Source organism: Cryobacterium shii (assembly GCF_004402595.1).
GTDB classification, from domain to species: domain Bacteria; phylum Actinomycetota; class Actinomycetes; order Actinomycetales; family Microbacteriaceae; genus Cryobacterium; species Cryobacterium shii.
The window spans coordinates 112420-154853 of record NZ_SOFY01000077.1; the positions used below are offsets into that span (position 1 = coordinate 112420).

Genomic DNA, 42434 nt, shown 5'->3' on the forward strand with positions numbered 1-42434 from the left:
TTGTCGGGGCTGCCCGTGATTTCGACCAGCCACACCCGATCGGCGGGCGCGAGGCGGGCCGTGACGTCGGCGACCGGGTAGGTGGTGTCCCACAGTCGTCCTCTGGCCTGGTACGGCGTCTTGAGGGTGACGTCCCGCAGGCCCCGGAAATCGTCGGGGTAGAGGTGCAGCGCCAGCCGGGGGCGCTGGCGGGGGGCGGTCGTTTCGTCGAACACGACGGCATCACCGGGCCGCGCTTGCCGACCGAGGATCGCGGAGGCCTGGGCCAGGTCGCTGCCGGCGTCTTTGGCGTAGGGGCCGCGCTGGAGCACGTCGGTGGGGGCAGCCAGGACCAGCAGGAGCAGCAACAGGGCGATCCGAGCCGACCGGGGCCTGACAGCGTCGATGCCGGCGGCCAGGGACAGGGCGACCGCGGGCACACAGAAGGAGACGTAGCGGAGGTTGTAGGCGGGGGTCGCCGCGTTGAGCCCCAGCAGGGCCAGCGTCGGAAGGACCACCCAGAGCAGCGCGAGCAGAACAGGAGGCGGGTTGCCGGGGCTTCGCCGCCACGCCCCGATCGCGGCGACGGCGGCAACACCGAGCAACAGCCAGCCGGCAGCGGCGAGGAACGGGTTCCCGAACCACTGGGCGACCACGACCGACTGTGCCGTGGCGTACCCGCGATGGGCCAGGAAAGCGATTTGTTCTCGTTGGGCATACCCCAGCAGAACGATCGGAAGGGCCATTACGACGGCGACGCCGGCCGCCGGTGCCCACTCCTTCAGGTGGTCCCGGCCGGCCCGGGAGCTGAGGAGGAAAGCCCCGTGCACCCCCAGAAGCAGCCCGAGGTAGAGGAACACGTAGATTCCGACGGCCAGGCCGACCGCGTAACCGGCCCAGGCGAGACGGCGGGACACCACGGAGCCGAACCGGTGCCGGAGGAGGATCAGGAACAGGATCGTGACCCAGACCGCGATGGCGGTGGAGGAAGCGTACGAGCGAGCGTCAGCCCCGAGGTAGCTGGTGCGGGGCAGCACCGTGCAGATGACGGCGGCGACGATACCCGCGTTCCGGCTCAGCAGCATCCGCCCGAGGACGAACGTTCCGGCGACGACGAAGCCGACGGCGATCGCGCTGGGCAGTCGCACCGAGAGCTCCGAGGCGCCGAACACCTGAATCCAGAAGTGCAGGAAGAGGTAGTAGACGCCGTGCACCGCGTCGATGTTCTTCAGCATGTCGATCAGGGTGGGCAGCGAGCGCTCAGCCGACATCACACTCGCGGCTTCGTCGCCCCAGAAAGAGGGGATCCACGAGCCGGCAAACGACACGACGAAGCCGACTGCTCCGAGGCCCGCTGCCAGGCGCCACCGGTCTGAGCTCGGGCGCGCGGCCGGCTCGATCCCAGCGGAGGTCCGAGCGAGCGTTGAGGTCATAGTGCAATGCTCGGCGGCGAAAATGACGATGTACCGGTAAATCAGGGGTTTTAAGTTGTAACTGTGTACAGGAAGCGCCGGGTATGACCTCCGGGCGCGTTCCCCGGGCGATGAAGTAGTTTTGTGGACATGCGGGACGGGAGAATCCACCAGTGAGATCGATCCTCATCGTCGAAGACGATGCGCAGATGGGCCTCGCTCTCGAGCGCGGGATCCAGGCGGAGGGGTATGAGACCGTGCTCGTGGACAACGGTGTCGACGCGCTGATCAACCTGGCGAACAGAAAATTCGCCGCGGCCGTCGTCGACGTGATGCTGCCCCGGATGTCCGGCTTCGAGATCTGCCGGCACGTGCGCGAAACGGGCAACGCCATGCCCCTGCTTCTGCTCACCGCGCGTGATGCCGTCGATGACCGGGTGACCGGGCTCGATGCCGGCGCGGACGACTACCTGACCAAGCCGTTCAGCTTCGCCGAGCTGGCCGCGAGGATCCGGGCGCTGATCCGGCGAGACCCGGCGGAGCAGTGGATCAAGGTCACCGCGGGCGACGTGACGCTGGATTCCCAGTCCCGAAAAGGGCAGGCCGGCGGGCATCCGCTTTCGCTCAGCCCCAATGAGTTCATGTTGTTGCGAGGATTGATCACCCAGCTGGAGGTGCCGTTCACCCGGCAGGAGATTCTCGAGTCCGTCTGGGGGACGGCGACGCACATCGACGCCAACATCGTGGAACAGTACGTCAGCACGTTGCGCAAGAAGCTGTCGGCCCGAGGCAGCAACGTGTCCATCGTCACCGTGCGTGGTGTGGGTTACCTCGCGAAGGTCGACGAGTGACCTGGATCCGACGGCTGTCGATCCGCTGGAAGATCACCATCGGCAGTGTCCTCGTCGCAGCCGTGCTGCTGACGGCGGCCTCGTTCATCTTCCGGTTGCAGATGGAGCAGGTGCAGATCAACTCCGACAAGAAGTTGCTCTACGACGCCAGCACCCCGTACCTGACGGACATCCAGTCGCATCCGGACCAGATCGACCCGCCGGCCGGGGAACAGCATGTGGCCGTTGTGAGTCCGGACGGGGCGGTCGTCGTCAGTAATCTTCCGGACGCGCTGTCCGACGGGCTGGGCCGCCTCACCGAGCTGGCGGACGGCTCCCACATCGTCCACGAACCGCGCGCCGACTACCTGGTGGTCGTGCGCACGGTCCCCACAGCGGATGGTGCGTGGCACGTGGTGGCGACGCGCGACCTGCGATTGACGGCGATCGTGCTGGCGAACGTGACGAAGGTGCTGATCATCGGCGCCGTGATGCTGCTCGCGGGGTTCGGACTGGCGTCGTGGCTCCTGACCACGGCGGCGTTGCGACCCGTCTCGCAGATGCGGCGTCGTGCCGAAGAACTTCGCGCCAGCGGGTCTTCCGAACCCCTGCCGGTAGGTCCGGCCCAGGATGAACTAGCCGATCTCGCCATCACCCTGAACGACTTCATCGCCAGTGTCCGCTCCACCGCCGCCAGGGAAAAGCAGATGGTCTCTGATGCCAGCCATGAACTGCGCACCCCGATCGCCCTGCTCAAGATCCAGCTCGAGCTCGCCCACCTGAGCGAGGGCAACGCGACTGCCCTCACGGACGACCTGCGCCTGGCCGAAAACTCCGTGGATCGGCTGTCCGTGCTGGCGACGAACCTGCTCACCCTGTCATCGCTCGACGCCGGGCAGATTGCGCAGTCCTCACCCTGGCGGGAACTCAGCGCCGAGTTCGCCGCCGCATCGGACCGGGCTCGGCTGCTGGCCCTGGACAAGTCCATCGCCGTGGAGTTCGACGTGGAGGACGCCTCGGACGACCTCGAATACCCGATCGCCGTGGCGCACTTCGCCCAGGTCGTCGACAATCTGATCAGCAACGCGCTGCGGGCAGCGCCGGAGTCGGGGGAGGTCCACGCGCGGCTGGTGCAGCACGGCACCGAACTTCGGCTGTCGGTCGAAGACACCGGGCCAGGGATGCCGGACGATTTCATCGGCATCGCGTTCGACCGCTTCACCCGCCCGGACGGGCAAAGAGGGGGCGCCCTCGGCGGCAGCGGCCTCGGGTTGGCCATCGTCCGGGCAATCGTCTCGAGCTCGAGGGGCGGAGTCCGGCTCGCCAACCGGCCGGGCGGCGGTTTCACGGCTACAGTGACCATTCCGCAGTCCCCATCCGGCCAGCAGCCCCCGCCCTTTCTGCAGGCAGGGTCCACGGCCGCCGAGCCGACGGTTCCCGCGGAACACGGAGAGCGATGAGCGCGCGTCAGCCCGGGCGCCTGCTGGACACCACCTTCCGCGTCAGCGTGATCCTGAAAGGCCTCGACGGGGTCCTGGAGATCGTCGGCGGCGTCCTGCTGCTGCTGGTGTCGCCCGCGCAGATCGGGGCGATCACCCGGTTCCTGACCCAGCACGAGCTCTCCGAAGACCCGCACGACCTGGTCGCTAACGGCCTGCGGCACCTCGCCGACGGAATCAGCGTGTCCGCCTCGATCTTCGCGGCGGTCTATCTGCTCCTCCACGGGCTGGTGAAAGTCGTGCTCGTCTGGGCGGTGCTCAGGGACAAACTGTGGGCGTATCCGTGGATGATCGGGTTCCTCCTGGTCTTCATCGTGTACCAGTGCTACCAGCTGGCGGTGGCCTTCTCCTGGGGCATCGTGGCCCTCACCGCGTTCGACCTCATCGTCGTCTACCTCACCTGGCGGGAGTACGGAATCCACCGGGCCCGGCGGGCCGACGCGGAGCGCAGTGCGGCCTGACCGCGACCGGCGGGCGCCCGGGCGCAGCGGACGCCCAGAGGAATAGGGCAGGATCGAAGGATCATGGCTACCCTCACCGCCCTCCCGCACGTCACCGATCCCGACGTGCTCTTCGAGGCCTTCGAAACGTGGGCGGGGGAGCAGGAGCTGTCACTGTACCCGGCCCAGGAGGAAGCCCTGATCGAGATCGTGTCGGGGGCGAACCTGATCCTGAGCACCCCGACCGGGACCGGCAAATCGCTCGTCGCCGTCGGCGCACACTTCGCCGCGCTCTCGGCCGGCAAGCGCAGCTTCTACACCGCGCCGATCAAGGCCCTCGTCAGCGAGAAGTTCTTCGCGCTGGTCGAGATCTTCGGCGCCGAGAACGTGGGCATGATGACCGGCGACTCCTCGGTCAACTCGGATGCCCCGATCATCTGCTGCACGGCGGAGATCCTCGCCAACTTGGCGCTGCGAAACGGCGAGGACACCCCCGTCGACCAGGTCGTGATGGACGAATTCCACTTCTACGGCGACCCGGACCGCGGCTGGGCCTGGCAGGTGCCGCTGCTGCTGCTGCCGCGGGTGCAGTTCATCCTGATGTCGGCGACCCTCGGCGACGTCACCTTCATCGCCGACGACCTCTCCCGGCGCACCGGCCGGCCCACCGCGGTCGTCACCGGGGTCGAACGGCCGGTGCCGCTGCACTACTACTACGAGACCACGCCCGTGCACGAGACGGTCGAGGAGCTGCTCAAGACCGGGCAAGCGCCGGTCTACATCGTGCACTTCGCGCAGGCCGCCGCCCTCGAACGGGCGCAGGCGCTCAGCAGCGTCAAGGTCGCCACCAAGGAACAGAAGGAGGCGATCGCCGACCTGATCGGCGAGTTCCGCTTCACCACGAGCTTCGGCAAAACGCTGTCCCGGCTGATCCGGATGGGGATCGGCGTGCACCACGCCGGCATGCTGCCCAAGTACCGGCGCCTGGTCGAGCAGCTCGCCCAGCGCGGCCTGCTCCGGGTGATCTGCGGCACGGACACCCTGGGCGTGGGCATCAACGTGCCCATCCGCACGGTGCTGTTCACCGCGCTGACCAAGTACGACGGCGTCAAGATGCGCCAGCTCAACGCCCGCGAATTCCACCAGATCGCCGGACGCGCGGGCCGGGCCGGCTACGACACGGCCGGAACCGTGGTCATCCAGGCGCCCGACCATGAGACCGACAACCTCAAGGCGGTCGAAAAGGCCGGCGACGACCCGAAGAAGAAGCGCAAGATCATCCGCAAGAAGGCGCCCGTGGGATTCGTCTCCTGGGGTGAGCCGTCCTTCCAGCGGCTCGTTGCGGCCGAACCGGAAACCATGAACTCGAGCATGCAGATGACCGCGGCCATGCTGATCAACGTGATCGGCCGCGGCGGGGACGCGTTCGCCCATGTCTACGACCTCATCTTCGACAACCACGAACCGTGGAAGCGTCAGCTCGCGCACGCCCGGCGCGCCCTGGGGATCTACAAGACCCTGCGGGCGGCGGGGATCGTGGAACAGAGCGCGGGCGGGGACATCCGTCTGACCGTCGACCTGCAGCCCAACTTCGCCCTCAACCAGCCCCTGTCGCCGTTCGCGCTCGCCGCCTTCGACCTGCTCGACGCCGACCCCGACGTGGCCGGCCCGGGCAGCGGCCACTACGCCCTCGACATGATCTCCATCCTCGAGGCCACCCTCGACGACCCGCGCCCGGTGCTGATGGGACAGCAGTTCGCGGCCCGCGGCGAGGCCGTGAACGCGATGAAGCGCGAGGGCGTCGAATACGACGAACGGATGGCGCTGCTCGAGGAGGTCACCTGGCCCAAGCCGCTCGAGGAGCTGCTGGACTACACCTTCGCCACCTACAAGGAATCCCAGCCCTGGATCGCCGACTTCGAGCTCAGCCCGAAGACCGTCGTGCGGGACATGTACGAGCGGGCGATGTCGTTCGGCGAGTTCGTGGCCTACTACAAGCTCGCCCGCAGCGAGGGCGTCGTGCTCCGCTACCTCTCGGACGCCTACCGGGCGGCCCGGCAGACCATCCCGGACGACGCCAAGACCGAGGACTTGCTCGACCTGATCGAGTGGCTGGGCGAACTGGTGCGCCAGGTGGACTCGAGCCTGCTCGACGAGTGGGAGGAGCTCATCCACCCGGACCTGGCCGTGCACTCGGATGCCGCGCAGTCGGTGCTGCCGCCGGCGCCGCGCCGCCTGACCACCAACACCCGCGCGTTCCGCATCCTGGTGCGCAACGAACTGTTCCGGCGGGTGCAGCTGGCCGCGCTCGAGAACTACGATGCGCTGGGCGAACTCGACCGGGAACACGGCTTCCACGCGGATGCCTGGGGCGACGCCATGGACGGCTACTACGCCGAGCATGACGAGCTGCTCACCGGGGCGAATGCGCGCAGTGCCGGCCTGTTGATCCTGGAGGAGGGTGCATCCGTCTGGACCGCCCGGCAGATCTTCGACGACCCGGCGGGGGACCACGACTGGGGCATCAGCGCCACGGTCGACCTGGCCGCATCGGACGAACTCGGCGCCGCCGTGCTGCGCGTGACCGGGGTGGACCGGCTCTAGGCGAGTCGGTGCCGGGGAGCCCGTGCCGGGGAGCCGTCCGCGGAGTACCGTGGGGAACATGCCCCAGTTTCAGCCTGCAACGGCCCCCATCCGCACCGGCCTGATCGGTTTCGGCACCTCCGGGCGCGTCTTCCATAGCCCGCTCCTCGCCGCGAACCCCGACTTCTCGCTGGACCTGATCGTGACGCGGGACCCGGCCCGGCTCAACGCCGCGGCGACCCGATACCCTCAGGCGCGCCTGGTGCCGACCGTGGAAGACCTGTTCGCGGCCGCCGACGACCTGGACCTGGTCGTGATCGGCTCCCCGTCGGCCACCCACGTCGAGCTCGCGAACGCCGCCCTCGACGCCGGCCTTGCCGTGGTCGTCGACAAGCCGTTCGCAGTGAAACCATGGGAGGGCCGTGACCTGATCGAGAAGGCCCGGCGACTCGGTTTGCTCCTCACCGTGTTCCAGAACCGGCGCTGGGACGGCGACTTCCTCACGCTGCGTGCGCTGCTCGCCGAGGGGGCGCTGGGTGAGGTGCGCCGGTTTGAGTCCCGGTTCGAGTGGTGGAAGCCGGAACAGACCAAGTCGTGGAAGGTCGGCGCGACCATCCAGCAGGGTGGCGGGGTACTCTTCGACCTCGGCGCACACCTGATCGACCAGGCCCTGCAGCTCTTCGGCCCGGTCGATGACGTCTACGCGGAGACCCTGACCCGGCGCCCGGGCGGCGCCGCCGATGACGACACCTTCGTCGCCCTCCATCACGGGTCTGGGGTGCGCTCACACCTGTGGATGAACGGCATCGCCGCGCAGGTCGGCCCACGCTTCCGCGTGCTCGGCTCCGAATCCGGGTACACCAAGTGGGGCCTCGACGGCCAGGAGACCGCCCTCGCGGCAGGCGCCAGCCCGACCGACCCGGACTTCGGGGTGGACCCGGAATCCGCCTGGGGCATGCTCGGCCGTGACGGCGCGCTGACCCGAGTGCCCACCGAGCGCGGCGCCTACGGGGCGTTCTACAGCGGACTGGCCGACGCCCTGCTGCGCGGGGGGCCGGTCCCGGTCGACCCGGAGGACGCGCTGCGCGTGATCAACGTGATCGAGCGCGTGAACCTGCTGACGCACTAGACGGTTCCGCGGCTCGCGGTGCTGGTTCCCGCTGCCGGTCGGGCTCGCACCGCGGCTCCCGCCGCCGGTTCCCCGGCCGGGGTCCGCACGTCCCCTAACCAATTCGACGGAGATTTTGCCCGAAACGACCCCGAATGCCCTGATTTAGGGCATTTTCGGCAGAATCTCCGTCGAATTCGTTCAGCGGCCGGCGGCTGGTGGGCCGGACGAGGGGCGGCCGGCGGTGGGTGCGGCGGGCGGCGGGTGCGGCGGCCGGTGGGCGGCGCTGCTAGCGGGTGGTGGTCCAGTCCAGGTTGATGACATCGCGGATGTAGATGTCCTCGCCGAGCCCCGACACCGACGGGTTCATCCGCAGCAGCTGCTGTACCGGCACGTCGAAACGCTGCGCGATCGCGAAGAAATCGTCTCCCTCGACCACGGTGTAGCTGAGCAGGTTGCCCGACCCGTCCCGGGTCGCCGCGCCCAGGGCGCCCGCCGTGGAGCCCAGGTCGTTTGCCGGGCCCTCGGGCAGCGGTTCGGCCGGGGCGGCCTCCGCATTGGGCGTGATGGTGGGCGCCGGTGCCGGCAGAGCAGGCGGGACCGGCACCGCAGCAGGAGTGGGGGTGGGTGTGGGCGTCGGCGTGGGCGTGACCGTCACGGTCGCCGTGACGACGGGTGCCGGCGCGGCGGCGCATCCGGCCAGGCCCAGCAGCGCAGCCGCCACTACCGTGATGCCGAGCCCACCGGCTGCCAGGCGACGCTGTGTGGAGCGCATTTTCCCCCCAAGGTGAGCGCCGCGCGTCCCCCGCACGGCAGTGTCAGTCTAGGCCGCGGTTCAGCATTCGATGACGTTGACCGCCAGGCCGCCCTCGCTGGTCTCCTTGTACTTGGTCATCATGTCCAGGCCGGTCTGGCGCATGGTTTCGATCACGGTGTCCAGGGAGACGAGATGGGTGCCGTCCCCGTGCAAGGCCAGCCGGGCTGCCGACACCGCGGTGGAGGCCGCGATCGCGTTCCGTTCGATGCAGGGCACCTGCACGAGGCCGCCGACGGGGTCGCAGGTCAGGCCCAGGTGGTGCTCCATCGCGATCTCGGCGGCGTTCTCCACCTGTCGCGGTGTGCCGCCGAGCACGGCGCAGAGGGCAGCGGATGCCATCGCGCAGGCCGATCCGACCTCGGCCTGGCAGCCGCCCTCCGCCCCGGAGATCGAGGCATTGGCCTTGACCAGCGAGCCGATCGCAACGGCGGTCAACAGGTAGCGACGGATGCCGGCGGCATCCGCCCCCGGTACGAACCTCAGGTAGTAGTGGCCGACCGCCGGGATGATGCCCGCGGCGCCGTTGGTCGGGGCCGTCACCACCCGCCCGCCGGAGGCGTTCTCCTCGTTGACGGCGAGGGCGAAAGCGTGCAGCCACTCGGTCGAGGTGTCGCGCTCCCGCTTCGGCAGCCGGTCATATTCTTCCAGCTGCATACGGACCGCGGCGGCCCGTCGCTTGACCTTGAGCCCGCCGGGGAGCGTGCCGGTGGCCACGAGGCCGGCCTCCACGCAGACGTGCATCGCGTCCCAGATCGCGTCGAGGCCGGCCTCGAGTCCGTCGGCGCCGTGGATGGACTCCTCGTTGGCGCGGGCGACGTCGCAGATGCCGAATCCGTGCTCGTCGCACAGGGCCAGCAGCTCCGCGCTGGAGGAGAACTGCAGCGGCTGGGTCCGGGTCGTGCGGGGTCCCGCGGTGTCGCCGTCGCGGCGGATGAACCCGCCGCCGATCGAGTACCACGTCTCTTCGAACAGGGGCCGGGCATCCATGCCCCACGCCGTCAGGGTCAGCGCGTTCGGGTGGCCGGGCAGGCGGGTGCGCGGTTCGAAGGTGATGTCGTCCCGCGCCACCGGGATCTCGTGACCGTGCAGCACCAGGATGGCGTCGGCGGGCAGGCCGGACCAGGCGGTGCGCACCGCGGCCGGGTCGCAGGTCTCGGGCCGGAGCCCGGCCAGACCGGCCAGGACGGCGTCGGGCGTGCCGTGGCCGAGCCCGGTCGAACCCAGCGAGCCGAACAGCGCACAGCTGATCCGGGTGACGAGGGGCAGCGTGCCCGAGTCGAGGAGGTGGTCGGCGAAGGTGCGGGCGGCCCGCATGGGGCCGACCGTGTGGGAACTGGAAGGGCCGATCCCGATGGAGAAGAGGTCGAGGGCCGACACGTACGCTGTCATCCGACCATCGTAACCGCGCCCCGCTCCCGGACGGCGTCAGGTCGGCGGATGGTCGTGCGCGCCGTGATCTGCACCGACGCGGCTCGGTCGCCGCCCACCATCCCGTCCGCGTCGGGCAGGATGGGGGCATGGACGAGAACGTGGAGACCGTCGTCATCGGCGGCGGGGCGATGGGGTCGGCGACGGCGTGGCAGCTGGTCCGGCGGGGGCGCCCGGTCACCCTGCTGGAACGCTTCGAGCCGGGGCACCTCAACGGGGCCTCGCACGGCGCCTCCCGCAACTTCAACACCGCCTATGCTGACCCGACCTATGTCGGCATGCTCGCCGAGGCGTTGCCGCTCTGGCGGGAGCTGGAAGAGGAGACGGGCAGTGCGCTGCTGGCCCAGGTCGGAGTCGTCAACCACGGCGCGAACCCGGCGTTCGACCGGGTGGCGGAGGCGCTGACCGGCGCGGGGCTGGGGGCCGAGTTCCTGGTGCCGGAGGCCGCGGCCGAACGCTGGCCGGGCATCCGCTTCGATGGGCGGGTGCTGCACAATCCGGACGCCGGTCGATTGAACGCGGATGCCGCGGTGACCGCACTGCAGGCCGCGGCCGTCGCCGCCGGGGCTTCGGTCAGGCACGGCGTCCGGGTGCTGCGTCTGGACGTTCAGGGCGACGACCGGGTTCGCGTGACCCACGAGAACGGCAGCATCACGGCCCGGCGCGTGGTCGTCACGGTCGGGGCCTGGACCAGCGGCCTGCTCGCGGGCGTGCTTGCGACGCCCCGCCTCACGGTGACGCAGGAGCAGCCGGCGCACTTCGCCCTGCGCGACACCACGCCGGCCGCGCTGCACCGGGCAGGGACCGAGTGGCCCGGCTTCAACCATGCGCCCGACCGGTCGGACCCGCGCTACGCGTGGTGGTACTCACCGGTCTACGGCATGTACACCCCGGGGCAGGGGGTCAAGGCCGGCTGGCACGGCGTGGGCCCGGGGACCGACCCGGATGCGCGCAGCTTCCGCCCGGAGCCGGTGCAGCTCGCCGCCCTGCAGCGGTACGTGCGCGAGTGGCTGCCCGGCGCCGACGCCGACGTGCTGGAGCCGGTGACCTGCACGTACACGACCACGGTCGACGAGGACTTCGTGCTCGACCGGGTGGGCCCAGTGATCGTCGGCGCTGGCTTCAGCGGACACGGCTTCAAGTTCACGCCGTCGGTCGGCCGGATCCTCGCCGACCTGGTCACGGGCGCCGCCCCCGCCCCGTCGCGCTTCGCCCTCAACCGCACGCCGAACGCGGGCCCCGGCGGCTGGCTCGCCCGCGCCTGAGCGGAGCCGCGCCTGAACGGACCCGCGGTGTCCGGCGTCGACCCAATTCGACGGAGATTCGGCTCTAAAAACACGTTTCCGGCCTGTTTTGGGGCGATTTGGGCAGAATCTCCGTCGAATTCGTTGGGGCGAAGGTGCGGGCAGGTGAGTCTCGGGCAGGACGGATGCGCCCCGGGAAGGGCGGCTGCGCCCCGGGAAGGGCGGCTGCGCCCCGGTCAGGACAGGTGCGCCACGGGAAGGGCGGCTGCGTCCCCGTCAGGAGAGCTGCACCGCCGCCAGCGCGAGCGCCGCGATCAGGGTCCAGGAGAGTAGGCCGACGGTCAGGGCGCGGCCGCCCGTGCGGGCGAGCGAGCGCAGGTTCACGGCTGCTCCAAGCCCGAAGAGCGCGGCGGCGAGCAGATACGTCTGAACGGTGTCCGCGGCGACGAGCACGGCATCGGGCAGCGGCGCGACCGTGCGCACGAGCACCGCAACCAGGAACCCGGCCACGAACAGGGGCATGATCGGGGTGCGGCGGGTCGGGGCATCCGTCGCCGGGGCGCCCTGCTGCCGGAGTGCGTCGAGGCGGCGCTCCCGCAGGCCGACCACCGCGACGAGCGGGGCGAGCATGAGCACCCGGGTGAGTTTCACGACCACGGCCACGCCCAGCGCGGCCGTCCCGGCGACCTTGGCGGTGGCGACCACCTGCCCGACGTCGTGCACGCCGGCGCCGACCCAGTGCCCGAATTGCAGGTCGGTCAGGCCCAGCGGATGCCACAGCAGCGGCAGCACGGCAATGGCGAGCGTGCCGCAGAGGGTCACCAGCGCGATCGGGGTGGCGGTCTCCTCATCCTTCGCCCTGACGACCCCGCCCACCGCACCGATGGCGGAGGCGCCGCAGACGGAGAAGCCGGTCGCGATCAGGAGCGGCTGATGCCCGGTCAGGCCGATCCGGCGGCCGAGCCAGAGGGTGCCCAGGAATGTGAGCAGCACGATGGCCACGGTGCTGAGGATGGTCACCCAGCCGAGGCTCGCAATGTCCACGAGGCTGAGCTTGAGGCCGAGCAGCACGATGCCCAGGCGCATGAAGCGGCTCGCGGCCAGGGACAGGCCCGGGGCGAGGACCCCGGTCAGGGCCGGGCGGGCGACTGGGACGTTGCCGGCGACGATGCCGAGGACGACCGCGACCGTGAGGAGCGGCAGCGACGGGACCAGCGCGTGGACGGTGCCGGCGAGTACGGCGGTGGAGGCCGCGACGAGCACTCCCGGCAGCCACATTGCGCCAAGTTTACGGGCGGCGGCCCGTGCGCTCGGCGCCGAACCGTGAGAAAAGCCCCTCTCCCGGGCGGGAAAAGGGGCTTTGCTCACGGTTCGGCGGGGCTTCGCGGCGGTCTCTGTGCTCGGGCTCCGCGGCAGGTCTAGCGGTGGTGGAACCGCGCGACCATCGGGCAGTCGAACGGGTCACGGGCGCCGAGGCCGACCTTGTTCAGGTAGGCGATCACGATGCCGTACGACTCGAAGAGCGAGGTCTCCGTGTAGAGGATATTGTGCGACTGGCAGTATTCCTTGGTGATTTCCTGGGCCTTGCGCAGGTGCGGCCGGGCCATGTTCGGGAACAGGTGGTGCTCCACCTGGTAGTTGAGGCCGCCCATGAACGTGTCCATGAAGGTTCCGCCGCGGATGTTGCGGGAGGTCAGCACCTGGCGACGCAGGAAGTCGACCTTGCTCTCGTGTGGGAGCTGCGGCATGCCCTTGTGGTTGGGGGCGAAGGACGCTCCCATGTACACGCCGAAGACGGCCAGCTGCACTCCGATGAAGGCGAACGCCATGCCCAGCGGCAGGAAGTAGAAGATCACGGCGACGTACAGCAGGATGCGCGTGGTGAGCATGGTGATCTCGAGCCAGCGCTTGTCGACCTTCTTGCGGCCGAAGACCGTCTTGAAGCCCTGCACGTGCAGGTTGAAGCCCTCGGCCATCAGCAGCGGGAAGAACAGGTAGCCCTGCTTGCGGGTGACGAAGGAGCCGACCCAGCTCACCTTGGCGGCGTCTTCTTCACGGAAGACGATGAAGTCCGGTTCGATGTCCGGGTCCTTGCCGATGACGTTCGGGTTGGCGTGGTGACGGCTGTGCTTGTTCATCCACCAGGCGTAGCTGATGCCGACGAACAGGTTCGCGAGGATGCGGCCGGCGGCATCGTTGGCCTTGCCGGACTGGAACACCTGCCGGTGCGAGGCCTCGTGGGCGAGGAACGCGAACTGGGTCAGGATGATGCCGAGAACGCCGGCGATGATGAGCTGGTACCAGCTGTCGCCGAGCAGGACGAAACCGGTTGCGGCCCCGGCGGTGGCCAGGATCAACATCGAAAAAACAAACCAGTAGAAACCGGTGGCCCGCTTCAGCAGGCCAAGATTGCGCACGGTGTGCAGCAGCGATGAATACTCGGTAGTGGGGTTTTTCGAATCGCCACCCGGGCGAGTCTTGACAATGCGCACCGTGGGTGCAGCTGCAGCTTCCGACATGAGGCCTTTGGTTGGTGTCTGGACTTCTCAGCCGGTGATGGAGCAAATACTCGCGAAACAGATATCTGTATCCTATGGGCGCAATCCCCTTGCGGGGGGTGTTTTCACACCTGTTTCCCAGTCGCTATATGCCATCGGCGGCATATGAAGGAGCTGCGGTTTCACCGAATCTGGTCGGGAATCAGCGCCAGCCGGGAAGCCAGATGTGCAGCTGCCAGTACTGCAGAGACGTCTGGGTGCCGGTCCAGAGCGGGTAGAAGAAGGCGCTGACGACGGTGGCGGCGATCAGGAATGCCAGCACGAGCCAGCGGGCCTGGGCTGGCGCGGCATCCGGCGCCGCTGCACCTGGCGGGGCGGCATCCGTCAACGAGGCATCCGTCACCGCGGCATCCGTCACGTCCCCGGAGGCGGCAGCAGGGGCGGCGTCCGTCGGGGCCAGGCGGAGGATGACGCCGATCACGAAGGTGAGGCCGAGCAGCAGGTACGGCTCGAACGTGATCGTGTAGAACTGGAACACCGTGCGGTTCAGATACATCAGCCAGGGCAGGTAGCCGGCGACCAGGCCCATCAGGATCAGGCCGACGCGCCATTCCCGGTACCGGGCCAGACGGTAGACGAGGTAGAAGATCGCGGCCGTTGCCGCCCACCAGATCAGCGGGTTGGCGATCCCCGTTATCGCTTCGGAGCAGGTTCCGGTGCCGCAGCCGTTCTCGCCCAGCGAGGAGCCGCGGTAGTACATGCTGGTCGGCCGGATCATGAACAGCCAGGTCAGCGGGTTGGCCTGGTACGGATGCGGCGTGCTGAGGCCCACATGGTAGGTGTACGCGGCCACCTGGTAGTGCCAGAAGCTCTGCACCGTGCCCGGCACCCAGGCGAGGGCGCCCGTCCACGCGGCCCCGGGGGAGGACGCCCAGTCGCGGTAGTACCCGCCGGCGGTCACGAACCAGCCGGTCCAGGCGACGAGGTAGGTGGCCACGGCGATCGGGACGGTCAGCAGAAAAGTGGCGGGTGCCTGCTTCAGCAGCGCGGCGCTCCACCAGAACGGGATTCCGGCCCGCCGCCGGGCGAGGGCGTCCACCACCACGAGGTAGACGCCGAATGCGGCCAGGAAGTAGAAGCCCGACCACTTGACGCTGCTGGTGAGGCCGAACGCCAGCCCCGCGGCGAGCAGCCAGGGCCGCCACCAGAGGGCCGGGCCCCAGCCGGGGTCGCGCCCGGCGTCCCGCTCTCGCGCCACCCGGGCGGCCAGCCGCCCGGCGTGCCAGTCCCGGTCGAGCAGCACGGCACCGAAACCGAGCAGGGCGAAGAACATCACGTAGTTGTCGAGCAGGGCCACCCGGGACATGACGATGGCGTTGCCGTCGATGGCGAACAGGAACCCGGCGATCACGGCCAGCAGGGTCGACCCGAGGAGCCTCTTCGCGATCAGCATCAGCAGCACGACCGCCAGCACGCCGATCAGGGCGGTCATGATGCGCCAGCCCCAGCTGCTGTCGGGCCCGAAGGCCGCCATCCCCAGCGCGATCAGCCACTTTCCGAGCGGGGGATGCACCACGAACGACGGGGCGGTGAGGAAGATGTGGGTCTGGCCGGCCGCGAAGAGGGTATCCGCCTGGTCGGGCCAGGTCGATTCGTAGCCGTGGTTGAAAAGTGTCCAGGCATCCTTGACGTAGAAGGTCTCATCGAAGACTAGCGAGTGCGGGCTGCCGAGGTTCCACAGGCGCAGAACCGCGGCCAGGATGGTCACCGCGAGGGGGCCGGCCCAGCGGAACGCGCGGTTAGTGAGGAACACCTGACCATCGTAGTGAGCCGGGGCTGCGAGACTGGGAGCATGATCATCCTCGCTGCCACCCCGATCGGAAACCTGGGCGACGCGTCGGCGCGTTTGGTTGAGGCCCTGACGACGATGTCGATCATCGCCGCCGAGGACACCCGGGTCACGGTGCACCTGCTCAAGGCGCTCGGCGTCGAGAACCGCCCCCGGCTGATCAGCCTGCACGACCACAACGAACGCGGCAAGGCGGCCGAACTCGTGGAACTGGCGCGCGACACCGACATCCTCGTCCTCAGCGACGCGGGGATGCCCACCGTCTCCGACCCCGGGTTCCACCTGGTGGATGCCGCCGTCGCCGCCGGCGTCGTCGTGTCGGTGCTGCCCGGGCCGTCCGCCGTGCTGGCGGCGCTCGCCGTGTCAGGGCTGCCGACCGACCGGTTCACCTTCGAAGGCTTCCTGCCCCGCAAGCACGGCGACCGCGTCTCCGCCCTGCGCGAGGTGGCCGCGGAACGGCGAACGATGGTGTTCTTCGAATCCCCCAACCGCCTGGCGGCATCCCTGACCGACCTCGCCGCGGTCCTCGGGGCCGAACGCCGGGTCGTGGTCTGCCGCGAGCTGACGAAGTTCTACGAGGAAGTGAAGCGGGGGACCGCGGCCGAGCTGGCCGAGTGGGCCGCCGCCGGGGTCAAGGGCGAGATCTGCATCGTCGTGGCCGGAGCCGAGGCGCGCGTGATCAACCTCGAGACCGGTGTGGCCGAGGTGCTGGCGCTGGTCGCGGCCGGCACTCGCCTCAAGGATGCCGCCGCGGACGTGTCCGCCGCGTCCGGGCTCGGAAAGCGCGACCTGTACGAGGCCGCCCTGCAGCAGAAAACGGGCAAGAGCACGCCGGCCCAGGACGACTTCCAGTCACTTCCGCTCTCCTGAACCGCTGCACCGACGAGTCGCCCCGGCACATAGTTCGCCGAAGCTGACAGAGCATCCGGAGATAAGTGAGGGATACTCGGCGTTCGGGGCGCCAGTGTCGGCACCAGGCGACGTCAGAGGCAGCCCCCCGAAGGTGTGCAATGAACCGGGCCGTGAAATTCCCCAACTACGGGAGACTCGCGCTCCTCGAAATCATCGAGGAGCCCCTGCCGGTACCGGAAGCCGGGCAGGTCCTGGTCAGGGTCGAAGCGACCGGACTGAACCCCACGCCTCGGTTCCCCGCCGGGCAGGGCACCGACTTCGCGGGGGTCGTGTCGCACAGGTCGCCCCCCATGGGATCGACGCCGAACTCGACCCGGTCGTCGACGCGGCGATGTCGAGCGAACCCTGGATCAACTGGATCACCGTGGCGACCGTGGCCGATCTGGTTGCCAGCCACCGGATCGTGGTTCCCGTCGTCTCGATCTACCCGCTGGACGAGGCGCAGGATGCCTGCCGTGAACGCGAGCGGGGCGAGGCCGAGGGAATGATCGTGCTCAGGACGGATGCCGGCCGTCGCGCGCGGCACGGGCCGGGCCACCGGGCCGTGGGCCGCAGAAACAGCCCCGCCGAGTAACGGGGCCAGCTTCATCCGCTGCTCCCAATAGAATGTGACCATGTCCGACGGCTCATCTTTTTACATCACCACGCCCATTTTCTACGTGAATGATGTCCCCCACATCGGGCACGCCTATACCGAAGTGGCCGCCGACGTGCTCGCGCGCTGGCACCGCCAGTCGGGGGAGGACGCCTGGCTGCTCACCGGAACGGACGAGCACGGGCAGAAGATCCTGCGCACCGCGACCGCCAACGGCGTCACGCCGAAGGAGTGGGCCGACCGACTGGTCGAGACCGCCTGGAAGCCCCTGCTGAAGACGGTCGACATTCGAAACGACGACTTCATCCGCACCACCGACGAGCGCCACGAGGTGAACGCGCAGAAGTTCCTGCAGCACCTCTACGACGCCGGCCACATCTACACCGGCGAGTATGAGGGCTTCTACTGCGTCGGCTGTGAGGAGTACAAGCAGCCGAGCGACCTCATCGACGGCGTCGGGGAGTACGCCGGCCAGCAGGTCTGCGCCATCCACTCCATCCCGTGCGAACTGCTGCACGAGAAGAACTATTTCTTCCGGATGAGCACCTTCGCCGACAAGCTCCTCGCGCTCTACGAGGAGAACCCGAACTTCGTGCAGCCCGAATCGGCGCGCAACGAGGTCATCTCCTTCGTCAAGCAGGGCCTGTCCGATCTGTCGATCTCCCGCTCCAGCTTCGACTGGGGCATCAAGGTTCCGTGGGACGACAGTCACGTCGTCTACGTCTGGTTCGACGCGCTCCTGAACTACATCACCGCCGCCGGCTATGGCCACGACGACGAGAAGTTCAGCCGGCTCTGGCCCGCGACCCACGTGGTCGGCAAGGACATCCTGCGCTTCCACGCCGTGATCTGGCCCGCCATGCTGATGGCCGCCGGCATCGAGGTGCCCCGCCGGGTCTTCGGCCACGGCTGGCTGCTGGTGGGCGGCGAGAAGATGAGCAAGTCGAAGCTGACCGGCATCGCGCCGAGCCAGATCACCGACACGTTCGGCTCGGATGCGTTCCGCTACTACTTCATGCGCGCCATCAGCTTCGGCCAGGACGGTTCCTTCTCCTGGGAGGACCTCTCGGCCCGGTACCAGTCCGAACTCGCCAACGGCTTCGGCAACCTCGCCTCCCGCGTGATCGCCATGGTCGTGCGCTACTGCGACGGTGTGATCCCCGCCGCCGGCACGTTCGAGGAGGCTGACGAACTCATCCGCGGCACCGAGAAGAGGGTGACGGATGCCGCCACGCTGGCCATCAGCCACCTCGCCATTCACGAGGCCCTCGCCGCCGTCTGGGAGCTCGTCGACGAACTGAACGGGTACATCACCAGCCAGGAACCGTGGGCTCTCGCCAAGGACCCGGCCAACCGGGAACGGCTGGAGGCAGTGCTCCACACCGCCGTGCGCGGACTGGGCACCCTGGCCGTGCTGCTCTCGCCGGTCGTGCCCCAGGCCACCGCGAAGCTCTGGACCGCGCTTGGCGGCACCGGCCTGGTCACCGACCAGCGCATCGACCAGGCCTGGCTGTGGACCGGCGGCCCGAAGGTGTCCCCGCTGGAAGCGCTCTTCCCACGGATCGAGGCCACCGTTGGCTGACGAGCCCGGTCACGTTCGTCAGCGGGACCCGGGGGCCGGCCGCGACCTGAGCTACCCGCCGCTGCCGGTACCCCTGGTGGTGCCGGTGTACGACAACCACACCCATCTGGAGATCGCCGACGGCGAGCAGGCCCTGAGTGTGGCCGAGCAGCTCGACCGGGCGTCGAGCGTCGGCGTGCGCGGCGTCATCCAGGTCGGCGGCGACCTGGAAACCTCGCGCTGGTCGGCCGAGATGGCGGCGCGGGAGCCGCGCATGCTCGCTGCCGTCGCCATCCACCCCAACGAGGCCCCGGTGTACGAGGCGGCCGGAATCCTCGACGACGCGATCGCGGAGATCGCCGAGCTGGCGACCCGGCCCCGCGTTGTCGCTGTGGGGGAGACAGGGCTGGACTTCTTCCGCACCGGGCCCGAGGGCCATGCCAGCCAGTTGCGCTCGTTCGAAGCGCACATCGAGATCGCCAAGCGGAACGGCCTGGCCCTGCAGATCCACGACCGCGACGCCCACGAGGCCGTGATCGAGACCCTGCTGAGGGTGGGAGCCCCCGAACGCACGGTGTTCCACTGTTTCTCCGGTGACGTCGATATGGCCCGCGTCTGCGCCGACCACGGCTGGTACCTCTCCTTCGCCGGCACCGTGACCTTCAAGAACGCCGGGAACCTGCGCGAAGCCCTCGCGGCCGTGCCGCGCGCCCTGCTTCTGGTCGAAACGGATGCCCCCTTCCTCACCCCGGCGCCCTTCCGCGGTCGCCCGAACGCGCCCTACCTGCTGCCGAACACGTTGCGTGCCATGGCCGATCACCTTGAAACGGACGTCACCATGCTCGCCGCCCAGATCTCCTCGAACACCGAACTGGTCTACGGGCGGTGGGATGCCGAACCGGTGACCGCCCCCGACAGCCTGCCGAACACCAGGACGCGCCCGACCGGCGGGCTTGCATGACCCCGCCGCGCCACGGCTACGACCCGGGAGACGCAGCGGAGCCCATGCCCGGACCGGTCGCGGAGGCCGGCTCGATCTCCGAGGGCGAACCTGCCCGCGGCCGGCACGTGGCTCCGGTCGACGAGACCGCCGGCGAGGACGCACCGAGCGCCGAGGATCCATCGACCGAGCTGTCGAACGAGCCATCGACCGAGCTGTCGACCGCGACGCCCGCCGCACCCGCCGGCCGCTCGCTGCTCGGTCCCGCCGAGATCCGCGATCTGGCCGAGATGCTGGGCGTCAACCCCACCAAAAAGCTCGGCCAGAACTTCGTCATCGACGGCAACACGGTGCGCCGCATCGTCAAGGTCGCCACGATCACCCCCGCCGACACCGTGGTCGAGGTCGGGCCGGGCCTCGGCTCCCTCACCCTCGGCCTGCTCGAGACCGGTGCTCGCGTCGTGGCCGTCGAGATCGACGACCGGCTCGCCGAACAGCTTCCGATCACGGTCGAACTCATGCACCCGGGCGCGCCGCTCACCGTCATCCGTGCCGATGCGCTGAAGATCACCGAGATCCCGGGCGAACCGTCCCGCCTCGTGGCCAACCTGCCGTACAACGTGTCGGTGCCCGTGCTGCTGCACCTGCTCGAACACTTCGAGTCGATCCGCGCCGGCGTGGTGATGGTGCAGGCCGAGGTCGGCGAGCGCCTCGCCGCGCCGCCCGGCTCCAAGGTCTACGGCAGCCCGAGCGTCAAGGCCGCCTGGTACGGCCAGTTCCGCACCGCCGGCAAGGTGAGCCGGCAGGTGTTCTGGCCGGTGCCGAACGTGGACTCGATCCTGATCGCGTTCGAGCGCCGGGCCGAACCGCTCGCGTCGGAGGAGTTGCGGTTGAACACGTTCGCCCTCGTCGACGGCGCCTTCCAGCAGCGTCGCAAGATGCTGCGCCAGTCGCTGTCCTCCGTTCTCGGCGACTCCGCCACCGCCAGCGAGATCCTGACGAAGGCCGGGATCGACCCGACCGAACGCGGCGAGCAGCTCACCGTGGACGACTTCCTCGCCATCGCCCGCGCCTGGGACCACTGACCCGCGGGGCAGTAGAGCCGGTGGGGCTGGGCTAGGTTAGTCACATGACCAACGCGGCCGCTTCCCCAGTGGTGCACGCGAGGGCACCGGGCAAGATCAACGTCTTCCTCAAAGTCGGCGCCGTGCTCGAAGACGGATACCACGAGGTCGCGACGGCCTATCAGGCGGTGTCGCTGAGCGAGGATGTGCGCGCCTACCCGGCCGACGATTTCTCGGTCACGTTCGGCGGCTCCATCGACACCTCCGGACTGGCCGTCGACGGCAGCAACCTGGCCATCCGGGCCGCTCAGGCGCTGGCCCGCAAGTCCGGCTTCCGCGGCGGCGTGCGCCTGGAGATCGAGAAGAACGTGCCCATCGCCGGCGGAATGGGCGGCGGGTCCGCGGATGCCGCGGCGACTCTCCTGGCCTGCGACACCCTCTGGGGAACCGAAGCCACCCGCGACGACCTGCTCGCCATCGCCGCGACCCTGGGCGCCGACGTCCCGTTCGCGTTCACCGGCGGCACCGCGATCGGCACCGGCCGCGGCGACCAGCTCAGCCCGGCCCTCGCAAAGGGACAGTTCCATTGGGTGTTCGCCCTGGCGGACTTCGGCCTGTCCACGCCGGCTGTCTACAACGAACTGGACCGCCACCGCGAGCGTCACGCCCAGGACATCTTCCCGGCCCAGATCCAGCCCACCGTGGATGCGAACGTGCTGCAGGCGCTGCGCGCCGGCGACCCGCGGATGCTGGCGGAGGCCCTGCACAACGACCTCCAGGCGCCCGCGCTGCACCTGGCCCCCGGCCTCGGCAAGGTGCTCGAACTCGGCGAAGAGAACGGGGCGCTCGCCGGCATCCTCTCCGGCTCCGGTCCGACCGTCGCGTTCCTGGTCGCCGATGCCGACAACGCCCTCGAACTGCAGGTCGCGCTCAGCGCCTCCCGGCTGCGCGTGGTGCGGGCCACCGGCCCGGTGCACGGTGCCCGGGTCATCCACGACTAGCCCCGAACAGAAGGCGCGCGGGGCTCTCAGGCGGGGCGGGTAAACTAGGACCCTATGGCACATTTGCTCGGGGCCGAGTCCCTGCACCTTGAATTTCCCACCCGCGTCATCTTCGACAGCGTCACCGCCGGCTTGAACGAAGGCGACCGCATCGGCGTCGTCGGCCGCAACGGCGACGGCAAGTCCACCCTCATGCGCCTGCTGGCCGGGCGGATGGAGCCCGACGAGGGCCGCGTCACCCGCCGCCGCGGAGTCACGATCGGCATGCTCGACCAGTCCGACGACCTGGCCTCGGGCCAGACCGTCGGCCACACCATCGTCGGCGGCATCGACGAGCACATCTGGGCCGGCGACGCCAAGGTGCGCGACGTCATCGGGGGTCTCGTGCGGGACATCCCCTGGGACGCCCTCGTCGACGACCTCTCCGGTGGCCAGCGCCGCCGGGTGGCCCTCGCCGCCGTGCTGATCGGCGACCACGACGTCATCTTCCTCGACGAGCCCACCAACCACCTCGACGTGGAGGGCATCTCCTGGCTGGCCGGCCACCTCAAGACCCGCTGGGCCCCCAACTCCGGCGGCCTCGTGGTCGTCACTCACGACCGGTGGTTCCTGGACGAGGTCTGCAACATGACCTGGGAGGTGCACGACCGCCTGATCGAGCCCTTCGAGGGCGGCTACGCCGCGTACATCCTGCAGCGCGTCGAGCGGGACCGGATGAGCTCCGTGGTTGAAGCCAAGCGCCAGAACCTGATGAAGAAGGAACTGGCCTGGCTGCGCCGCGGAGCACCGGCCCGCACCGCCAAGCCCAAGTTCCGCATCGACGCCGCCAACGTGCTGATCGAGAACGAGCCGCCGCCCCGCGACACCGTCTCGATGCAGTCGATGGCCATGCAGCGCCTCGGCAAGGATGTCGTCGACCTGATCGACATCTCGGTGAAGTTCGGCGACAAGACCGTGCTGAACGACATCACCTGGCGGATCGCGCCCGGAGAGCGTACCGGCATCATGGGCGTCAACGGAGCCGGCAAGAGCACCCTGCTGAACCTGGTCGCCGGATCGCTTCAGCCCACCAGCGGGCACGTCAAGCGCGGCAAGACCATCAAGGTCGCCGTGCTCACCCAGCAGCTGTTCGAACTGGACGGCATCCAGAACGACCGCGTCAGCGAGGTCATCGGCCGCCAGAAGACGTCGTACATCGCCGGCGGCAAGGAAATCACCCCCGGCCAGATGCTCGAGCGGATGGGCTTCATGAGCGCGCAGCTGACCACCCAGGTCAAGGACCTCTCCGGCGGGCAGAAGCGGCGCCTGCAGCTTTTGCTGATCGTGCTCGACGAGCCGAACGTGCTGATCCTCGACGAGCCCACCAACGACCTGGACACCGACATGCTCGCGGCCATGGAGGACCTGCTCGACTCCTTCCCCGGCACACTGCTGGTCGTCTCGCACGACCGGTACCTGATCGAGCGCGTGACCGACAACCAGTACGCGGTCACCGAAGGCGCCTTCCGTCACCTTCCCGGCGGCGTGGACCAGTACCTCGAGATGCGCAAGAACCAGATCAACGGGAACGACAAGCCGGCCGCGGCGAACGAGTCGAACACGTCGGGCGGCAAGGCATCACGCAAGCTCGCCATCGGCGGCGCCGATCTGCGCAACGCCCAGAAGGAGCTCGCGTCGATCGACCGCAAGGTCGCCAAGCAGAACGCCCGGATCATCGCCCTGCACGAGAGCCTGGCCGTGCACGACCAGTCCGACTACGACGGTCTGGGCGCGCTGAGCACCGAACTGCAGGGGCTCGAGTCCGCCATCGCCGGTTTCGAAACCCGCTGGATCGAACTGTCCGAGCTGATCGAGGGCTAGGGTCGCAGATGCTGTGACCTCGTGTGACGTACGGGCGCACGAGGCGCAGCATCCGCCGATAACCTAGGGGTGTGCCTGGCGCTGCAGCGGCACAGACTCCCACCCTTCTCGTCTGGCGTGGTTCCTCTGTGCCCGAGCATTGCGCCGGCACCCACAGCCAAAGGGGAAACACATCGTGAAGAAGAGACTTCTCGCCGCGCTCGCGGTCGTACCACTGATCGCACTGCTGGCCGGTTGCGCCGCGGAATCCACCGAGTCAGACAAGACCGTCAAGATCGGCGTCGTCGGCGCCAGCGACCCGTACTGGGCCGTCTACGAAAAGGCCGCAGCGGATGCCGGCATCACGGTTGACATCGTCGACTTCGCCGAGTTCGGGCAGCCGAATCCGGCCCTCTCCGCGGGCGAACTGGACCTCAACCAGTTCCAGCACATCGTCTACCTCGCCGAGTACAACGTCGCGAGCAAGGCAGACCTGGTGCCGGTCGGCGCCACCGCGATCTACCCCCTCGCCCTCTACTCGACCCGGTACGGCAAGGTCAGCGAGATCAAGAAGGGCGACACCATCGCGGTGCCGAACGACGTCAGCAACCTGGCCCGCGCCCTGCTCGTGCTGCAGTCGGCGAAGCTGATCACGCTGAAAGACGGCGGGACCATCTACTCCACCCTCGCCGACATCGACAAGGACAAGTCCAAGGTCACCGTGACCGCACTCGAGGCGTCGCTCACCGCCACCTCGCTGCCCGACGTCGCCGGGGCGATCATCAACAACGACTTCGTCGAAAAGGCCGGCCTCAAGGTCGAAGACGCCCTCGCCCAGGACGACCCCAGCGACCCCAACGCGCTGCCGTACGTGAACATCTTCGCCGCCCGGGCCGAGGACAAGGACAACGCCACCTTCAAGAAGCTGGTCGACATCTACCAGACCACGAAGGCCGTGCAGGACGGCGTGCTCGAGGTCTCCGGCGGCTCGGCCGAACTCGTCACCACCCCCGTCGCCGATCTCGAAACCGCGCTCGCCAAGGTCGAGAAGGACACCAGGGCAAAGAAGTAGCCCCACCCGTCCCGCCCCGGGTCCGTTCGTGTGTGCCCGTTCCGGTCGAGTGTGCCCGTTCCAACGGTCGCGCTCGACCGGAACGGACACAGTCGCAGTCGCGGCCCGGCACCCCGCACCATGCCAGTCAGTCAGTCAGTAAGGACGTTCCATGCCTGCCCCCAGCCCCGTTGTCGAATTGCGTGACGTGAGCAAGGTGTACCCGGCCACGGCCAAGGGCGGCACGGATGTCGTCGCCATCGACAAGGTCAGCCTCACGATCGACGCCGGCGACGTCTACGGCATCATCGGTTACTCCGGGGCAGGCAAGAGCACCCTGGTCCGGCTCGTGAACGCCCTCGAACGGTCCACCTCGGGCGAGATCCTCATCAACGGGCAGGACATCGCCCGCCTGCCCGAACGGGAGCTGCGCCCGGTGCGGCTGGGGATCGGCATGATCTTCCAACAGTTCAACCTGCTCGGCTCGCGCACCGTCGCGGGCAACGTCGGCTACCCGTTGGAGGTGGCCGGGCAGACCAAGCCGGCGCGCCGGGCCAGGGTCGCCGAGATGCTCGACTTCGTCGGGCTCAGCGACAAGGCCCGCGCCTACCCCGACCAGCTCTCCGGCGGCCAGAAACAGCGCGTGGGCATCGCCCGGGCCCTGGCCAGCCAGCCGGGCATCCTGCTCGCCGACGAGGCCACCAGCGCGCTCGACCCGGAGACCACCCATGAGGTGCTCGACCTGCTCGCTCGGGTCAACAAGGAATTCGGGGTCACCATCATCGTGATCACCCACGAGATGGACGTCATCCAGACCATCGCGACCAAGGTCGCCGTGATGGACCAGGGCCGGGTGATCGAACGCGGCGACGTGTTCGACGTGTTCTCGAACCCGCAGCAGCCGGCATCCGCCCGGTTCGTGTCGACCGTCGTCAAGGGACTGCCGTCTCCGGCCGAGCTCGCCGTGCTGCGCGGCCGGCACACCGGGCGCCTCGTCACGCTCGCGTTCCGGGACAGCAGCGTCGACCAGGCCCGCGTCTTCGGCGAGTTCGCCGCCGCCGGCGTCACCTTCGAAGTCGTCTACGGCGGCATCAACGAGATCCAGGGCCGCTCGTTCGGCCACCTGACGCTCGCCCTGGCCGCGCCGGGGGCGCAGGATGCCACGGGCGACGCGGCCATCGACGCCGCCCTCGACCGAGTCCGAACGCACACGACCGTGACGGAGGTGCGCTGAGATGGACAGCCTGATGACCCTGCTGCCCGAACTCTGGATCGCCGCGGGGGAGACCCTCTACATCGTCGGCCTGACCCTCTTCTTCGGCGGGATCGGTGGCCTCCTCGTCGGGCTGGGCTTGTACCTCACCCGGGCCGGCAGCATCCTCGCCAACCGTCCGGTGTTCGTGGTGCTCAACCTGCTGGTGAACATCGTGCGGCCGATCCCGTTCATCATCTTCCTCGCCGCCGCCCAGCCGCTCGCCCGGGTCGTCGTGGGCACCGGCATCGGCAACGCCGCGATCATCTTCACCATCTCGCTCGCGGCATCCTTCGCTATGGGGCGCATCGTCGAACAGAACCTGCTCACCGTGACGCCCGGCGTGATCGAGGCGGCGCGCAGCGTGGGCGCCGGTCCGGCCCGGATCATCTTCACCGTGCTGCTGCCCGAGGCGCTCGGCCCGCTCATCCTCGGCTATACCTTCATCTTCGTCGCGCTGGTGGACATGTCGGCCGTGGCCGGTTACGTCGGCGGGGGCGGGCTTGGAAACTTCGCGCTGCTCTACGGTTACCGCCAGTTCAACCCGGTCGTCACGTGGGCGGCCGTGCTGCTGATCATCGTGTTCGTGCAGCTGGTGCAGTTCTTCGGAAACTGGTTGGCCCGGAAGGCATTCCGCCGCTAGCCCGACCCGCCCGGTCACCCCGCGTACACGTCTCCTTCACCCGGGCGCAAGGTCTCGGCCACCCGTGGCCACGAACGTTCTCGCTGAGGAAGATCGTCACACCGACGGTGCGTCCCGGTCATGGATGGTTCGGGGGGGGTGGGGGTAAGCGTGTCAGCGAGCCCGATCTTCGTCTTTTCGGCGTTCCGCTCACTCAGCGACCCGCGCTTACAGGGCTGGGTCGCCCTGCGGGAGCACCTCCGGGCCGGTGCCGAACTCGCCGACGCGCGCGAGGCGACCATGCAGCCCCGCCTGCCACGCGCGGCTGGGGCTGCCGCCAGCGCTGCGCTGGCGGGGGAATCCGGCATCTGGCGCCTGCTCGCTCCGAACAACCGCGAACTCGGTCGCAGTTCTTCCGTCTACGGATCGTTCACGGCGGCACGCACCCATGTGCTTGCCCTGCAGGCCGTCGTCGAGGACATGGTCGTGACGTGTGTGACGGGGCCGTCCTCAGGCACTCACGGCTGGTTCGTGACCGTCGGCGATGTTCCCGTGATGACCAGCGGACGCTGGTACGGTGCCGCCTCGTCGAGCCGCGAGGCGTGCAACGGGGCACTGGGGGCGTTCCCGGCGGCGATAGTCACCGAAGACCCTCGGCCCAGCGCCGACCCGGGCGTGCGGTTGACCCGGGGGAGAGGCCGCGCGGCGGACGCCGGGACGAGCGCGTCGTGGTGATGCGGGGGCTGGGAGGCTGGTGGCTCTTCGTCGCCTTCCTGGCGCTGGCCGGTTGGCTGGTGTTCGGGTGGCTGGCGCACGGCCACGCGCCGGTGCCGGCCCGTGCAGCCCCCTCTCTGCGCCTCGAGGCTGCCGCCGGGGACACCGTGGCTCCCGCCGCCCCCACCCAGCCACCCCTGGCCGGGAGCGCCACTGCAGCATCCGTCGTCGCGTCCGTGTCATCGGATGATGCGTCACTCGTCTCGGTGCCGTGGGCGCAGGCCACGTCAGAGGCCACCGGCATCGGCTACCGCGCGTTGCTGGGTTACGCGGGCGCCTCGCTCGCGATGGCGAGTCGGCAGCCCTCCTGCCACCTGGGCTGGACCACCCTCGCTGCCCTCGGTGCCGTCGAGTCCGGCCACGGCACCCACGCCGGGTCATCCGTCGACGCGGACGGAGTGGTGCGGCCAGGCATCTACGGTCCGCTTCTGGACGGCACGGCCCTGGACGCGTTCGCCGATACCGATGGCGGCCGGTGGGACGGGAACGCCCAGTGGGACAGGGCCGTCGGCCCGCTGCAGTTCATTCCCAGCACCTGGCAGCGGTGGGGCGCCGACGGCAACGGCGATGGCATCAACGACCCCCAGCAGGTCGACGATGCGGCCCTGGCCACGGGGCTCTACCTTTGCTACTCCGGCGATCTGTCGGCCGCCGGGACCTGGCAGTCCGCAATCTTTTCGTACAACCACCTGGAGTCATATGTCGACGCCGTGGCCGGCCGGGCAAACGCGTATGCGGCCCAGGTGGACTGAGCGTGGGGGACGATGGGGCGGCGGGGCTGATCTCGGGCCGCTTCCGGCTGAATGAGCTCCTCGGCACGGGCGGCTCGGCTTCGGTCTTCTCCGCCGTGGACGTGACGCGGGGCTCGGTTGTGGCGCCGACACCGCCGCCGACGCCTGCACCGAGCCCGGCACCTGCTGCCACCTGACCCCCGAACAGCCGCCACGGCCAAACCGACACGTCGCGTCCACATCTCGATTCGCAAACGTTGGCCCAGTGTTCACCTGGGGTCCCAAGCATGTGATTCGGAAGCGTGACTCCCGCGCACTTCCGCCCTTCCCGAGCCAGTTCCCCTAGGACAAAAATGACTCTTGCGAGCCTCGTCGCCGCGCTGAACGAGCCGCCCGATACCGGTGCGCCCGTTCTGGACCCGGCCAGCCCGGACTCCTCACCGCGCCGGCTCCTGGTCTCACGTCCCTCCCGTTCCGACTCGCTCTTCCGTTCGGTGGCGTTCAGCGCCGGCGGCATCACCGTGGCGATCATGCTGGCCGTGGGCGTCTTCCTGTCGATCCGGGCCTCCGACGCTCTCGGCGTGGCCGGAGTGAACTTCCTCTTCGAACAGGACTGGTCTCCTGAGTCCAAGAAGTTCGGTATTGCTTCCGTTCTCTTCGGCACAATCACGATCGCCGTGATCGCCATGTGCGTTGCCGTCCCGCTGGCGCTCGGAACGGCGCTCCTAATCTCCGAGATCGCCCAAGGGCTTATGAAGAGCACCCTGGTCACCCTGGTCGACCTGATGGCCGCCGTGCCCAGCGTCGTCTTCGGCCTCTGGGGTGTCTTCTTCCTGCAGGCCAACGTGATCCCGGTCGCAACCTGGATCTCCCTGTATTTCGGTTGGATCCCGCTGTTCCGGGTCGCGGATGCCAGTGGGCACGCGCTCACGGAGGCTAGCGCGTTCACCTCCTCGGCCTTCATCGCCGGCATCGTGGTCGGCTTGATGGTGGTTCCGACCCAGACGTCGGTCATGCGCGAGGCCTTCTCTCAGGCGCCGATCGGCGAGCGCGAGGCCGCCTTCGCGCTCGGCTCGACCCGCTGGGGGATGATCCGTAGCGTCGTGCTGCCCTTCGGTCGCGGCGGCATCATCGGCGGCACCATGCTCGGCCTCGGCCGCGCACTCGGCGAAACCATCGCCGTGTACATGATCATCTCGCCCATTTTCACGATCAACTGGCAGGTGCTCAAAACCGGCACCAACTCCGTCTCCGCCCTGATCGCGCTGCGGTACGGCGAGTCGAGTTCGTTCGGCCTCTCGGCACTCATGGCCGCAGGCCTCGTGCTCTTCCTGATCACCCTGATCATCAACTTCACCGCGTCGTCCATCGTCGCGCGGTCCCGTTCCGGGGCAGAGAGCGACTGATGACAATCACGCAGGCAACGACCATCACGCCCGCCGCGACCAGGTCGTACGCGATGTCCGGCCGTCCCGCTACGACGATCCCGGCTCCGGAGGGCGCCCCGATCGGGCCGCGTCGCCGGGTGCGTGGCGCCCGGCTCGACGATCGGTTCAACGTTATCGGCGCCGCCGCCGCCGGGGTCGCCGTCGCGGTGCTCCTCTTCGGCTGGGTCAGTCCGCTTTCCGGCGGTGTGGGCTGGGTGCTCGTGGCATACCTGGCGTTCCTGGGCTTCTACGCCCTGCTCGTGAGCTTCACGAGCGACGCACAGGAGGTCAAGGACCGGCTGATGTCCGTGCTCCTCTCCAGCGCCGGCGTGCTGCTCTTCGGCGCCCTGGTCTTCGTGGTGGCGTTCACTTTGGTGCGCGGGCAGGAAGCCCTGCCTCATCCCAACTTCTTCACCCAGAGCATGGAACTGGCCGGACCCCTCGACGGCCTCGACATGGGCGGCATCGTGCACGCGATCCTGGGCACGCTGATGCAGATCTCGATGGCGCTGGCGATCACCATTCCTCTCGGCATCACGACCGCACTGTTCCTGAACGAGGTCGGCGGCCGGTTCGCGCGGTTCGTGCGCACCATCTCGGATGCGATGACCGCGCTGCCGTCCATCGTGGCCGGCCTGTTCGTCTACTCGGCGATCATCGTGCTGATCACGCACCAGAGGTCAGGCTTCGCCGCGGCCATGGCCATCACAGTCATGATGCTCCCGATCGTCATCCGCGCCTCGGACATCGTGTTGCGCCTGGTTGCCGGCAACCTGCGGGAGGCCGCCTACGCCCTGGGGTCCACCCGCTGGGCCACGATCTGGCATGTCGTGTTGCCCACGGCGCGCCCAGGCCTGGCGACGGCCGTGATCCTGGGCACCGCACGCGGCATCGGCGAGACCAGTCCAGTGCTGCTCACCTCCGGCGTCACAGCGGTGACCAACCTGAACCCGTTCGCCGGCCCGATGATCTCCCTCCCGCTGCAGGTCTTCGACTTCGTCAAATCGCCCGAGCCCACCATGATCGCCCGCGGGTTCGGCACGGCCGCCGTCTTGATCCTGCTGGTACTCACGCTCTTCGCCCTTGCCCGGGTTGTCGGAGGCAAGGGTCCCGGCCAGCTTTCCCCACGCCACGAACAGCGCGTCCTGTTGGCCTCCGGGCGCGACCTGCAGCGGATGAACGTGCGGAATGACCTCGCCGCCGGGGATCCGAGTCCCCGTCCAGAATCCCTCCCGACCAGTTCACCCACCGACCTGACCACGAAGGAGACGTCCTCGTGACGCCGCACACCCGACGGATTCGTTCCATCCGAACCCTATTCGCCCTGCTCGTTGTTGGTCTAAGCGTCTCCACAACGGTGCCGGCGCAGGCCCTGAGCTATGACCCGATCACCGGCACCGGTTCGACGTGGTCTCAGAACGCTCTCGATCAGTGGCGCAAGAACGTAGCCACGAACTACGCGATGACCGTGAACTACTCCGGTGTCGGTTCGTCAGCGGGGCGCCGGGACTTCGTCGCGGGCAGCGTGGACTTCGCGGTCAGCGAGATCCCGTTCCAGACCGCCCCGGAGGACGGTTCGGCCCCAGAGGTGCCCGCTCGCGGGTACGCCTATATGCCCATCGTGGCCGGTGGTACCGCCTTCATGTACAACCTGAAAATCGGCGGCAAACGAGTCACCAACCTACGGCTCAGCGGCGAGGTCATCACCAAGATCTTCACCGGGGTCATCACGAAGTGGAACGACCCGGCCATCGCGACCGACAACCCTGGGCTGGCCATGCCGGACAAGGGAATCGTCCCGGTCGTGCGCTCGGACGGTTCCGGCTCCACGGCGCAATTCACTCTCTGGATGTCCAAACAGCACCCGGCCCTCTGGAAAACGTTCTGCACCAAGGTCGGGCGCTCCGCTGACTGCGGCCTGACTTCACAGTTCCCCACCTTCGGCAGCGCCAAGGCACAGAGCGGATCCTCCGGCGTCGCCGGCTACGTGAGTCAGGACTACGGAGACGGCGCGATCACCTACGTCGAGTACTCGTATGCCAAGAACTCCGGTTTCCCGGTCGCCAAGGTGCTCAACGCGGCCGGCTACTACGTCGAACCCACGGCGAACTCGGTGGCTGTGGCGCTCCTGAAAGCCGCCATCAACACCACACCCGGACCGACCTACCTCACCCAGATTCTGGACGGCGTTTACAACAACGCCGACCCTCGCACCTACCCGCTCTCGAGTTACTCCTACATGATCGTGCCCACCGAGGTCGGCGGCGTCTTCACCGCGAAGAAGGGTTTGACCCTGGGCGCCTTCGCCAACTACATGCTCTGCGAGGGACAGCAGCAGGCCGCAGCCCTGGGCTACTCCCCGTTGCCGATGAACCTCGTGCTGGCCGGCTTCGACCAGATCAAGCGAGTCCCGGGCGCCGATGTCAGCGGCGTTGACATCAACAAGTGCCACAACCCGACGTTCAATGCCGGCGACTCTCCGTCGAGCAACCTGCTGGCCACCACCGCCCTCCAACCAGCCGCCTGCGACAAGGTCGGGGCCAACCAGTGCACCACCGGCACGGCCGGGGCGTTGGCCGACACTGCCGTGTCGGGCAGCGGCACGGGTGGTGGCGCGGCCGGCTCAGCCTCCGCGAAGACTGCAGCGGCGGCGACCGGAGGAACGGCGATAGCAGCCGTCGCCCTCGCCAATGCGGCCGCGCCCGTGTTCGACGAGAACGGCGCCCTCGTGTCAGCGGTCGGCACCGCTGCAACCGGCGTTGCCGGCACCGCAGTTGCCGCACCGTTCACCCTGGCCGAGACCGGCTGGGGCACTCAGCAGTCGGTCATGCTGCTCGCCGGCCTCCTGCTGCTGGCCGCCGCTGTGCTGCCGCCCGTGCTCGCCCGCCGGTTCACGCCCCGCGGCGCGAAAGCCGGCACCAAGTGAAGCGGCTCACGTTCGGCCCGAAAAACGCACTCTGGGCACGGGCCGGCGCCAGCGGAGTCGTGGTCGGCCTGATGGTGGGCGTCGGTGTCGCCGCGCTAGGCTCCCTCGCCCCCTCCGCGGCATCCGCTGACGCATCGACCGCTGTCACGGTCGCGTCGAGGGGCTTCGACCCCGATCTGGCAACCGCGCCCTTCCCTGATCTCAAGGTCACCGTCTCCCAGACCAAGGATCTCGTTTCCCAGGGCATCGTCGTGAACTGGAGCGGAGGAAAGAAATCCGTGCGACCAGATGGGAGCTCCGGAGGGGAGGACTTTCTCCAGATTGCGCAGTGCTGGGGAGACGACCCGACGGATTCCAGCCGTCCGGATCGCACGACGTGTCAATACGGAGGATTCCCCGGCAAGGTCGCGTCCACCCGCGACAACGCCGTGAGCCAGGAGAACGTGGCCACGCAGGACGCGCAGTACACGTCCCCGGCCAACGGATTCACGGTTCCCGCCTTCACCGCCATTCCCTACCGCGCATCAACGGGCGGGTCCATCGCCTCGGTGTTCGCGGACTCGGCCAACGTCCTCACGCATTACATCGTGGACCCCCTGACCGGCCTGGTGCAGAACGCCAATGGATCGCCGTCCGCGACCGGGGTGCCCCTGCCCGCCGGCGTGTCAGGCGTGGACCTGGCCACCAATGAGTTCTACACCCAGTACACGACGAATGAGGTGCCTTGGGCGGGCTCGAGCGACAGTGGCGACGGCTCCGTGAAATTCGAGGTGCAGACCGCCATGCAATCTCCGGGCCTCGGCTGCGGTATGCCCGTGACGGCCGCGAACGGCGCCGTCGCCGGCAAATCGTGCTGGCTCGTGGTCATCCCGCGCGGAAAAAACGACGCGGGGGAGTCCTACATCACCAAGTCCGGGCTGCTGTGGGATTCCTGGAAGCACAGCGTGGCCGTCAAGCTTGATTTCAAGCCCATCGGCCAACGCTGCTCCATCGGCTCGGCCGAGAAGCAGCTCTCCGGGAGCGAACTCGTCGCCGCGGCGATCGGGTCGTGGCAGCCCAACCTGTGCGCCGGTGCCTCCGGCTCCTCGTTCGTGCTCAGCACCGGCAACGAGGAAGAGGCCTTGGCCGCGGCAAGCCTGACGGCGCCGAGCCCGCTGGCCCTCACTTCGCGTCCGCTGCAAACCGCTGGGACGGATCCGGTCGCCTATGCGCCGATAGCCCTCAGCGGCGTCGCGGTTTCGTTCTCCATCGACCGCCGCGTGAAACCGGTGGGCGAAGTTCCTCAGGAATACAAGGACCGGAACACCGAGGCATTCACGTCACTGAACCTGACCCCGCGCCTGATCGCGAAGCTCCTCACGAACTCGTATCTGGACTCCCTGCCTTCCGGAGCGCCGACCACATCGGACTCCCTCAAATTCTTCGGCTACACCGACTCCGCACACCCGGGCTCGAACGCGCGCAACCTCACGGTCGACCCCGATTTCCTGGCGGTCAACGACGAGGAATGGAGGTACCAGGACCTGACCGGGCCGTCCCTGGGAGACATGCTCCTCCCTTCCGGACGATCCGACGAGGCCGAGCAACTGTGGCGGTACGTTCTCTCCGACCCGTCTGCCGTCGAATTCCTCAACGGAACGCCGGACGAGTGGGGGATGAAAGTCAACCCCTGGTCATCCACCGACGCCACCATCAACCCGTCGGGGACGGTCCTGGCCCTTCCGCGCACGAATTTTCCAAAGGCTGATCCGATGGAGCGGCCCGCCGCCGCTGTCGGCGCCGGCACAACGGCGGTGAACCTCGTCACCTGGCGCCCCTACACCAGTGACTTCGAGAACGGCGCGTATCTCACCCTGCGCGGCGACGGGCTGGAGCTCGGGGACTGGAACCCCACAAGCGTTCCGCCGAAGTTCGGCAAGAGCGTGCGAAGCCTGGTGGGCAACCAGCGCGTGCTGAGCGTCACCACCGCGGCCGCGGCCGCACGGTACCAGACGGTGACGGCGTCACTGCAGAACTCCGCGGGCAGCTTCGTGGCGCCGACGGCGGACTCCATGCTCGCGGCCTCCGCGGCGATGGTCCCCACCAGCGCCAACCCCAAGGTGCTCGAATATGACCCGGCGAACCCGAGCGCCAAGGCCGCGGCTACGGCGTACCCGATGACGATGCCGGTCTATGCCGCTCTGAATCCGCTGCAGACGGATGCCGCTCAGCGGGCGATCTACGCCAACCTGATCCGGTACGCGGTCGGGGCCGGCCAGATACCCGGCACGGAGATCGGGCAGCTGCCGCACGGCTACACCCCGCTCCCCAAGAGCTGGGTGGCCCAGGCGCTCGCCGCCGCGACCGTGATCGAGCAGGGCAGCAGCACGATCGTCCCAACGACCGTGCCGGAGACCGCCCCGGACGCCTACATCCCGACCCCGTCAAGCGACGGAACGGCCGCGTCCCAGGCCGAGGGCGCACTGGTGATGGCCGACGCCGCGGTCGACCCGGCTGGCGCGGGCGCCACGGACGCCGCGGGCACCGTCACCGGCCCCCTGGTGGCAAGGCCGACGCCCGCGGACCCGGTCGTCGGGCTGGTGCGCGCGGCGGTCCCGGCCGGGCTGCTCTCCGGCCTGCTCGCCGCCGGCGGCGTCCCCCTGATTTCGCGCGTTCGGAGACGATCCTGATGCGCGCCCGACTTGACGGTTCACACGGGGCTTCCGCCTCGAAGCGAAGCGCCGAGAAAGAGGGACCCGCCCGGGTTCGTCTCCTGCACCACACCCGAAAGGCACCCCAGTGAACACCAAGAAGATGATTGCGCTCTGCGCGACTGTCGGCGTGGCCATCTCCGGTCTTGTCATCGCGACCCCGGCCAACGCCGAGCCCGTCTCCAACAGCTACTCCATTGTCGGTTCCGACACCCTCGAGGACGTTGTCAGCGCCCTGGTCAACGGTTCCTCCCTCTCGGGAGCGTCCGTTCGGACGACGGCCAATGGGAACACCATCGGCTCCTTCGACGCGACCGGAACCCCCTACATCACGGCGAAAACCTCCGGCGTGCGTTTCGGCCGGCCGAATGGCTCGGGGGACGGCCGCACGGCCCTGCTCCGTTCCATTGACGGCGCCCCGTACACCTCCGGAACCGTCGGCGGGCCCGCGGGCGTCGTCATCACGGGCCAGGTCGACATCGCGCGTTCGTCCGGATCAGGCACTGTCGATCCGGCAGGCAGCCTGATTCAGGTGCCCTTCGGTCGAGACGCGATCGCCTACGCGTACGACAGCGGTTCGACGGCGGCCGGCATCAACACCATCGACACTGCGACCATGAAGAGCCTGTACACCTGCAGCGTCACCACTCTGGGCGGTGTCACGGTCACGCCCGTCATCCCGCAGGCCGGCTCCGGAACCCGCAAGGACTTCATGGCCAAGATCGGCGTCACGGACTCGACGCTGGGCTCCTGCGTCACCGTGGGTCAGGAGCATGACGCCTCCAACCTCGGCCTGAACGCCGTCATGCCCATGTCGGTGTCTCGCTGGGTCGCCATGAACACCGGGGCGAGCTTCCCCAAGAAAAAGGACACCACGGTTTTGGGCTCGCTTGTCGCCGGGGCCACCCCCGTCACGGGAACGGGTACCTCCATGGTTCCCAATGCGCCGTACTACGCCGACTCCCTGTGGGGACGCGACACGTACCTCGTCGTGCAGTACGCACGAGTCGACCCGTCGAACGCCGCGTACGACTCGACCCTGGCCGCAGTGCTCGATCCGACGAAGGGCCAGAGCCTGACCAACTCCCAGACGACTTTCGCCGCCAAGGCCGGTTCGCTGAAGAAGAAGTTCGGCATCCTGGCTCCCTCCACCACCACCGCCGTTCGCATCTCCAAGTGACCTACGTTCCAAGAACAGGACCTGTAACTACATGAAGCTCAATAAGAAGACGCGTTACGCCGCCGCCGGCGTCGTTTCCCTCGCCCTGGTTGCCGGGGCCTCGTCCGCGGCGAACGCCGCGCCGCAGATCAATGGTTCTGCCGCTCCCGTTTACATGTATGACACGAACGCGGCGCAGGTGCCGGATGGTCACGTCTGGGCATGGGATGACGAGCTCATCGGTTCGTCCACTCAGGGCGACATCAATGGCGAGTTCACTTGCCCGGCCGACAGCACGAACGTGTTCGCCTTCCTCGCCGCCCCCGGCAACGAGACGACTGTCCTCACTTGGAAGGCCTATGCGGGCCTCGGGTTCAATGGGGCCACGAAGAACGTGCTGAACCCCTTCCTCACACCGCTCTCACTCATCAACAACTCCCAGGGCGCGGCCAGGGCCGCCGGTGGTAACTACAGCCTCGGTCTCGCCTGCACGAAGTTTGACGGTGTCGCAGTGACAGCCGCTTTCTTCCGTTCGATCAGCGTCGTTCCGGTCACCGGCGCCTTCACGTTCCTGCCGCAGGCCGCTGTGGCGGCTCCGACGCCGACGCCCACTGCGACGCCGACTGCGACGCCGACTGCGACGCCGACTGCGACGCCGACTGCGACGCCGACTGCGACGCCGATAGCGACGCCGACGCCGACTGCGACGCCGAAGCCGACTGCGACGCCGACGCCGGGAGTGACGTCAGGCTCCTCGGACAGCTTCACGCCTGGCTCGTCGGGGACCCTGACGTCTGGCTCGTCGGATCGCCTTGGATCAACGACGAACCATGCTGACAAGGGGCTCGCGTCGACCGGAACGGCCAACACCCTGCCGTTCCTGGTCTCGGCCATGCTCGCCCTGGCGGCCGGAGCCGGCGTGATCATCGCGCGTCGTTTCCGCCGCGTAAAGAAGTAAACCGCACTCCGTACCACGGAAGGCCACGGGAACGAATGTCGTCCCGTGGCCTTCCGGCACGGGAGACGAGCGGGGACGGGAGCGTTTCCCCTTCGTTCGCCTCGCGTTCAGCACTCCGAAACCTCGAATGGACTAACTTGACTGTGCTCACATCCGCTGCCGCCCGCCGCCTACCGGCCGTGACCCTGACTGCAATGTCCTTGTTCCTCGGGCTGGCTTGGCTGGCCGTATTTCCGGCAAGCGCCCAAGCGGCCACGGATTCGCACGCGAGCAACAGCCACGACTTCCTCTACGTCAGCGGGCTCACCGTGCTCACCGAACCGACGATCGGGCCGGGCGGCGGGGACCTGGCCCTGGAGTTCACGATGAAGAACGTCAGCACTTCCCCGATCACCTCGAGCGTGCAGTTCCGGCTCGACAACGCGATCAACCAGCCCATCAAGACTCTCGACAAGGTCGAGGTCGCGAACCTCGCACCGGGGGAGACGCGCACCGTGACGGCGAACTTTAAAAGCGTCGGCCAGTGGACCTTCTATCGCGGCCATGTGACGATGACTCCGCCCGCGGACATTGACGGCACGGCCCTGTGGCCCTCGACCCGCGACTCGTTCACGCTCCTGCTGCCGTGGTTCCTCCTGGCGGTGCTCGTGCTCCTGGCCGCCCTCGTTCTGGCGGTGCGCCAGTTGCTTCGGCTGCGCCGGCTGGAACGACCGCTGCCCGGACTCGTACCCGGATACGGGACCGTCACATCGTGACGATCACCACAGCCCCCCGGCGGCTGAAGCTGCCAACGCCGCCGCGGCGGATGCCCCTGCCTCCACGCGCACCCGTGGTGTTGAGCGTCCGAGACCAGGCCGTTCGCACCGCGCTCACGATCGTTGCCGTGCTCATCTTCGGCTTTCTCGCCCACCTCACGATTTTCGGGCAGGTGCAGCACTTCGTCTCCCAGCAGCAGCTGACGAACTCCCTGCGGGCCGAACTCGCGCAGGGCACGGCGCCGGTCAGTGAGGGTACCGTGGACCGGGTTCTGCTGGCGGCGGGAGCCCCGGTGGCGCTGATCGACATCCCCGCGATCGGGGTGCACGAGGTGGTCGTCGAAGGAACCGACTCCGGCACCCTGCGGGCGGGACCGGGCCACCGCCGCGATACCGTACTGCCGGGCCAGGCGGGCTACAGCGTCATCATGGGCCGCGCAGCCGCCTATGGCGGACCTTTCGCCCGGTTGCAGGAGTTGCGACCGGGGCAGCAGTTCACGGTGATCACCGGCCAGGGCCGTCAGAAATTCTCCGTGCTCGGCGTTCGGTATGCGGGCGACCCGATGCCGGCTCCGCTCGGCGCGGGAAAGAGCCGCCTCGTCCTTGAGACGGCTCGCGGCCCGGCGTTTGTGCCGAGCGGGATCGCCCGGGTGGATGCTGAGCTCGTGTCGGAGACGAAACCCGCCGGCACGCGAGCGACCACGTTTGGGACCCTGCCTGCCGTCGACCGGGAGCTCGCCACCGACACCGAAACGGTCTGGGCGCTGGTGTTCGCCCTGCAGTTCCTGCTGCTGGTCGAGCTCGCCGCAGTGTGGGCCTACCGACGTGTCGGCCTCCGCAAGACCTGGACGGTTTTCCTTCCCGTCGTCACCGTGGGCGGCCTGTTCGTGGCCGACCAGGTGGTGCGCCTGCTTCCGAACCTGCTGTAGAAAAGATGGAGTCCATGAACGAGGAACTGACCAATGATGACCGCACGCAGGTGCTGCCGCTACCGACATCGCCACGGCAGCGGGACGGCCGGCTGCGCCCGCCGGCCCGCTCCGCCACCGACGCCGCGCCGACCGGGACGAGTCGCCTGTCCGTGCCGTGGCGTAAACGCCCGGCGGGCAAGGACCTGTCCCTGAACGCTTCCGGCCCTTCGGCCGTGCGGGATCCTGGCCCGTTGGCCACTCTGGAGGGCCGAAATGTGTCGGCCTGGTTCGGCGAACGCCAGGTGCTCGACCGGGTCAGCCTCACCATGCCCGCCGGAATCATCACCTCGCTGATCGGCCCCTCCGGCTGCGGCAAATCGACGTTCCTGCGCATCCTGAACCGTATGCACGAGCTGGTGCCCTCGGCGAGCCTGGCCGGCGAGGTGCTCCTCGACGGCGAGGACATCTACGACCCCGAACGCAAGCTGGTTGACGCCCGCAAGCACATCGGGATGGTGTTCCAGAAGCCCAACCCGTTCCCGGCAATGTCGATCTACGACAACGTCGTGGCCGGACTGACCCTCACCGGGCGGCGTGCCTCCGTTGACGAGAAGGACTTCCTCGTCGAGAGCTGCCTTACCAAAGCCGGCCTGTGGAAGGAGGTGCGCGACCGGCTGCGCGCCCCGGGCAGTGGCCTTTCGGGCGGGCAGCAGCAGCGCCTCTGCATTGCCCGCTCCCTCGCCGTCACCCCGCGGATCCTCCTGATGGACGAGCCATGCTCGGCCCTCGATCCCACCTCAACCCGCGTCATTGAGGAGACGATGCTCGAGCTGGCCCGCGAGGTCACCATCGTCATCGTGACCCACAACATGCAGCAGGCACAGCGGGTCTCCCAGAACTGCGCGTTTTTCCTCGCTGCCCAGGGGGCTCCCGGCGGGATCGTCGAGCACGGGCCCACCGACGCGATGTTTGGCAACCCGATCGACAGCCGCACGGCCGATTACGTCAACGGCCGGTTCGGGTAGTCCGGTATCAAGGCCCGGTGGGCGCACTAGAATTGATCATGACTTCCGATGGCTTTGCCGAGATCGAGCGCAAATTCGACGTCAATGCGGCCACCGTGCTGCCCGCCCTGCACGACCTCCCGGGCGTCACCCACGTCGAGCCGCCGGTCGAGCATGACCTCGACGCCCTGTACTACGACACCGACGACCTTGCCCTCGCGAACCGGCGGATGACGCTGCGCCGTCGCACCGGGGGAGACGACGCCGGCTGGCACCTCAAGTTGCCCGTGTCCGTCGACGAGCGCCGCGAAATGCGTGAGCCGCTGGGCAGCGACCCGGCGCAAATCCCGGAGCCTATTCTCAACCTGGTCAGGGTCTTCCTGCGTGGACGGGTGCTGGTGCCGGTGGTGCGCCTGCACACCCGCCGCGTCGTGCACCTCCTGGTCGGCAAGAACGAGCGGGTGCTCGCCGAGGTCTGTGACGACGAAGTGGAGGCCGAGCGGTTCGGCACCGGGGCCGGTGGTGCAGATGCGTTCCAGCAGAGCTGGCGCGAGTGGGAAGTCGAGCTCGTCAACGGCTCGAGGGCGCTGTTGGACGCAGCCCAGGAGCGGTTGTCTTCGGTCGGCGTCGAGCCGGCGACGAGCCCGTCCAAGCTCGCCCGGGCCCTGGGCGACCGGGCCCCCGTGCTCGGGGCGCCCGTCTCGTTCCGGCCGACCCGCAAGAGTTCGACCCGAACCGTGCTGCTCGCCTACCTGCACGAACAGGTCGAAGCCATCAGCGCGCAGGATGCTCGGGTGCGTGAGAACGACGTCGAGGCGGTGCACCGGATGCGGGTGGCCACCCGGCGCCTGCGCTCAGCCCTGGCCACCTACCGCGACTTCTTGGACACCGATGTCACGGCGCCGCTGCGCGTCGAACTGCGCTGGATCGCCGGGGTCCTCGGCGGGGCCAGGGACGCGCAGGTGATCCAGCAGCGCCTTGCGCACCGGCTGGCCGAGGAGCCGGAGAACCTCGTGGCCGGACCGGTGGTACAGCGCGTCGACGGCCACTTCGGCACGGTCATTCGTGCCGCCCGGGGCGATGCCCTGGCGGCGCTGAACTCCGACCGGTACTTCCGGCTGCTCGACAGCCTGGACGCGCTGCTGGCGTCACCGCCGCTGCTCCCGGACGCCGCTAAGCGCGCGGACCGGGTCATCCCCACGCTGATCCGGGCCGATTGGAAGAGGCTGCGGGCATCCGTGCGCACCGCTCGACTGACCCCCGCCGGTACCGCCCGGGACGCGGCGTTGCACGAGGCGCGGAAGCGGGCCAAGCGGCTGCGGTACGCGGCCGAGACGGCCGCCCCGCTGCGTCGCCGCCGCGCCACGCGGCTGGTGGCCGCCGCACGTCAGGTGCAGGACACGCTCGGCGACCACCAGGACAGCGTCGTCGCCCGCGGCGTGCTACTCAACCTCGGCATGGCCGCATTCCTGCACAGCGAGAACGCGTTCACCTATGGGCGGCTGCACGCCGTGGAACAGACCGGTGCCGCAGCGACCGAGGCGCGGTTCTTCCGTTCCTGGGCGGACTTCCCCTCCGCCTCCCTGAAAAAGTAGCCGGTCCCGGCGCGGATTCACTCCTCCACAATGCCTGTTTGATCAGGTTATCCACAGTGTGCACGGCTGCCGGGGGAGTGTCGGTGGCCGCCTCTAGCGTGGTCCTCATGAAGCCGTCAGTGTTCGAAGAGCGAGAGGCCATGGGCCGGCATTTCGACGCGATCGCGGAGGCCGAGCGGGACATCGCCGTGGCCTTCGCCCGGCGGGCGGAACGGGTCGAGGATGCCCGCCGGTTCGGGCAGGCCATCGCCCACCACAATGCCCGGGTGCCGGGTGCGCGGCGAGACGCACGTGAGGTCGCCGAACGGGAGTTCTCGAGCGAGCTGGCCTGCACGATCCGGGTGCCGCAGCGCACGGCGGAGAACCTGGTCGCGGAGAGCCGGGCCCTGGCCGTGGATCTCCCGGCGACCCGGGCGGCGCTGGCGTCGGGGGAGATCAGCTATCGGCACGCGCAGGTGGTGGTCAATCAGGCCTGGTCGGTGCCCGCGGAAGGGCGGGTGAAATTCGAAGCGGCCGTGTTGAAATCGGCGGGCACGCTGACCGCGTCGAAGCTGAAGTACAACGCCCGGACTCTGCGGGAGCGGTGGCACCCGGAGACGATCAAGGCCCGGCATCAGAAGTCGGTGAAGGATCGGGCGGTGTTCTTCGAGCCCGAGCCGGACGGGATGGCGTCGCTCACCTTCTACGCCAGCGCGGAGAAGGCGCAGGCCGCGTACGAACGGGTGACGCTGATGGCCCTGAGCCTGCAGAGCAAGGAGGAGGAACGAACCCTGACCCAGTTGAAGGCGGACGTGNTGCAAGGAGGAGGAACGAACCCTGACCCAGTTGAAGGCGGACGTGTTCGAGGACCTCATCCTCGACGGGGTGACGCCGTCGGGACTCGGCAAGGGGATCCGCGGTTCGGTGAACATCACGGTCCCGGTGTTCAGTCTGATGGGTCTCAACGACGAACCGGCCCATCTGGAGGGTTACGGCCCGAT

At 68.6% G+C, this 42434-nt stretch carries 35 protein-coding genes (1 of these 35 running past the window's edge); 29 read left to right on the top strand and 6 right to left on the bottom strand.

Going from position 1 to position 42434, the window contains the following annotated elements:
- Positions 1-1412 carry the 5' portion of a glycosyltransferase family 39 protein gene (locus E3O49_RS14525; protein WP_134367711.1) on the bottom strand. The gene continues 106 nt to the left of window position 1, outside the view, so the window shows 1412 of its 1518 coding nt (coding positions 1-1412); the start codon lies at positions 1410-1412; its stop codon lies off the left edge, out of view.
- Positions 1413-1564: 152 nt separating this feature from the next.
- Between E3O49_RS14525 and E3O49_RS14530 the strand changes: the two genes are divergently transcribed.
- The 5 genes from E3O49_RS14530 (at position 1565) to E3O49_RS14550 (ending at position 7872) form a co-directional block, all read left to right on the top strand.
- Complete coding sequence (locus E3O49_RS14530; protein ID WP_134367712.1) at positions 1565-2242, top strand: response regulator transcription factor; 678 nt, start codon at positions 1565-1567, stop codon at positions 2240-2242.
- Positions 2239-3681, top strand: a complete 1443-nt coding sequence (locus E3O49_RS14535; protein WP_134367714.1) for a sensor histidine kinase — start codon at positions 2239-2241, stop codon at positions 3679-3681. The genes E3O49_RS14530 and E3O49_RS14535 overlap by 4 nt, the downstream gene beginning before the upstream one ends.
- Entirely contained in the window at positions 3678-4181 is a 504-nt protein-coding gene (locus tag E3O49_RS14540; RefSeq protein ID WP_134367716.1) for a DUF2127 domain-containing protein, read from the top strand. The genes E3O49_RS14535 and E3O49_RS14540 overlap by 4 nt, the downstream gene beginning before the upstream one ends.
- 63 nt (positions 4182-4244) lie before the next feature.
- A complete protein-coding gene (locus E3O49_RS14545) occupies positions 4245-6764 on the top strand; it encodes a DEAD/DEAH box helicase (RefSeq protein WP_134367718.1) in 2520 nt (839 codons plus the stop codon).
- A 58-nt stretch (positions 6765-6822) separates the two neighbouring features.
- Positions 6823-7872, top strand: a complete 1050-nt coding sequence (locus tag E3O49_RS14550) for a Gfo/Idh/MocA family protein (protein ID WP_134367720.1) — start codon at positions 6823-6825, stop codon at positions 7870-7872.
- Positions 7873-8140: 268 nt separating this feature from the next.
- Here E3O49_RS14550 and E3O49_RS14555 read toward each other — a convergent pair whose 3' ends face one another.
- Both E3O49_RS14555 and E3O49_RS14560 read right to left on the bottom strand, forming a co-directional pair.
- A complete protein-coding gene (locus E3O49_RS14555; protein ID WP_134367722.1) occupies positions 8141-8626 on the bottom strand; it encodes a LysM peptidoglycan-binding domain-containing protein in 486 nt (161 codons plus the stop codon).
- Positions 8627-8686: 60 nt separating this feature from the next.
- On the bottom strand, positions 8687-10057 hold the full coding sequence (locus E3O49_RS14560; RefSeq protein WP_134367724.1) for an L-serine ammonia-lyase: 1371 nt from the start codon (positions 10055-10057) through the stop codon (positions 8687-8689).
- 128 nt (positions 10058-10185) lie between these two features.
- Here E3O49_RS14560 and E3O49_RS14565 point away from each other — a divergent pair, with 128 nt between their 5' ends.
- A complete protein-coding gene (locus E3O49_RS14565; RefSeq protein ID WP_134367726.1) occupies positions 10186-11361 on the top strand; it encodes an FAD-dependent oxidoreductase in 1176 nt (391 codons plus the stop codon).
- 255 nt (positions 11362-11616) lie between these two features.
- Here the strand turns inward: E3O49_RS14565 and E3O49_RS14570 are convergent, their stop codons facing one another.
- From E3O49_RS14570 to E3O49_RS14580, 3 genes are all read right to left on the bottom strand, one after another.
- Positions 11617-12618, bottom strand: a complete 1002-nt coding sequence (locus E3O49_RS14570) for a YeiH family protein (protein WP_134451811.1) — start codon at positions 12616-12618, stop codon at positions 11617-11619.
- A gap of 140 nt (positions 12619-12758) precedes the next feature.
- A complete protein-coding gene (locus E3O49_RS14575; protein ID WP_134367730.1) occupies positions 12759-13859 on the bottom strand; it encodes a fatty acid desaturase family protein in 1101 nt (366 codons plus the stop codon).
- Between the two features lie 181 nt (positions 13860-14040).
- Complete coding sequence (locus E3O49_RS14580; protein ID WP_134451813.1) at positions 14041-15651, bottom strand: dolichyl-phosphate-mannose--protein mannosyltransferase; 1611 nt, start codon at positions 15649-15651, stop codon at positions 14041-14043.
- A gap of 39 nt (positions 15652-15690) precedes the next feature.
- Here E3O49_RS14580 and rsmI point away from each other — a divergent pair, with 39 nt between their 5' ends.
- From rsmI to E3O49_RS14695, 23 genes are all read left to right on the top strand, one after another.
- Entirely contained in the window at positions 15691-16557 is an 867-nt protein-coding gene (rsmI, locus tag E3O49_RS14585; RefSeq protein WP_134451815.1) for a 16S rRNA (cytidine(1402)-2'-O)-methyltransferase, read from the top strand.
- Positions 16558-16930: 373 nt separating this feature from the next.
- A complete protein-coding gene (locus E3O49_RS14590; protein ID WP_134402593.1) occupies positions 16931-17173 on the top strand; it encodes a zinc-binding dehydrogenase in 243 nt (80 codons plus the stop codon).
- Positions 17174-17213: 40 nt separating this feature from the next.
- Entirely contained in the window at positions 17214-18776 is a 1563-nt protein-coding gene (gene metG, locus E3O49_RS14595) for a methionine--tRNA ligase (RefSeq protein ID WP_134367737.1), read from the top strand.
- Positions 18769-19716, top strand: coding sequence for a TatD family hydrolase (locus E3O49_RS14600; RefSeq protein ID WP_134367739.1), 948 nt, complete (start codon positions 18769-18771; stop codon positions 19714-19716). Before metG ends, E3O49_RS14600 begins: the two co-directional genes overlap by 8 nt.
- Positions 19717-19985: 269 nt before the next feature.
- Positions 19986-20780 carry a 16S rRNA (adenine(1518)-N(6)/adenine(1519)-N(6))-dimethyltransferase RsmA gene (gene rsmA, locus E3O49_RS14605; RefSeq protein WP_241975858.1) on the top strand — a complete coding sequence of 265 codons (795 nt, stop codon included), beginning with the start codon at positions 19986-19988 and terminating at the stop codon, positions 20778-20780.
- Between the two features lie 44 nt (positions 20781-20824).
- Positions 20825-21760 (top strand): 4-(cytidine 5'-diphospho)-2-C-methyl-D-erythritol kinase, encoded by a 936-nt coding sequence (locus E3O49_RS14610; RefSeq protein ID WP_134367741.1) that lies wholly within the window; start codon positions 20825-20827, stop codon positions 21758-21760.
- Between the two features lie 54 nt (positions 21761-21814).
- Positions 21815-23620 (top strand): ABC-F family ATP-binding cassette domain-containing protein, encoded by a 1806-nt coding sequence (locus E3O49_RS14615; RefSeq protein WP_134367743.1) that lies wholly within the window; start codon positions 21815-21817, stop codon positions 23618-23620.
- 175 nt (positions 23621-23795) lie between these two features.
- A complete protein-coding gene (locus E3O49_RS14620; RefSeq protein WP_134367745.1) occupies positions 23796-24671 on the top strand; it encodes a MetQ/NlpA family ABC transporter substrate-binding protein in 876 nt (291 codons plus the stop codon).
- A gap of 151 nt (positions 24672-24822) precedes the next feature.
- On the top strand, positions 24823-25884 hold the full coding sequence (locus E3O49_RS14625; protein WP_134367747.1) for a methionine ABC transporter ATP-binding protein: 1062 nt from the start codon (positions 24823-24825) through the stop codon (positions 25882-25884).
- Between the two features lies 1 nt (position 25885).
- On the top strand, positions 25886-26545 hold the full coding sequence (locus E3O49_RS14630; protein WP_134367749.1) for a methionine ABC transporter permease: 660 nt from the start codon (positions 25886-25888) through the stop codon (positions 26543-26545).
- A gap of 150 nt (positions 26546-26695) precedes the next feature.
- A complete protein-coding gene (locus E3O49_RS14635) occupies positions 26696-27259 on the top strand; it encodes a hypothetical protein (protein ID WP_134367751.1) in 564 nt (187 codons plus the stop codon).
- A complete protein-coding gene (locus E3O49_RS14640; RefSeq protein WP_134367753.1) occupies positions 27259-28050 on the top strand; it encodes a lytic transglycosylase domain-containing protein in 792 nt (263 codons plus the stop codon). Before E3O49_RS14635 ends, E3O49_RS14640 begins: the two co-directional genes overlap by 1 nt.
- 332 nt (positions 28051-28382) lie before the next feature.
- On the top strand, positions 28383-29435 hold the full coding sequence (pstC, locus tag E3O49_RS14645; protein WP_134367755.1) for a phosphate ABC transporter permease subunit PstC: 1053 nt from the start codon (positions 28383-28385) through the stop codon (positions 29433-29435).
- Positions 29435-30736 carry a phosphate ABC transporter permease PstA gene (gene pstA, locus E3O49_RS14650; protein ID WP_241975849.1) on the top strand — a complete coding sequence of 434 codons (1302 nt, stop codon included), beginning with the start codon at positions 29435-29437 and terminating at the stop codon, positions 30734-30736. The genes pstC and pstA overlap by 1 nt, the downstream gene beginning before the upstream one ends.
- The gene (gene pstS, locus E3O49_RS14655) at positions 30733-32382 is read left to right on the top strand and encodes a phosphate ABC transporter substrate-binding protein PstS (protein WP_244285311.1); all 1650 of its coding nucleotides are present in this window, start codon (positions 30733-30735) and stop codon (positions 32380-32382) included. The genes pstA and pstS overlap by 4 nt, the downstream gene beginning before the upstream one ends.
- A complete protein-coding gene (locus tag E3O49_RS14660; protein ID WP_134402589.1) occupies positions 32379-35051 on the top strand; it encodes a hypothetical protein in 2673 nt (890 codons plus the stop codon). Before pstS ends, E3O49_RS14660 begins: the two co-directional genes overlap by 4 nt.
- 109 nt (positions 35052-35160) lie before the next feature.
- Positions 35161-36252: a hypothetical protein gene (locus E3O49_RS14665; RefSeq protein WP_134366602.1), complete on the top strand. Its 1092-nt coding sequence runs from the start codon at positions 35161-35163 to the stop codon at positions 36250-36252.
- A 31-nt stretch (positions 36253-36283) separates the two neighbouring features.
- Complete coding sequence (locus tag E3O49_RS14670) at positions 36284-37189, top strand: hypothetical protein (RefSeq protein WP_134451817.1); 906 nt, start codon at positions 36284-36286, stop codon at positions 37187-37189.
- A 194-nt stretch (positions 37190-37383) separates the two neighbouring features.
- Complete coding sequence (locus E3O49_RS14675; RefSeq protein WP_134366604.1) at positions 37384-37944, top strand: hypothetical protein; 561 nt, start codon at positions 37384-37386, stop codon at positions 37942-37944.
- Positions 37941-38873 carry a sortase gene (locus E3O49_RS14680; RefSeq protein WP_241994560.1) on the top strand — a complete coding sequence of 311 codons (933 nt, stop codon included), beginning with the start codon at positions 37941-37943 and terminating at the stop codon, positions 38871-38873. The genes E3O49_RS14675 and E3O49_RS14680 overlap by 4 nt, the downstream gene beginning before the upstream one ends.
- Before the next feature lie 233 nt (positions 38874-39106).
- Entirely contained in the window at positions 39107-39880 is a 774-nt protein-coding gene (locus E3O49_RS14685; RefSeq protein WP_198416034.1) for a phosphate ABC transporter ATP-binding protein, read from the top strand.
- Between the two features lie 38 nt (positions 39881-39918).
- Positions 39919-41454, top strand: a complete 1536-nt coding sequence (locus E3O49_RS14690; RefSeq protein WP_134366605.1) for a CYTH and CHAD domain-containing protein — start codon at positions 39919-39921, stop codon at positions 41452-41454.
- A gap of 140 nt (positions 41455-41594) precedes the next feature.
- Positions 41595-42434, top strand: an 840-nt coding sequence (locus tag E3O49_RS14695; RefSeq protein WP_478213386.1) for a DUF222 domain-containing protein, incomplete at its 3' end; no start/stop codon positions are given.

Bases quoted from the DNA above. Each gene is read 5' to 3' on its own strand.
- E3O49_RS14540 (WP_134367716.1), top strand. From the start codon at position 3,678: ATGAGCGCGCGTCAGCCCGGGCGCCTGCTGGACACCACCTTCCGCGTC.
- E3O49_RS14545 (WP_134367718.1), top strand. From the start codon at position 4,245: ATGGCTACCCTCACCGCCCTCCCGCACGTCACCGATCCCGACGTGCTC.
- E3O49_RS14550 (WP_134367720.1), top strand. From the start codon at position 6,823: ATGCCCCAGTTTCAGCCTGCAACGGCCCCCATCCGCACCGGCCTGATC.
- E3O49_RS14555 (WP_134367722.1), bottom strand. From the start codon at position 8,626: ATGCGCTCCACACAGCGTCGCCTGGCAGCCGGTGGGCTCGGCATCACG.
- E3O49_RS14560 (WP_134367724.1), bottom strand. From the start codon at position 10,057: ATGACAGCGTACGTGTCGGCCCTCGACCTCTTCTCCATCGGGATCGGC.
- E3O49_RS14565 (WP_134367726.1), top strand. From the start codon at position 10,186: ATGGACGAGAACGTGGAGACCGTCGTCATCGGCGGCGGGGCGATGGGG.
- E3O49_RS14570 (WP_134451811.1), bottom strand. From the start codon at position 12,618: ATGTGGCTGCCGGGAGTGCTCGTCGCGGCCTCCACCGCCGTACTCGCC.
- E3O49_RS14575 (WP_134367730.1), bottom strand. From the start codon at position 13,859: ATGTCGGAAGCTGCAGCTGCACCCACGGTGCGCATTGTCAAGACTCGC.
- rsmI (WP_134451815.1), top strand. From the start codon at position 15,691: ATGATCATCCTCGCTGCCACCCCGATCGGAAACCTGGGCGACGCGTCG.
- E3O49_RS14590 (WP_134402593.1), top strand. From the start codon at position 16,931: ATGTCGAGCGAACCCTGGATCAACTGGATCACCGTGGCGACCGTGGCC.
- metG (WP_134367737.1), top strand. From the start codon at position 17,214: ATGTCCGACGGCTCATCTTTTTACATCACCACGCCCATTTTCTACGTG.
- rsmA (WP_241975858.1), top strand. From the start codon at position 19,986: ATGCTGGGCGTCAACCCCACCAAAAAGCTCGGCCAGAACTTCGTCATC.
- E3O49_RS14610 (WP_134367741.1), top strand. From the start codon at position 20,825: ATGACCAACGCGGCCGCTTCCCCAGTGGTGCACGCGAGGGCACCGGGC.
- E3O49_RS14615 (WP_134367743.1), top strand. From the start codon at position 21,815: ATGGCACATTTGCTCGGGGCCGAGTCCCTGCACCTTGAATTTCCCACC.
- E3O49_RS14625 (WP_134367747.1), top strand. From the start codon at position 24,823: ATGCCTGCCCCCAGCCCCGTTGTCGAATTGCGTGACGTGAGCAAGGTG.
- E3O49_RS14630 (WP_134367749.1), top strand. From the start codon at position 25,886: ATGGACAGCCTGATGACCCTGCTGCCCGAACTCTGGATCGCCGCGGGG.
- E3O49_RS14640 (WP_134367753.1), top strand. From the start codon at position 27,259: ATGCGGGGGCTGGGAGGCTGGTGGCTCTTCGTCGCCTTCCTGGCGCTG.
- pstC (WP_134367755.1), top strand. From the start codon at position 28,383: ATGACTCTTGCGAGCCTCGTCGCCGCGCTGAACGAGCCGCCCGATACC.
- pstA (WP_241975849.1), top strand. From the start codon at position 29,435: ATGACAATCACGCAGGCAACGACCATCACGCCCGCCGCGACCAGGTCG.
- E3O49_RS14670 (WP_134451817.1), top strand. From the start codon at position 36,284: ATGAAGCTCAATAAGAAGACGCGTTACGCCGCCGCCGGCGTCGTTTCC.
- E3O49_RS14675 (WP_134366604.1), top strand. From the start codon at position 37,384: ATGTCCTTGTTCCTCGGGCTGGCTTGGCTGGCCGTATTTCCGGCAAGC.
- E3O49_RS14690 (WP_134366605.1), top strand. From the start codon at position 39,919: ATGACTTCCGATGGCTTTGCCGAGATCGAGCGCAAATTCGACGTCAAT.